Annotated in this window: 59 protein-coding genes, 2 tRNA genes and 2 pseudogenes (2 of these 63 running past the window's edge); 43 read left to right on the forward strand and 20 right to left on the reverse strand. The window is 64.4% G+C overall.

Going from position 1 to position 57,307, the window contains the following annotated elements:
• Positions 1-435 carry the start of an amidohydrolase family protein gene (locus AB0I67_RS13730; RefSeq protein WP_357922635.1) on the reverse strand. 1,014 nt of this gene lie to the left of the window's left edge, so only the first 435 of its 1,449 coding nucleotides appear in the window; the start codon lies at positions 433-435; the stop codon falls past the left edge of the window.
• Between the two features lie 158 nt (positions 436-593).
• On the opposite strand from AB0I67_RS13730, the gene AB0I67_RS13735 reads away from it, so the two are divergent.
• The 5 genes from AB0I67_RS13735 (at position 594) to AB0I67_RS13755 (ending at position 6,296) form a co-directional block, all read left to right on the forward strand.
• Positions 594-1,385: an alpha/beta hydrolase gene (locus AB0I67_RS13735; protein ID WP_357922638.1), complete on the forward strand. Its 792-nt coding sequence runs from the start codon at positions 594-596 to the stop codon at positions 1,383-1,385.
• A 542-nt stretch (positions 1,386-1,927) separates the two neighbouring features.
• Complete coding sequence (locus tag AB0I67_RS13740) at positions 1,928-2,878, forward strand: NUDIX hydrolase (protein WP_357922640.1); 951 nt, start codon at positions 1,928-1,930, stop codon at positions 2,876-2,878.
• Positions 2,879-2,888: 10 nt separating this feature from the next.
• A complete protein-coding gene (locus AB0I67_RS13745) occupies positions 2,889-4,802 on the forward strand; it encodes a hypothetical protein (RefSeq protein ID WP_357922643.1) in 1,914 nt (637 codons plus the stop codon).
• A gap of 3 nt (positions 4,803-4,805) precedes the next feature.
• Positions 4,806-5,231: a hypothetical protein gene (locus AB0I67_RS13750; protein ID WP_357922646.1), complete on the forward strand. Its 426-nt coding sequence runs from the start codon at positions 4,806-4,808 to the stop codon at positions 5,229-5,231.
• A 711-nt stretch (positions 5,232-5,942) separates the two neighbouring features.
• Positions 5,943-6,296, forward strand: coding sequence for a hypothetical protein (locus tag AB0I67_RS13755; RefSeq protein ID WP_357922649.1), 354 nt, complete (start codon positions 5,943-5,945; stop codon positions 6,294-6,296).
• Positions 6,297-6,372: 76 nt separating this feature from the next.
• Here AB0I67_RS13755 and AB0I67_RS13760 read toward each other — a convergent pair whose 3' ends face one another.
• Positions 6,373-7,275, reverse strand: a complete 903-nt coding sequence (locus AB0I67_RS13760; RefSeq protein ID WP_357922652.1) for a hypothetical protein — start codon at positions 7,273-7,275, stop codon at positions 6,373-6,375.
• 843 nt (positions 7,276-8,118) lie between these two features.
• Between AB0I67_RS13760 and AB0I67_RS13765 the strand changes: the two genes are divergently transcribed.
• The 4 genes and pseudogenes from AB0I67_RS13765 (at position 8,119) to AB0I67_RS13780 (ending at position 15,047) form a co-directional block, all read left to right on the forward strand.
• Positions 8,119-9,354, forward strand: a complete 1,236-nt coding sequence (locus AB0I67_RS13765) for an HNH endonuclease (protein WP_357922655.1) — start codon at positions 8,119-8,121, stop codon at positions 9,352-9,354.
• A 636-nt stretch (positions 9,355-9,990) separates the two neighbouring features.
• On the forward strand, positions 9,991-12,318 hold the full coding sequence (locus tag AB0I67_RS13770; RefSeq protein ID WP_357922658.1) for a hypothetical protein: 2,328 nt from the start codon (positions 9,991-9,993) through the stop codon (positions 12,316-12,318).
• A 72-nt stretch (positions 12,319-12,390) separates the two neighbouring features.
• A pseudogene (locus AB0I67_RS13775) lies at positions 12,391-12,666 on the forward strand (transposase); the annotation flags it as partial.
• Between the two features lie 461 nt (positions 12,667-13,127).
• Positions 13,128-15,047 (forward strand): hypothetical protein, encoded by a 1,920-nt coding sequence (locus AB0I67_RS13780; protein WP_357922661.1) that lies wholly within the window; start codon positions 13,128-13,130, stop codon positions 15,045-15,047.
• Positions 15,048-16,665: 1,618 nt separating this feature from the next.
• On the opposite strand, the gene AB0I67_RS13785 is transcribed toward AB0I67_RS13780, so the two are convergent.
• The 5 genes from AB0I67_RS13785 to AB0I67_RS13805 form a co-directional block, all read right to left on the reverse strand.
• Positions 16,666-17,205 carry a hypothetical protein gene (locus AB0I67_RS13785; protein WP_357922664.1) on the reverse strand — a complete coding sequence of 180 codons (540 nt, stop codon included), beginning with the start codon at positions 17,203-17,205 and terminating at the stop codon, positions 16,666-16,668.
• Positions 17,206-17,330: 125 nt separating this feature from the next.
• On the reverse strand, positions 17,331-17,972 hold the full coding sequence (locus AB0I67_RS13790; protein WP_357922667.1) for a hypothetical protein: 642 nt from the start codon (positions 17,970-17,972) through the stop codon (positions 17,331-17,333).
• 174 nt (positions 17,973-18,146) lie between these two features.
• Positions 18,147-19,049: a hypothetical protein gene (locus AB0I67_RS13795; RefSeq protein ID WP_357922670.1), complete on the reverse strand. Its 903-nt coding sequence runs from the start codon at positions 19,047-19,049 to the stop codon at positions 18,147-18,149.
• Complete coding sequence (locus tag AB0I67_RS13800) at positions 19,046-20,917, reverse strand: ATP-binding protein (RefSeq protein ID WP_357922673.1); 1,872 nt, start codon at positions 20,915-20,917, stop codon at positions 19,046-19,048. The genes AB0I67_RS13795 and AB0I67_RS13800 overlap by 4 nt, the downstream gene beginning before the upstream one ends.
• Positions 20,914-22,662 (reverse strand): DEAD/DEAH box helicase family protein, encoded by a 1,749-nt coding sequence (locus AB0I67_RS13805; protein ID WP_357922676.1) that lies wholly within the window; start codon positions 22,660-22,662, stop codon positions 20,914-20,916. The genes AB0I67_RS13800 and AB0I67_RS13805 overlap by 4 nt, the downstream gene beginning before the upstream one ends.
• A 230-nt stretch (positions 22,663-22,892) precedes the next feature.
• Between AB0I67_RS13805 and AB0I67_RS13810 the strand changes: the two genes are divergently transcribed.
• Genes AB0I67_RS13810 through AB0I67_RS13825 form a run of 4 tightly spaced genes read left to right on the forward strand, consistent with a single transcriptional unit; the run spans position 22,893 to position 29,734 of the window.
• A complete protein-coding gene (locus AB0I67_RS13810) occupies positions 22,893-24,170 on the forward strand; it encodes a cysteine desulfurase family protein (RefSeq protein ID WP_357922679.1) in 1,278 nt (425 codons plus the stop codon).
• 58 nt (positions 24,171-24,228) lie between these two features.
• Positions 24,229-25,320: a DUF4007 family protein gene (locus AB0I67_RS13815; RefSeq protein ID WP_357922682.1), complete on the forward strand. Its 1,092-nt coding sequence runs from the start codon at positions 24,229-24,231 to the stop codon at positions 25,318-25,320.
• On the forward strand, positions 25,317-28,901 hold the full coding sequence (locus AB0I67_RS13820; RefSeq protein ID WP_357922685.1) for an ATP-binding protein: 3,585 nt from the start codon (positions 25,317-25,319) through the stop codon (positions 28,899-28,901). The genes AB0I67_RS13815 and AB0I67_RS13820 overlap by 4 nt, the downstream gene beginning before the upstream one ends.
• Complete coding sequence (locus AB0I67_RS13825; protein ID WP_357922688.1) at positions 28,898-29,734, forward strand: phosphoadenosine phosphosulfate reductase family protein; 837 nt, start codon at positions 28,898-28,900, stop codon at positions 29,732-29,734. The genes AB0I67_RS13820 and AB0I67_RS13825 overlap by 4 nt, the downstream gene beginning before the upstream one ends.
• A gap of 211 nt (positions 29,735-29,945) precedes the next feature.
• Here AB0I67_RS13825 and AB0I67_RS13830 read toward each other — a convergent pair.
• Positions 29,946-31,378: pseudogene (locus AB0I67_RS13830) on the reverse strand (DNA phosphorothioation-associated putative methyltransferase).
• Between the two features lie 2 nt (positions 31,379-31,380).
• On the opposite strand from AB0I67_RS13830, the gene AB0I67_RS13835 reads away from it, so the two are divergent.
• Complete coding sequence (locus AB0I67_RS13835; RefSeq protein ID WP_357922690.1) at positions 31,381-31,680, forward strand: hypothetical protein; 300 nt, start codon at positions 31,381-31,383, stop codon at positions 31,678-31,680.
• A gap of 126 nt (positions 31,681-31,806) precedes the next feature.
• Here AB0I67_RS13835 and AB0I67_RS13840 read toward each other — a convergent pair whose 3' ends face one another.
• Entirely contained in the window at positions 31,807-32,391 is a 585-nt protein-coding gene (locus AB0I67_RS13840) for an AAA family ATPase (protein ID WP_357922692.1), read from the reverse strand.
• A gap of 662 nt (positions 32,392-33,053) precedes the next feature.
• On the opposite strand from AB0I67_RS13840, the gene AB0I67_RS13845 reads away from it, so the two are divergent.
• The 4 genes from AB0I67_RS13845 (at position 33,054) to AB0I67_RS13860 (ending at position 35,070) form a co-directional block, all read left to right on the forward strand.
• Positions 33,054-33,428: a hypothetical protein gene (locus AB0I67_RS13845; protein WP_357922694.1), complete on the forward strand. Its 375-nt coding sequence runs from the start codon at positions 33,054-33,056 to the stop codon at positions 33,426-33,428.
• A gap of 68 nt (positions 33,429-33,496) precedes the next feature.
• A complete protein-coding gene (locus AB0I67_RS13850; RefSeq protein WP_357922697.1) occupies positions 33,497-34,408 on the forward strand; it encodes a hypothetical protein in 912 nt (303 codons plus the stop codon).
• A gap of 126 nt (positions 34,409-34,534) precedes the next feature.
• Complete coding sequence (locus AB0I67_RS13855; protein ID WP_357922700.1) at positions 34,535-34,849, forward strand: hypothetical protein; 315 nt, start codon at positions 34,535-34,537, stop codon at positions 34,847-34,849.
• 2 nt (positions 34,850-34,851) lie between these two features.
• Positions 34,852-35,070: a hypothetical protein gene (locus tag AB0I67_RS13860; RefSeq protein ID WP_357922703.1), complete on the forward strand. Its 219-nt coding sequence runs from the start codon at positions 34,852-34,854 to the stop codon at positions 35,068-35,070.
• 80 nt (positions 35,071-35,150) lie between these two features.
• Here the strand turns inward: AB0I67_RS13860 and AB0I67_RS13865 are convergent, their stop codons facing one another.
• From AB0I67_RS13865 to AB0I67_RS13875, 3 genes are all read right to left on the reverse strand, one after another.
• The gene (locus AB0I67_RS13865; protein ID WP_357922706.1) at positions 35,151-35,354 is read right to left on the reverse strand and encodes a hypothetical protein; all 204 of its coding nucleotides are present in this window, start codon (positions 35,352-35,354) and stop codon (positions 35,151-35,153) included.
• 392 nt (positions 35,355-35,746) lie between these two features.
• Positions 35,747-36,256, reverse strand: coding sequence for a hypothetical protein (locus AB0I67_RS13870; protein WP_357922708.1), 510 nt, complete (start codon positions 36,254-36,256; stop codon positions 35,747-35,749).
• A 356-nt stretch (positions 36,257-36,612) separates the two neighbouring features.
• A tRNA-Arg gene (locus tag AB0I67_RS13875) sits at positions 36,613-36,685 on the reverse strand.
• Between the two features lie 1,562 nt (positions 36,686-38,247).
• On the opposite strand from AB0I67_RS13875, the gene AB0I67_RS13880 reads away from it, so the two are divergent.
• Entirely contained in the window at positions 38,248-39,132 is an 885-nt protein-coding gene (locus AB0I67_RS13880; RefSeq protein WP_357922711.1) for a M15 family metallopeptidase, read from the forward strand.
• Here the strand turns inward: AB0I67_RS13880 and mscL are convergent.
• From mscL to AB0I67_RS13910, 6 genes are all read right to left on the reverse strand, one after another.
• Entirely contained in the window at positions 39,129-39,530 is a 402-nt protein-coding gene (gene mscL, locus AB0I67_RS13885; protein WP_357922714.1) for a large conductance mechanosensitive channel protein MscL, read from the reverse strand. The genes AB0I67_RS13880 and mscL overlap by 4 nt on opposite strands.
• 22 nt (positions 39,531-39,552) lie before the next feature.
• Entirely contained in the window at positions 39,553-40,146 is a 594-nt protein-coding gene (locus AB0I67_RS13890) for an SAF domain-containing protein (protein ID WP_357922717.1), read from the reverse strand.
• On the reverse strand, positions 40,146-40,952 hold the full coding sequence (locus tag AB0I67_RS13895; RefSeq protein WP_357922720.1) for an S-methyl-5'-thioadenosine phosphorylase: 807 nt from the start codon (positions 40,950-40,952) through the stop codon (positions 40,146-40,148). Before AB0I67_RS13895 ends, AB0I67_RS13890 begins: the two co-directional genes overlap by 1 nt.
• 66 nt (positions 40,953-41,018) lie before the next feature.
• Complete coding sequence (locus AB0I67_RS13900; protein ID WP_357922723.1) at positions 41,019-41,318, reverse strand: FmdB family zinc ribbon protein; 300 nt, start codon at positions 41,316-41,318, stop codon at positions 41,019-41,021.
• Positions 41,319-41,390: 72 nt separating this feature from the next.
• The gene (locus tag AB0I67_RS13905) at positions 41,391-42,896 is read right to left on the reverse strand and encodes a potassium/proton antiporter (RefSeq protein ID WP_357922726.1); all 1,506 of its coding nucleotides are present in this window, start codon (positions 42,894-42,896) and stop codon (positions 41,391-41,393) included.
• Between the two features lie 18 nt (positions 42,897-42,914).
• Positions 42,915-43,484, reverse strand: coding sequence for a 5-formyltetrahydrofolate cyclo-ligase (locus tag AB0I67_RS13910; RefSeq protein ID WP_357922729.1), 570 nt, complete (start codon positions 43,482-43,484; stop codon positions 42,915-42,917).
• A 26-nt stretch (positions 43,485-43,510) separates the two neighbouring features.
• Between AB0I67_RS13910 and galU the strand changes: the two genes are divergently transcribed.
• From galU to AB0I67_RS13945, 7 genes are all read left to right on the forward strand, one after another.
• Entirely contained in the window at positions 43,511-44,413 is a 903-nt protein-coding gene (galU, locus tag AB0I67_RS13915) for a UTP--glucose-1-phosphate uridylyltransferase GalU (RefSeq protein ID WP_357922732.1), read from the forward strand.
• Positions 44,400-45,587, forward strand: a complete 1,188-nt coding sequence (glp, locus tag AB0I67_RS13920; RefSeq protein ID WP_357922735.1) for a gephyrin-like molybdotransferase Glp — start codon at positions 44,400-44,402, stop codon at positions 45,585-45,587. Before galU ends, glp begins: the two co-directional genes overlap by 14 nt.
• Positions 45,584-46,063, forward strand: coding sequence for a cyclic pyranopterin monophosphate synthase MoaC (gene moaC, locus AB0I67_RS13925; RefSeq protein ID WP_357922739.1), 480 nt, complete (start codon positions 45,584-45,586; stop codon positions 46,061-46,063). The genes glp and moaC overlap by 4 nt, the downstream gene beginning before the upstream one ends.
• 34 nt (positions 46,064-46,097) lie before the next feature.
• A complete protein-coding gene (locus AB0I67_RS13930; RefSeq protein ID WP_357922742.1) occupies positions 46,098-46,571 on the forward strand; it encodes a MogA/MoaB family molybdenum cofactor biosynthesis protein in 474 nt (157 codons plus the stop codon).
• Between the two features lie 14 nt (positions 46,572-46,585).
• Positions 46,586-47,209 (forward strand): GNAT family protein, encoded by a 624-nt coding sequence (locus AB0I67_RS13935; protein ID WP_357922744.1) that lies wholly within the window; start codon positions 46,586-46,588, stop codon positions 47,207-47,209.
• A gap of 124 nt (positions 47,210-47,333) precedes the next feature.
• Positions 47,334-47,900 carry a hypothetical protein gene (locus AB0I67_RS13940; RefSeq protein WP_357922746.1) on the forward strand — a complete coding sequence of 189 codons (567 nt, stop codon included), beginning with the start codon at positions 47,334-47,336 and terminating at the stop codon, positions 47,898-47,900.
• Positions 47,901-47,947: 47 nt separating this feature from the next.
• Positions 47,948-48,021 (forward strand) — tRNA-Ala (locus tag AB0I67_RS13945).
• An 89-nt stretch (positions 48,022-48,110) separates the two neighbouring features.
• Here AB0I67_RS13945 and AB0I67_RS13950 read toward each other — a convergent pair.
• Positions 48,111-49,703 (reverse strand): hypothetical protein, encoded by a 1,593-nt coding sequence (locus tag AB0I67_RS13950; RefSeq protein ID WP_357922749.1) that lies wholly within the window; start codon positions 49,701-49,703, stop codon positions 48,111-48,113.
• Between the two features lie 354 nt (positions 49,704-50,057).
• Between AB0I67_RS13950 and AB0I67_RS13955 the strand changes: the two genes are divergently transcribed.
• A complete protein-coding gene (locus tag AB0I67_RS13955; RefSeq protein WP_357922752.1) occupies positions 50,058-50,441 on the forward strand; it encodes a hypothetical protein in 384 nt (127 codons plus the stop codon).
• 25 nt (positions 50,442-50,466) lie between these two features.
• Here the strand turns inward: AB0I67_RS13955 and AB0I67_RS13960 are convergent, their stop codons facing one another.
• Positions 50,467-51,015: a helix-turn-helix transcriptional regulator gene (locus AB0I67_RS13960; RefSeq protein ID WP_357922755.1), complete on the reverse strand. Its 549-nt coding sequence runs from the start codon at positions 51,013-51,015 to the stop codon at positions 50,467-50,469.
• Between the two features lie 96 nt (positions 51,016-51,111).
• Between AB0I67_RS13960 and AB0I67_RS13965 the strand changes: the two genes are divergently transcribed.
• The 16 genes from AB0I67_RS13965 to AB0I67_RS14040 form a co-directional block, all read left to right on the forward strand.
• Positions 51,112-51,342 carry a hypothetical protein gene (locus tag AB0I67_RS13965; protein WP_357922758.1) on the forward strand — a complete coding sequence of 77 codons (231 nt, stop codon included), beginning with the start codon at positions 51,112-51,114 and terminating at the stop codon, positions 51,340-51,342.
• A 420-nt stretch (positions 51,343-51,762) separates the two neighbouring features.
• Positions 51,763-51,927 carry a hypothetical protein gene (locus AB0I67_RS13970; RefSeq protein ID WP_357922760.1) on the forward strand — a complete coding sequence of 55 codons (165 nt, stop codon included), beginning with the start codon at positions 51,763-51,765 and terminating at the stop codon, positions 51,925-51,927.
• On the forward strand, positions 51,924-52,082 hold the full coding sequence (locus tag AB0I67_RS13975) for a hypothetical protein (protein ID WP_357922763.1): 159 nt from the start codon (positions 51,924-51,926) through the stop codon (positions 52,080-52,082). Before AB0I67_RS13970 ends, AB0I67_RS13975 begins: the two co-directional genes overlap by 4 nt.
• Positions 52,079-52,369: a hypothetical protein gene (locus tag AB0I67_RS13980; RefSeq protein ID WP_357922766.1), complete on the forward strand. Its 291-nt coding sequence runs from the start codon at positions 52,079-52,081 to the stop codon at positions 52,367-52,369. The genes AB0I67_RS13975 and AB0I67_RS13980 overlap by 4 nt, the downstream gene beginning before the upstream one ends.
• A complete protein-coding gene (locus AB0I67_RS13985) occupies positions 52,366-52,737 on the forward strand; it encodes a hypothetical protein (protein WP_357922768.1) in 372 nt (123 codons plus the stop codon). Before AB0I67_RS13980 ends, AB0I67_RS13985 begins: the two co-directional genes overlap by 4 nt.
• A complete protein-coding gene (locus tag AB0I67_RS13990) occupies positions 52,734-53,570 on the forward strand; it encodes an ERF family protein (protein ID WP_357922770.1) in 837 nt (278 codons plus the stop codon). Before AB0I67_RS13985 ends, AB0I67_RS13990 begins: the two co-directional genes overlap by 4 nt.
• Complete coding sequence (locus AB0I67_RS13995) at positions 53,567-53,911, forward strand: hypothetical protein (protein WP_357922773.1); 345 nt, start codon at positions 53,567-53,569, stop codon at positions 53,909-53,911. The genes AB0I67_RS13990 and AB0I67_RS13995 overlap by 4 nt, the downstream gene beginning before the upstream one ends.
• Entirely contained in the window at positions 53,908-54,276 is a 369-nt protein-coding gene (locus AB0I67_RS14000) for a hypothetical protein (protein ID WP_357922776.1), read from the forward strand. Before AB0I67_RS13995 ends, AB0I67_RS14000 begins: the two co-directional genes overlap by 4 nt.
• Before the next feature lie 202 nt (positions 54,277-54,478).
• Positions 54,479-54,748 (forward strand): hypothetical protein, encoded by a 270-nt coding sequence (locus AB0I67_RS14005; protein ID WP_357922779.1) that lies wholly within the window; start codon positions 54,479-54,481, stop codon positions 54,746-54,748.
• Positions 54,745-55,182: a hypothetical protein gene (locus AB0I67_RS14010; RefSeq protein ID WP_357922782.1), complete on the forward strand. Its 438-nt coding sequence runs from the start codon at positions 54,745-54,747 to the stop codon at positions 55,180-55,182. Before AB0I67_RS14005 ends, AB0I67_RS14010 begins: the two co-directional genes overlap by 4 nt.
• Complete coding sequence (locus AB0I67_RS14015) at positions 55,179-55,340, forward strand: hypothetical protein (RefSeq protein WP_357922785.1); 162 nt, start codon at positions 55,179-55,181, stop codon at positions 55,338-55,340. Before AB0I67_RS14010 ends, AB0I67_RS14015 begins: the two co-directional genes overlap by 4 nt.
• Positions 55,337-55,696 carry a hypothetical protein gene (locus tag AB0I67_RS14020; protein ID WP_357922788.1) on the forward strand — a complete coding sequence of 120 codons (360 nt, stop codon included), beginning with the start codon at positions 55,337-55,339 and terminating at the stop codon, positions 55,694-55,696. The genes AB0I67_RS14015 and AB0I67_RS14020 overlap by 4 nt, the downstream gene beginning before the upstream one ends.
• Positions 55,693-55,908: a hypothetical protein gene (locus tag AB0I67_RS14025; protein WP_357922791.1), complete on the forward strand. Its 216-nt coding sequence runs from the start codon at positions 55,693-55,695 to the stop codon at positions 55,906-55,908. Before AB0I67_RS14020 ends, AB0I67_RS14025 begins: the two co-directional genes overlap by 4 nt.
• Positions 55,905-56,303: a WhiB family transcriptional regulator gene (locus AB0I67_RS14030; RefSeq protein WP_357922793.1), complete on the forward strand. Its 399-nt coding sequence runs from the start codon at positions 55,905-55,907 to the stop codon at positions 56,301-56,303. The genes AB0I67_RS14025 and AB0I67_RS14030 overlap by 4 nt, the downstream gene beginning before the upstream one ends.
• A 63-nt stretch (positions 56,304-56,366) precedes the next feature.
• Positions 56,367-57,197 (forward strand): hypothetical protein, encoded by an 831-nt coding sequence (locus AB0I67_RS14035; RefSeq protein ID WP_357922796.1) that lies wholly within the window; start codon positions 56,367-56,369, stop codon positions 57,195-57,197.
• Positions 57,194-57,307 carry the 5' portion of an AAA family ATPase gene (locus tag AB0I67_RS14040; RefSeq protein ID WP_357922799.1) on the forward strand. Its footprint extends 1,134 nt past the window's final position, so 114 of the gene's 1,248 nt are visible here — the first part of the coding sequence; its start codon is at positions 57,194-57,196; the stop codon falls past the right edge of the window. Before AB0I67_RS14035 ends, AB0I67_RS14040 begins: the two co-directional genes overlap by 4 nt.

A 57,307-nucleotide genomic window follows, 5' to 3' on the forward strand; every position in this document is an offset into this window, starting at 1 on the left:
GGTCGCGCGCAGCGCGTCGACCGCCGCGATCGCATGGTCGGGGGAGTTGACGCAGTCGCAGCAGTCCATGATCGTCGTGACGCCGGAGTCGATGGCCTCGATCGCGCCCACGGTCGAGGCCGCGCTCATGTCCTCGGCGGTGATGAGCGAGCCGATCCCGTAGAACACGTTCCCCAGGAACTCCATGAGCGACTGGTCGGCGGAGATGCCCCGCAACAACGCCATCCAGGTGTGCCGGTGGCTGTCCACCATGCCGGGCAGGATGAAGCCGCCCTGGGCGTCGATCACCTGCGCGTCGACGCCGTCGAACTCCGAACTGTCACGCGCGACGGCGGCGATCCGGTCGCCTTCGATCAGCACGGCTCCCTGCGGAAGCTCGCCGTACTCGCCGTCCATGCTGATGAGGTGGCCGCCAGTGACCACGGTGCGTGTCATGCAGGCATGGTGTGCCAGGGGGTGAGCACCGAGTAATACCCATCTCGACCTGTGCCATAACGGTCGCGACATAGCACCAGGTCGCTTCAAGTACCTGTTCCGTACGGCGGAACCGCCCCCTTTGTCGTCGTACGGCTCGGCGGGTAAGACTGGCGCCTGTGAACACCGTCCTCCTCAACGACCATGCCCTCGACTACGACATCACCGGGTCGGGCCCCACCACGTTCCTGCTGTTGAGCGGCTGGTGTCAGGACCACCGCCTGTTCGATCAGCTCCTGCCGTACCTCACGGGCCGGCACCGGGTGATCCGCGCCGACTGGCGTGGCCACGGCGTCGAGCGGTCCGTGCAGCGGGACTTCGGCTACGCCGAACAGGCCGACGACGTCATCGCCCTCCTCGACCACCTCGGCGTCACCGAGGTCGTCCCCGTCTCCACCTCCCACGGCGGCTGGGCCAACCTGGAGCTTGCCGACCGCCTGGGCCCGACCCGTGTCCCCAAGGTCGCCGTGATCGACTGGCTCCAACTCGAGGCCCCCGAAGCCTTCATCCAGGACCTCCGCACCATCCAGGACGAGCGAACCTGGATCCGCGGCCGCGAGAACCTGTTCGACCTCTGGCGTGCCATGGCCGACTGCCCGCCCGTGGACAAGCACCTGGACCAGGAGATGGCCTTCTTCGACTTCGACATGTGGGCCCGCTCCTGCCGCGTCATCGAAGCCGCCTACACCCACTGGGGCTCCCCTTTGCGCCGCATGTCCGCCCTCACCACCCCCCGCCCCATCGCCCACCTGTACTCCCAGCCCGACGACCCCACCTACCACCAGGCCCTCGCCGACTTCGCCACCGAACACCCTTGGTACTCACCGATCCACCTTGGGGGGCGGACGCATTTCCCGACCTTGGAGACGCCACGCGTGGTCGCGGAGCACCTTGACGTTTTTGTCGTCTGAATTCGCGTCGGCGGACGCGGGTGAGGAGGTTCGGCGGACCGGCCTCGCGCTAAGGCCTTTTTCACCATAGGTTGGCCATCTGATGGCGGCGAACACCGCCAGCATGGTTTTGTACAAGGCTCGCGATCACTGGTCCTTAGCTACATTTCCGTGGCATACCGACCAGGGCTATGAGGTAGAAGCCGCCGGTTCACGGCCTCGACCAGGTGGCCAGCAAGGTCCGAATTTGCGGCACCCGCTTTAGGAGAGTGGGGGTGCCCGCGTCTAAACATGCCGCTTGAACTGGGCAAATGGATGGTGGGGCGAAGAGGAGACGCAAGATCATCCCGTGCATGTCCCGGGTCTGGAGCGAGAGCATGGCCGCTGCCGCCACCCAACGCCCCACCCTCACGCGACTGTCGGGGAACCTTAGAAACGCCGTAGAGACGAAGCACCCCGCCCGGTGGCCGCATCGACAGCATCACGATCACGAGAGACGATGACGCTGCGGCATCCGAGCCCGAGAAGGGTGTGGGATGACAGAGTCAGAGGCACGGCGAATCGTGGCTGAGTTGCTGCGGAGGCTGCCCCCACCGGGCGAGGGCCCGCTTCCGATGGCCTCCATATGCGACGGGATGGGTCTGGCTCCTGAGCAAGCCGAGACGGTCGGCCACGTTCTGGCCACACTGCTGCACGCCTTCGGCGTGCTCGCCGTCAAGGACCATCAGGTCAAGGCCAACCATCTGACGTCGTCACTGTTCCTTCGTAGCTTGGCTGAGTACGTCGACACAGGCGAACCGATTCTGGGCAACTGGGCCCGCGCACGGGTGGGCGAGCCACCGTACCTAGTTCAGGAAGCCCTCACAGGGCCGCAGTTCCTGTATCTAATGGAACATCAGCGCGCTCGCCTGAACCCACAATCACGTCCGCTGCGACACGTGCGCGTCGCGCAGGTACTGGTCAAGGCGCGGTTGCGCGGTCACGGCACCAACTTTCTGATCATGTACGATAGCGCCGCCAACCAGTACCAGCTCCCCGGCGGGAGAATGCGTCCCGCCGATCCCAGCATGCGCGATGTCGCGATGCGCGAGCTGGAGGAGGAGCTTCCGCGATTCGTTTTCGACTCCCGTACGGATCAGCTCGTGGAATTGGGAACAGCCGAGATCACGCAGCCGTCGCGCACCTTGGGTGCCCTGACCACATACGACATCGCGTTCTTCCAGCTGCGGTCCTCTCGCGCCCAGCTGCTCGCCGGGCCAGACGCCCGGTGGGTAAAACCAGAGATCATTCTCGAAGAAAGCGCCCAGGTCAACCGGGCGAGCCTCAATATGGACGGGTTGCGCCAACTCCACGACTCCCTTCCCCAGGGAATCGGCGCATTGCCGCTGAGCCTGATGGGCGTTCAGCGACGCACATTGCGGGATATCGTCAAGGACAGGCCGTGGGAGTTCTACGGCATCGTCATCGGGGTGCTCGGGATCATCATCTCCATCATCTTGTTCTTCCTCGGATAGGGCGGGCGACGTGGGCGAGCTGTCGGGCGAAAGCTGGAATAAACTGCCCCCTGAACTGTTCTCCGTCTTCAAACGGTGGCACGAGTCCACCACCTATGACTCCGAGTTGACGAGCTGGATGGCCGGAGGGATGAGCGACGCGCTGGTCGCCGTCGCCTCACAGTTCGAGGCCGACGTCCTCGCCCGGCAGGCTGTGCTCAAGTTCCTGAAGGGCGACGGCGCCGAGGAGGCACGACGAATGCGTCGGGCTCTGAACCGCTCGCCCCGTGAATTCCGTGAGGCGCACCTGGTGGAGCTGATCGGCGACGCCATCCTGCTGGACTCGTGGTGGATGATCCAGATGAGGATCGCCGGCGGCGACCGATCCACCGTGCGGCCCCTCGTGGAGCTGCGGCATTCCGATAGCCTGCCCGAAGCCTGTGGAATCGTGTTCGAGTCCGTACTTGGCGAATGGAACCCGACGCTCGCTCGCCGGCCGGAGTCCATGACAGCAGGCGCGTACCTGCGTCTGCTGCTCGGTGACCGCCTGAATCACGACAAACCACTGGACAGGTGGGCCGCCGAGCACGGCGTGACGGCGATGGTCGGGTGGGTGCCTGACGGCGATGGCGGTCTGGCGCGAAACCCGCTGGCCCTGGTCAACGGTGACGGTTCGAATCAGCTGCTCGTCCATCGCGGATACGCCCATGGTGACCTGAACGTCCGCAACGTGTTGCTGCGCCCTGACGATCCGCGGAACTTCAAGCTCATTGACTTCGGCGATTTTGCCGAAGATGCGCCGCTGGCCCGCGACCCCGCGCATCTGCTGCTGAGTCTGGCCCGCGAATGGCTGCCTGCTCTCGCCGACGACCCCGAAGCGCGGCACCACCTCAAGGCGGCGATCGTCACTCCGCACAAGCCCGACGGCCCCTCCGTCTTCGGCTTCAAATCGGTCAGCGCGGCGTTCCACCAGGCGGGCCAGAGCTGGGCCGACAGCAACGATTACGGCGAGCACTGGCGGCCCCAGGCATTGCTGTCCCTGATCGGCTGCGCCCTCGTCTTCGTCGGCCGCAAGCGGCTGCCTGACGACATAAGGCAGTGGTTCTTCGACCTGAGCGTGTATGCGACGCGCGAATACTTCCGGCTCACCAGAGACGACATCGACGAGCCCCCACTCCGGCCGACGGCGAAAGCCCTTGTCGTGGGGGTATCGCTCTCGCGGGCCGAAATAGACGCCGTGCTCAGCGAGCAACTGCACTTCATGCAGCGGGCCATGGGCAATCAGGACGGTCTAGTTGGCGCGGCTCTCGAGTTGCTGCACGAGCGGGAGCGCTTTGTGCGCCTCGCCCCCTGTCGCATGCGCGGCAGCACACCCGGCTCGGCGGTGATCGTGGTAAGCGACCGGTACGTACGCGCCGCCGAACTGGACACCAAGTTCCGGACCTCCGGCGTCACGCGCATCGCCCATGGCGATATTAGGGAGTTGCACCTCTCTCTGGATCGCAGGCTCGACCTCATCGACACCGCTGACGTGCGCATCGCTACGGACTCTATTGAGCTGCTGGTCTGTGGGCTGCTCAGGGACCAGGCACAAAGTCTGGTCTCCACTCTGGAAGAGTTGACCGGCGTGCGACGGCGACAGCTCGCGGAGGATCCAGCGGCAGCCTGGCGAGATCTCGTCGAGGCGCTGCGCGCCGCCAGGTTCATAGCTCGAACGAGCGGTGACCTTGCGGCCGACACTGAGTTTCTCCGAATGGCGCTGCGCGAAGAACGTGCATCGTACCCGAAGGAACCGACGAGGGTTGAAGAGCTGGTGGGCCGCCTGGACGAGATTCTGTCCGAGGCGGCCATGTACACCACTCCGGACCAGGTGCGCACCGCGTGCGCTTCCGCCGAGCTCTTCAGGGGGTGGCTGCTCGATCTGCTGTCCGAGCCACGACCGTGAGAAATGGCCACCTCTCTGGGTGGGAATGCCCTGCAACAGGTCATCAACGCACTTGAGACGCTCCACAACCTGAGCCGGAACCTCAAGTGGCTTGAGGAGCACCAGAACGATTTTACAGTCGAGCTGCAGACCCTAGACGCTCTTGTCACCGAGTTGGGGAAGCATGTAAGCCCCCCGACTAGAAATGAGATGGAAGAGAAATGCATATTTGTGAGCAACAAGGCCCAGGATTTCTATGACTTCGTCTGGGAGCGTCGCGGTAGCGATAACTACTACGAGCATCGCGGACAGGTTGCCAGAGGACTACAGCAAAGCCTGCGCCAGGCCAAGGAATTCTTCTTACGCATGAGAGGGTCGGATCCCCGCAGCTCCGATCTGAGATCCGACACGCACAGCGTGATCACCCTGCCAATTCCCGAAGCCGGATAGCCGACGACTCCGCGCCAGCGGGCCACCACCGTGCGATTGACCTTCTGATGCGGCAGCTTCTCGCTCCGGCCCGGGCAAAGTGAAGCCCCGCCCCAGAGGAGAGTCACGGCCGGGTCTCAAGGGTCGAGGGCACCGGAGGCAGGCCGCTCCGATGCCTATGAGCCAGGCGGATCGGCGGGTGGCCGCGAGCCACGCTTGATCTTGATTCGCCATCGCTTACGAAGCCACTCCACGCCTCCGTAGAAGGCGACCACACCGGGCAGGGTGAAAGAAGGCCGAACCCCGCCTCTGCTGCAGATGCACGTTGACAATGGCGAAAGCCATCAGCAAGGCTATCAGCCCCCAGGTCCGAAGGTCTGTGGCTAGCGCGGTGCGGTTAGAGCCGTTGCGCAGGACTCGAATCCTGCGGCACTCACTGTAGGAGAGCGTGGACGATACTGCATGCTCACCAAGAATGACCTGCAAAAACACCCTTCTAGCACTCGCTGTTCGTATGATCACCACGCGCATGTCCCACACCTGCCGAGACGGCCACGTGAGGGCTTTAAGCGGGTCTCGGGATACCTGCTTGTCCTGCATGTGGAGATGTCATTCAGATATAGCAATTAGGTATGGCGAACGATGATGATGTAAGAGTGCGGAATCTATCTACCATGGAAGGCGTTTGGGTGACTGTAGGAACCAATGTCGAGCAGATTGGAGGAGATTGCAATGGAACTGTCGGAAATTGCGGCATCAGTGAAGAAGGATCATGTAAAGGCGTATGAGCTGCGGGTTCTTAGGGATGCCTACTTTGTGCAACACTCTGAGCTAGGAGCTAGGCGAAACAGTAAGTTGCGCATGCCCAAGATCAAAGAAGCTTTACGGAGCGAGGGCATCGTGATGTGGCCGGATGTGTTGCCAGATCTTAAGGCCTCGCGGATGGTGTATCTGGCGGAAAGGCGGTGTGCTGCTGGGGTTGTGTTCGAAATCCAGCGGCTCGCGCCCAGTGCGGGCCTCGCCCAGGTCCTTGCAGACCTTGCTGGCATGCCGTGTGGCGCTGTTGAGACTGAGAATGCCGCCTAATCTCAACTAGACGATGAGCGGGTCGTGATCGGAGATTGGACGCGGCCCGCTCATACATCATTTGATGGTTCGCCTCCTACTCTGGCGTGGGGGCCGTCATGAACGCGGTCATGAATGGAGGGAATGCCCACGGCTGCGCAAGGTTCTCCACCTCGGCATCAGGGATCTCTGCCAAGAGTCGCCGCAGTGCTTCCCGCTGGAACAGCAGGTTTAGTGCATCAACCGCGGTTTTTCCAGGACTCTGCCCGGCACTGTCGAACGCGGTGACCAGCATGCCCCGGGTCGGTCCGAACATGGTCTGCGCCCACTCGCTCAGAGCCTCCGTGGACTCGCGCGTGGCCAGTTCAGCCTCGACCCGGTCGCACAAGTCGACTGCCCACACGGGCCGGTGAGCAGCGATCTGCCACGCCTGCCGGAGATCAGGAAATGACGTCTCCCGTGCGAGTCCGCGCAAGATTTCCTTCAAGCCGCCGTCAGGCACGAAGGCGAGACCATCCTCGGGTGTCAGCAACCGTTCTGCCTCCTGCTCGCTGCCCGGCCAGCGGAGCTCCAAGTCCTCTGCCGCAGGTGCCGGCACCCCCAGCGGAGCCAGCCCCCGAGCCAGCATCCCCATGTACCCAATGTCCAGGGTGTCGGCTCCCTCGATAGACGCCATCGTGCCGGCGTGCACCCAGTCACGCCGGGTTGCGGGTTCCACCTGGGCGAGTGGAGCTTGTCGCTCGAACTGAGCGAGAACGGTCTGTGTCACATCGGCGATGCTGGTTCCTGCAGCCTCCAGTACGGCCGCGATAGCGGCGTCGATGCGACGTATCCGCGCGGGCACGGGATCGTTACGTCCACGCTTAGCTGCGTTGGCATCTGCGACATCCTCCGCGGAATACCCGGGCGGAAAGTCATCCGGCGACGGAACCTTGATGGCTTCAGTGAACGCCTTTCGGACGGTGGCCCCTGGCACTGGCATGCCTTCACCGAACGCCACGAGCGCAGATCACCGGGCCGTTTGCCCGGGCCCGCGTGCCGGCCGAGCCACGCCACCATTTCGTGCGCCTCCGGCGAGGGCGTGGAGTTCCTTCCGCGACCCCGACCAAGCGTCCGCACCTCGTTGGGCTGCAGGAGGCCATCGGCCCGCCAGCGTTCGAGTTGACGGGCCGACACGGTGACGCCCTGGGCGACGGCGTGGCTGATGAGCTCACGGTCGGCAGGGGATGGCGGAGTGCGTGACATGTCGCCAGGGTAGATATTGAACCCCCCGAGCTCGACGGGAACGTGGGAAACGCCTGGTGCTCCACTTGATGCCTGGTGCCGCCTACCGAGAAGCGGCCTGATTCGAAACGGAGTCACCTGTATGTATTTCCCCGCCCCGTACAACCGCCACAACCTCCCGTCATGGCCGATGGCGATCGCCGTTGTCGTCGAGACGCTACCGCTGCTGCTTCTGATCGTCCTCCTATCCCCGGCGTTGCTGGTCGGCCCACTCCTCCCCGGAAGGCGGTTCACACTGCGGCTATTGGCTGCTGTGCAGCAGTGCGACCATCGCCGGTTTGAGAACGCCAACAGGTCCAAGTAGGCGCCGCCTCCTTGGACGCGGTAGTGCAAGAGGCCCCGTCAGGTTCGTTCAGCCGCTGGGGCCTCTTGTTGTTCCCCACTGCACGAAGCTCCACAGGAGGCTGCATTGGATACCAGGCACAACCATCTGCTTCAGTCGGACCCAATGTCCCCAATGCCCTGACTCCCGTGATCTTGTCAGGTGGAATCAGGGCTGTGTACGGAGCCGGAGTCCTTTAAGTTTTTGCCACAATAGATCAGGTCATAAGCTGTCACCGTGGGACTCTCCGATCTTCGTCGTGAAATGATCCTCGCCGCGATCGCGGAGTACGACGCCATGGGCCGGGATGCTTTCCTGGACACCCATGGGTACGGTCGGGCGCGAGGCTATTTCCTCATTCACGAGGGTCAGCGCTACGACTCGAAGGCCATCGCGGGAGTCGCCCACCGCGGAGTCACCGGACGACCGCTTCGGCCGGAGGAGTACTCCGGCGGCAGGGAAACCGTCGCACGCCAGCTCATCCGCCTCGGCTTCGAGGTCGCCGCCCCAGAGCTGGCGATCGGTGAGCACACGATCGAGAACCTGCTCCTGAAGATCAATTCCGTCCGTACGGACAGGTCAAAGCTGACCGACCAGCCTCGCCGACATCAGCCGCTGACGCTGTTATGGGCGCTCGGACGTGCTGCACAGGGCCAGCCGCGCCTGGAGACCTGGGCGCGGACAAGCGCTGAGATCTCCGCACTCATCGAGAAGTTCGGCCATGCCGACGACAGGCCGAATCCCGAGTTCCCTGTCCTCAAGCTGTTCCACGACGGCCTCTGGCAACTGGACGAGTCCGACGTCCCAGCGGCCAGTACGAGCACCGCCCAGCGTTGGATGCGCGACCACGCGCCCATAGGTGGCCTGCGACCCTGGGTGCACACCATCGTGACCCAGCATGCCGACGTACGCGCGCAACTCGTGCTGTGCCTCCTGGAGAAGTACTTCCAGGGAGCCGACTATGACTCGCTGCTCACCGCAGTGGGCCTGTTGAGCACCTCCGACGCCGAAGTGTCCTTGGCCAACGGTTCCCGGACACCGCATCGCCGCCAATCCACCACCATGCGGGTGATCCGCGACTCGGTTCTGGCGCAGCAGATCAAGGACTTACACGGACACCACTGCCAGATATGCGGCGTACGGCTTCGACTTCCCAACGGCTCCTACGCAGAAGGCGCCCACATCCGCCCGGTTGGACAGCCACACAACGGACCCGACGAGCCGGGCAACATCCTGTGCCTCTGCCCCAACGATCACGTTCTCTTCGACCGCGGCGCTCTCACCCTTACCGACGATCTACAGGTCTTCGACGAAGTGGCCGGCCAGACCAAAGGTATCCTCCGCCTCGCACCACAACATGTGATCAACATCGTGCACGTCACCTACCAACGTGAGGCGGCCCACCAGGTAACGTGGCGAACGAACACATTGAGCAGCGCTGTCGGCGGCGTCACACGTGATGGATGCAGATGATCGGCTGTCCAGCGGCTCCCCGGATCGGCCCACCAGACGTATCCGCGTGGCGTGACATTGCCTAGGACGTCGGTGGCGCCGTGGTTGCCGAATAACTCGCGCGCGCACTGCGCCTTAGGAGAGCGCGGGCTGTACAGCTGGCTCATATAGTGTGACCTGCGGAGATGCTTCGTGCTCTCCACACCATCCGCAAGATCATCCCCTGCATGTCCCTGCACCCGGCCTGTAGGGCCGCTCGTGTCTCAGGACCAGGGCAGCTTCTCTCCGTTCTCACTGAGCTGAAACGTCGTAGGTCTGATGGTGACCAGAAGCCGCGCTGCTACCCCGCGACGACGGCCCAGGTCTCCCCGGCGGGTCTTGATGGTCATCAGAATGGCGGTCCCTCCCGGACGCGTTGGTTGGAGCGATGCCGCCGTGCCGAACAGGCGCTGATAAGCGTGATACCACCGGCTACCTGCTCGACGTGTCCATCAGGCAAGTCGACAGGACCATCAAACAGCCCACAACCGATCCCGCAGACTGACCGCTCTACCTGCAGAAATAGGATCACGCGAAGATCGACTCAAATCGTCAGGCCCATGACCCGACCCTCGCCCTACCGCCGACACCGTAAATGAATTCGAGTATCCTGCTCTTGTGAGTGACATCCTGCGCCCGGACTTCCGTCTGCATACACTGGGGTGGCGTGCATTCCAAGACCTCGCACTGACTGTAGTTCGGCAAATACTCGGGCAGACAGTCCAAAGTTTTGCGGACGGGAACGACGGTGGGCGCGATGGCGCATTCTTCGGCACGGTGGATCCTGTTGCTTTGATCGGGGGCGGGCAAGGTGTAGGGCCAGCAATGGAGGGCCCTTTCGTTTTTCAATGCAAGGCTTGCAGAGGCGAGTCGGAGAGTCTTGCTCCCAGTGATATTAGGCTGGAGTTAGAGAAGGTTGCGGATCTCGTGAGGGACGGGCTATGTGAGTCGTACATCTTGGCGACGAATGCTACGGTGACCGCGAATAGCGAAGCCAAAATTCGTAAAGATCTGATAAGCGTTGGCGTAAAGCATGTGTTGGTACTCGAGAAGTCGTGGTTTAATGAGCAAATCGCACAGAGGGCCGATCTCCGTCGCCTAGTACCCCGCCTCTACGGTCTCGGGGACTTGTCGCAAATTCTCGACCAGCGTCGCTATGATCAAACCCTGCAATTGTTGAAGTATTCAGCGGCCAGCTTGAGGTCATTCGTTCCGACGTCGGCCTATACTGAAGGACTTGATCTTCTGATTAACAGAAGATCAGTCCTGCTGCTTGGCGACCCAGCGGCGGGGAAATCTACTATTGCAACTGCACTAGCCGCTCAAGCTGCAGATAAGTATGAATACGCAATCGCTCGGATTGATAGTGCTGACGAGTTCATCGCCGCATGGAATCCCCACGAGCCGAATCAGGCTTTCTGGGTCGATGATGCCTTTGGGCGTCATGAGTATGATGAGGCCCGCACCGAAGGCTGGGCTCGAAGATTCGACATGATGAGAACTGCGCTTTCGTGTGGTGCGCGCTTTATCTTCACCAGTCGCGATTATATATACAAGCGGGCAGCAAAGCGCCTCAGGGGTGCTCCAGAAGAACTTCGCAAACAAATCGTTTATGTCCACCCCGGAAGACTAATGCTGGGGGAGCGGCAGAGGATTCTATACAATCAGCTCAGGTTTGGTAACCAGGACCGGCAATTCATCTCGGCAATCAAGCCTCACCTTGATGGGATTGCCAAGAGCGAGCACTTTACGCCAGAATTGGCGCGACGCCTAGGAGTGCAAGCGTTCACCGTTCACATGAATCCCGTGAACGAGCGATCATGTGCCGCATTTCTGGAGCGGCCCGTCTCCTTTCTGTTGGACGTCCTTGCTACTTTGGACAATGATTCCATTTGCGCATTGGCCTTGATTTACCTAGAGAGAGATGGTCTTATCTCCCCAATGCAGTTGCGCGAGGAGCAGTTGGCTGTATTGGACAAGCTTGGTGGCACAGTTGCCGGTGCAAGGAAGGCCCTGGAGTCCTTGGATGGGAGTCTGGTACGCAAGACAGGTGGATTGACTAGTCCGCGATGGAACTTCCAGCATCCGACTCTTGCGGAAGCATTTGCGGTGCACATTGGGCAGGACTTCGAGCTCCTCGACTTTTTCGTGGCGGGACTAACCGTAGATTCGGTTCTGCGTGTTCTTGACTGTAGTGATGTGGAGACTGCCGATGACGGTCGGATTCATGTGCCGCCTTCTCGCTATGAATCTGTTTCCGACATCTTTCCCGGTAGGGACTTTGACTCGGATCGCCACTCCATAAATGATTACGTCGCCTTCTACGCCGAACGGTGCTCCAAATCATTTCTGCGTATTCTCACTCAGCGACACCGCGACTTCAGCGATAAGGCGATTAATGCTGCATTGACTGAACTTGTATGGCCCGGTACTAGCGACTCCGCATCGTCTGGCCTCCGGCTCATTGCAAGGCTAAAAGCTCTTGGACTATTGCGTTCCGAGTTTCTCGAATCGATTAGAAGACGTATTGTCGCTATCTCGATTGACGATTGCGATCCTCGCTGGATGAGCTCTAAAGAAGTCGCTACCATTTTGAATCATGCAGATCTGGAAGAAATTCGTATCGGTGTCCGGAAGGACGGGGCAGATAACCTTGCCGGCATGCTGGAAGCAGCAATTGACCCGGGCTTAATGGAATTTGAAGATGACGCGGCATGGGAAGATTATCTTGGTGACCTTGCGAACATCGCAACACTCTATGCGGCTTACTGGCCAGGCGACTCGACGTGGGCTAGCAAAATGAAGGCTTTCGTGAAGGACGTCGATTCCTACAGATACGGCAGTGCCCTTTGCGGTGCTGTGCCTGATGATGGGTACGATAGCGACAGCGACGACGCCGCCATCTTTTCGGACATCGACGATCTCGATGGGCAGGGGCGTCCCTAGGGAGCAACGGTCTCAGCCACGCCCCCGTGACGGCCAGGCAGCCGTTGAGTACCTGCGGCCGGGTACTAGGCGAACTTGCCGCTACACCATTTCGCCCAGAACCAGATTTGGTGCGAACTCGTAGCACTGGCCTGCGAGTTGCTGGCCTGGATGCAGATGCTCGTCCTGCCCGGCAGCGCCGCCAGCTGCTACGAACCGAAACGCCTGCGCCTTCGCCTGTTCGCGGTGGCCGGACGACTGGTCCGCGGGGGCCGACGCGTTCGTCCTCGTCTGGCCTCCCGCTGGCCCTGGGCCCGCGACATCCTCAGCGGGCTGGCTCGCCTGCAGGCTCTGCCCGCACCACCCTGACCAGCCACCCACCGCCCCTACGACCTGGAAGGACACCCGCGGGCCCGTGGAACCCCTCTCACCCGGCGCGACAGCCGGGCCAACGGGCTGACCACAGCACGCCATTCAACCTTCAGCCGGACCGCTCAGCCATCCGCGTCTTGATCACGAAAGGATCGAGGCCAGCGGCAGACTCGACAGCTCGTGGGCAGGTGCCTGCTCCCCGTCACAAGAGCGAGTGGTTCACTCGAGACCCGTTTGTAGGAGCGAAAGCTCGCAGCGACGCCGCTACCATTATTGGGCGAACCATAACGTTGCGGACAGTGGGCCGCTCTTTATTCGAAAGTAACACAAAACATGCTAAATCAGCCATTATTGTGACCATGCATGACTCTTCCCTGCGCTTGCCTCTATCATGGGTTGACAAAATGCGATATTCTTCACGCCTGCCCTATGTGGTCCCTGTAGATGAATGAGGAAGCATGGTCGAAACTTACAATCTCCTAAATCCACAATCTCTCACTGAAAACTATGTCCGTCAGCTGCGACAGACAATTGATGCATATCTCCCTCAGTACGTCTTCATAGGGGAAGTCCTTCAAAACGCGTTGGACGCAGTCCGAGAAGCCCATCATGGAAAGCATAATATTTATATTACAATCGATCTAGACAGGGCGGAGGTGTGCATACAGGACGACGCAATGGGATTCCCCAATGAGCCAAACCTTCTCTTTCTCGGTGGAGGGAAGAAGGATGGCAAGAAACTTGCTGGCCAGGTTGGGGTAGGTCTCAAGGTGGTTCTCTTTAGTTCACAGTACTTCAGCATACGATCGAGAACCGCCACGGATGCATTCAGGTTCGAAATCAATGACGCGTACCGCTTTGATTCTGAACCCGCGGTACGCCCAAACTTCACAGTGCCAAAGCAGTTCGAGTCCGACCCTAAACCCCTGGACAGAGCTGGCACCGAAGTTAGGTATCGATTCGATGGATCATCGCGAGTCCTCTCGAATTACCTTAAGCAAGTAGAAGAGGAGGCGCTCCCCAAAGGGCTTAAGTCCGAGTTCATACCTACACTGGCGAACGCCGTGGAGAGCGGAATTTATCCAACGAGGTTTGCCGCTCTTCTTGCCTGCGACCTAAAAAGATTTTCTTACCTCGCCATGACAGATATTCCTGATGCTCTCAAGGACACGACTGTCACCGTAACAATATTGTGCCAGAATCCCCAGGAGGTCGTGGGCGACGTCCTGGCTGAGCTCTTCGACCAGAAGCGTGAGTTTACTTTTCAGGTGCCGGTCGGGTACCTAGAAATGGGGGAAACCGTTTCTTGGGCCAAGCCCCCCAAGCCGGCTCCTTATGCTCAGAAGCTCGGGGCTGGGGGCGCTGATCTTTTCAGAGTTCAGAATGGGTTCAATGTTACGGAATACCGTAGCGAAAGTGATCTAGAGCAACTTCTAACCAACGCCCGCGGGAAGCTTCCTGACGAGATCGAATCGTTCAGAAAGAACCTTTTCCCTAGGATCAATTTTGTTCGTCTAACGATTGCGCGAATACCTCATCTCGAGCGCTATCTGCCAGGTGGAAGCCGGCGAATCTTTAGTGCGAATGGGGTCGTGACTCAGCACTCTCCTGACTTAACTAGAGGGCGTAATCAGCAATACGTCAGGTGCTTCGATATCGTGGTCGACGTAGATGCAGAGCTTAATTATGGAAAGACTCATCTTAAAAACATGCGTCTCGTAGGCCAACTCAAGAGCTTTGTTAACGAGGCGTATCGATCGGTCATCCAGAACGCCGCATCACGCTTTGTAGGCAAGGCGGATCCATTCGAGGAGGAGGAGCGATCAGTCTCATTCTGGACCAAGAAGGATCTTCTGCGGCCCGAACTTACTATCCGCAAGGTGCCGGGAGATGAGAATGATGTAATAGCGCTGTTCTTTGAACTAGCAGGAATGGGCAAGTTTCCAGAGTTTCGCTGGTATGGATTGTCTCAGCGGGATAAATATGACGCCCGGGCGATTATACAGCGCGTGCTCGAGGGTCCGGAGATCCTTGAAAAGCCGACCGAGAATGCGCTTCGTGTAGTAGAATTCAAGATTCGAGCGGGGGCTATCACCGAAGACTTTGATCGTGAGGATAAATCTCCTAGAGACGTACACCTCCTGATAGCGTACGAAGAAGGCGTATCCAAGTCAACTCAGTTCCAATTTATTGATCTCGAAGATTCGGATACACGCGCGCGCGCTCCCGAAAAGGTATTTCCACATGTAACGCGTGTCCTCAAGGACATGCAGTCTGGCTATGAGGTGCAGGTCCTTCTGCTTAGGGAATGTCTAGAGGCGTTTTTCCCGCCACCGCCTCCTCCTGCGGCTCCGGAAGACGCAGTAGACGACTACTGAGACTCATAATGTCGCATGTCATCGCAGGAGCCGCCCATAGGCGATCACCGGGGCGACCACCTCTACTCAGGCCTTGGGGCTTGTGATCGATGACCACGTGATCGAAAATTGCTCCTGCAGATGGACTCTCTTCGGACGGCCAGGTCGCCGCTGACCGGCCTGCCCCGCTGGCACCAGCCGTTAACACTGTTACGCGCCTGGTGGAGATCTGATCTCGTACAAGAGCTGAGATCTGCTCGCTCATCGAAGAGCTCGGCCATGCGGACGACCGCCAATCCCGAGTCGGTGTTGTCAGCGAGGCGTGAGACGCTGCCCCTATGACCACCACTCACACGGAGGGCGTCTGCCTGCCCTCAGACCGCCCGCCTGGCCACGCCAGAGGAATAGGTCCGTGAGTTTCGCCGATTGGGTTCGTGCGCGCCTGTGCCGTACGCGATGGGGCTGCCGAATAGGCAGGTGGGAATAGCGTGTACAACGGACTCCGGCTTGCCCAGGGGCTGCACGCAGTGACCTTCGACATGTTGTAGGACGACGGGGGCGTGTGTGCCGTCGCGGCGGCTTCGACGCCGTCTGGTCGGAGGCGAATGGAGGAGTGGTAGCTGCACCTAGTGCGGCCCGGCTATGTTCGGACGCTCGAAGGATTCGTCAGATTGCTGTACCAGGACGGCTCGCAGCCCACTACCGCCATCGAAAGGGCGGAGCGTCGGCTGTCTAACCGCACCGACGTTTGGCCACTGCGCACAGGGAAGTCGCCGAGCACCTCACAGCCCGCGTACGGGGTCGGGCCGACGGTACCGCTGTGTCCGTCGCGTCCGGTATCGCCCAGGCGATGGCCGTGCACCGTCAGGCGATGCATGGCCTCACAGGAGTACCGAGCCGATTGGCGACGCGGACGCGAAGAGCCACGCATCCGGCCACGAGGCATTTGCGCGCCAGGGAGGCGCCCACGGCCGTAATGGTGGGCATTCAGCTGCTGCTGGCGGCATCGCTGGCCGAAGGGCGCGTCGCGGTTCTCGACGTGGAAGTACCTCTTTGTTAGCAGGTGGATCACGGATCGCGCTGGTGGCAACCCTGCGGGTGGACGAAGAGATGCCCTACAGCGGGTACCTCGCTGTTCTCCATCTCGAGCCTGGGGAGCCGCCCGAGCTCTGACCCGGGTGCTCCGATCCGTGGTCGGGTCTGTTCCGCATCTAGCAGGAGCGAACGACGGTCAGATGGACGGAAGCTACGCATATGCCCCCGTCCGTTCCCTGTCCCGTTGATTCAGGTCATGCACCAGCCGGAGTCGCAGGAGCCCGCCCCCTCGTCGACGGGGCTGTCTGCCATGTCGTCTTCAGGGATTGCCTGCGCTAGCGGGCGACCGTACCTCGTGAGGTACACAGAATCCCGTCCGAGCGCAGCCCGGTGTTGGTTAATCGTCTCCTCAAGTTGCATCGAAAGGGCGAACAGCTCGGGTTCGTGCCTGCGCTGGTGTCGCCACGCGTCCACCGTGCGAAATGGGCAGAAGAAGCAGGAGCTCTTCGGCGGCACCGGCAGACCGGCCTCTGTGATGATGTGCTCGCAGTCGCTCCTGCGGAGCCCAAGATCAAGGAGAGGGTACTCGATGAGCACGAAGGGCTCACGTCGGCGCCGGTTGGCGCGGTGTATCTCGTCGAGCGATATACCGATCCCCACTGCAGCCGGATGCTTTGCGGTCGCTCCGTGCTCTCGGAGCCACCGCCCAATCACCTTTGATTTTGAAGTCCGTCGTGCAGTTGCGTCGGCCCGGAGCCCCGTTCGCCATGCGCACTGGTATGGGGATCGATCGCGTGGCCGGCCGGTTCATATGCTGCATGAGCGTTTCGGTGGTTCCGTCACGTCGGCGCCGCTTGAGCTCCTGGACTTCGAGCCCCGCTCCTGCCGCATACGGGATGGCGATCTCACGAACGTAGGCGAGCGTTGCTGGGTGCTCGCTGTCGTCGCCCACGTTGGCGAAGAGGAAGGTCCGGAAGTCGGTCTCTCTACGAGCCGCCAGCACCAGCAGCGCTGTTGATTGCACGCCGCCTCCGTAGGAGACGACCTTCACGGAGGTGTGGCTCGGCTGGCCGGCAGCGGCCTGGGGATCGGGGTCGGTTGAGTTGGCGCTAGAGGTTCCGTGGATGTACTGCGGGATTGTCATACGAGAGAGAATATTGATCCCCTGTGAGGGCATCAAGTGTTTCTCTCATACTCGCCAGCGAACAGCGGTACCAGCCGAAGGTGGCGTTGGCAGCGTGGGTCGTAACCTCGGGCTGACTGGTTGACTCAGGGTTGAGGCTTGATCACGGCGGAGTAGCCCTGGGCCAGGACCGATGCGAGGAACTCCACGGCGGCGGCCTGGTCGGCGCCCGTGAACGTTCGTGCTGTCGGTAGTACCTCTTGCGGTGGGCGTACCACGGTGGGTTTGCCGGGCCTGCGGCCGCGAGGCTTTTGCGGAGCGCGCTGTCCCGCACGGAGCATGGCGATCTCGGCGGGGACGACGGACCGCTGCCGGTGTTGTGCGTCCGCAAGTATCGTTTCCAGAAGCCAAAGCGGAGAACCGGAGAGGAAGAGGTCCGCCTCGGCGATACGTCGCCGGTTACGCCATCGGGAAACCGCCTGAGCGTCTCGACCGAGGACGCTGCCTACCTCCTGAATGCCGAGGATGACAGGCAGTTGTTCGTTGTCCTGCAGTTCATAGCCATGAGGGATGGCGGCCTTGTAGGCCCCGAGCTGCCTCTCATCAACCTGACGGTCTCCGACACCGCTGATGCGCAACACCGTCACCAGCAGCCAGTACGGGTTGCCGGAAGCGACGAGGTCGGGCTCGGGAAGTATGCCTTCTGTGCGCCATTTCTGTGACGTTTGGCGCGCGACTCGCAAGAGGGAAGCGATCTCAGCGTGCCCGAGCAGGTACGGGACCCGCACTTGAGCCATGAGAACCTTCCCAACATCTGCGTGCCTACGGTAAGACCGCCAGGCGGGCGTTGCTGCCACACCTGGTTGTTCCGCATAGATCCTAGGCATACCAGCGAGTCAGCCTGGATTGCCGAACGCGGCTCGACATCAATGCCGATGCTGGGGCTACTTCAGGCGGGGCAGTTACGACAGCTCCCATCCGTGCTTGATCTCCCACGTCCCGACATCGGTGTAGAAGCGGCCGAAGTGCCGAAGCCACGCGGCGATGGTCTCCGTCGCTCTTTTGGCCTGCTCATCGGTCAAGCTTCCCTGTTCCTGCAGCGCATGCTGTAGCTCCACGTTGGTCAGGCGATCACCCTCCACTAGCGCCTGGAGGGCAGGAATCTCCCGCAGACGGCTTTCGACCCAGTCTGAGAACTGCGCCTCGGTCAAGCCTGCCGGTACGCCTAAGAACGCGAGGTCCCGCAGGATGGCTGCTTCCACCGATCGCCCGAATTGAGCTCTTCCGCAGTAGTACGGGTAGACGGCCTCCGGGCGTCGTGTAACCGGGTACCAGCCCTGCTGGGCTTCCTCTCGTAGCTGGTCCGCGGCAGTCGGGCGGCGTTCCTTCAGCAGCTCCGCTTGTCTTCTCACCAGGATGGCCATGTGCGGCGTCGCCTCGATCGCGCATGCCTGGATCTCGACGAGTGCTCGGCCGACCTCCGGATGATGCGCGGGCACCTCGACAAGGATCTCAATGTTCGGATTCGTGACTCGCCCGGTGGCCTTCCCTGTCAGGTTGGCTGACCCGATCAAACAGCGCTCGCCTGTGAGGTAGAGCTTGGCGTGCAGGCTCGGACACAGGGCGATGCGCAGTCGCTTATCGTCCTCTGCGAGCTCAATGATCTCAGGATCCGACACCCCTGCCGCCACCTCCTCGGGGACCCACCGCGTGACGCACTCGATGCTCTCGACAGCGGCGGGGATGGCGGAGAGTGCGGCCGCCAAAACCTCTCGCTTGATGAAGGGCGCCACAAGGGTTACGCGTTCATGGGCGCCCGTCATCAGTTTTTCGATCTGCCGCCAGATGTGGGCGGGTTCGGTCACGCGTCGCTGGCCTTTCCGTCCACGAAGTCGCGGGCGTACCGTCCCCACTCACGACGGGCGTCCGCTATACGTTCGCGGTCACGGTCGGGGTAGGTCTCGTCCTCCATACGAGCCCAGGAGAAGAGCAGCAACTTGAAGGTCTCCGCGACACGGTTGAGCCGGTCGCGCAGGTCGTACACGTCCGCGTCTTCCGGGACGTCTTCAAGGACGGTCATCAGCTGAGCGTGCAGGGGGTGCTTCTCATTGAAGATCACCTGCAGCATGCCGGCCATGAGGTCGATGCTGAAGAAGGCAGGGGTGTCCTGGAAGCTCGAGATCCACCGTGCGCGGAGATCCTTCTCCAGGGCCTCGTCGACCATGGACTGCGCAGTGTCCTCGTCAAGGTGGTGCCGCTGGGTGAGGGCCTCGACCTGTTCTTTCCGCTTGGTCTCGGTGGTCGCCTCTTCCTCCAGCTCATCCGTCTTGCCGATGTAGCCTTCTTCGCTTCGGCGCTTGACGGCATCGGTGGCCCTGGAAGCGACGTCATCGTCGTGCCGCTTCTTGCTCGTACGCGTACCGACCCTCTGCTGCTTCAGCTGCCGCCGGATGGCAGGCAGGAGCTTCTCCTCTAGGTAGAGCACGAGGTCGATGAGGGGAAGACCCGGATCGTTGAACTCGGCAAGGCGCTCCTTGAACCCCTTGAAGGACTCGCCAGCCTCGGCATGGGCCTTCCAGTCGAAGTGAGCCAGGGATGAGAAGACGGTGGCGCTCTGCTTGTTGTTCGTCACGCCGAAGATGGTGTCAAGTTCCGGCGGGAACTCCACCTCGATGCCCCACCACCGTTCCGTCGGGTCGTACCCGATGGCCCAGGAAGCGTCGAGGTCGAGTTCCCTGCCCTGGCGTACGAGCGAGATGCCAACGTTGCGCCTGGCGTGCTTGCCCCACGGAAGAGTTCCAGGGTCGGTCGTGCGGCTGATGCCATCGGGCCACGGGCGGCCTTCGACATCCGCGCGGCGTGCCTCCGGGCGAGCGATGGAGGCCCGGACCGTGATGTTGTGCTTCTTGCCCTCATGGAGCACGGGGAAGCGTGTCACGCCGGGCTCGGACTCGCTGCCCATGGAGAAAGGCATGAACATCGGCCTGTCTGAGAACGGCGCCGGGGTGGAAGTGGGCGTCATCAGGTAGAGGGGGTCGTTGGGTACGGCGTGGTATTCGCCGTCGACGACCTTGCTCTCTCGGACGGGCGCCATTCGGATGTCGACGCGTCCGTCGTGGAGGTAGTGTCGGTAGACGCGGCCGATCAGCTCGGCGGTGTTCTTCAGGGTGGCGGCGGCTCCGTACCAGTTGACCTTGTCCAGCTTGGTCCAGACGACGAGTGTGCCGGTGTCACCGAGCCCCTCGCTCAGGTCCCGCCAGTAGTCGGGCAGCGGGTCGTGTGTGGGTTCGGGGACATCGTCGAGCCCTACCTCAATCTCTTCGAGATCGAGGTAGGTGTGCATGGCGTTGCCCGCCCCGTTGGTCCAGGACCAGACGTCGAGCCGGGTGCACTGGGACATGCTGGAGTTGGGCAGGCCCATGCCGAAACGGCCGATGCGGACAGGGGCGGCGCCTTGCCCATCTCCGTACTTCAGGGCGCGCCGCAGCTGCAACGGATCCATGCCGTGGCCGTTGTCGAGGACGGCGATGGTCTCCACGCGGTGGTTGGTCCGAGCACCGACTTTCACGGGATTCTCGCAGGCAAAGACCTCCACGAGGGTGGCCTTGGCGTCGATGCTGTTGTCGATCAGTTCGGCGAGGGCGTAGGCGGTGTTCTTGTAGCCACTGTCCCGCATGGCCTTGACGGTTAGCGAGGGACTGACGATCCGGTAGTTGCTGCCGTCACTGGTCACGCTGTCTCCCATACGTCTTCCCAGTTGGTGAATGCCTCTGCCACGTCGCCGAACCCAGGAAGCTCTGGGTTTACGATGGTGATGATCTCGCACGTGGCGGTGCCGCCAGCCTTCGGGCCGCGGATGACGCGGCCGATCATCTGGCTGTAGAGCACCAGAGACTTGGTTGGGCGGGCGATCACCGCAGCACTAGCGGCCGGGGCGTCGAAGCCGGTCGTCAGGACCCCGAAGTTACACAGAACCATGGGGCGCCGACCGGCCCCCTTGAATCGAGAGATCACCTGGCTGCGGTGTCGAGGGGAGGACTCTCCGGTCACGAACTCAGCATCGATGCCGGCCGCGGACAGGACGGCCGCGATTAGCCGACAGTGGTCGACAGAGGCGGCGAACACCAGAATCCGGCGGTGCTGCTGGAGCAGTTCCATGATCGTCTGGACAATCTTGAGGTTCCACTGCTCGTCCCGCGCGAGCTCGGCCATCATCAGGCCCGGGATGTCGAACGACCGCGCAAGGAGCTGTTGATCCTGAGCCGACAAGTGCATACCCGGCTCGGAGGCCACTGTCCTCATCAGCGGCTTGGCTAGATATCCCTGCTCAATCAGGGCTGTCACCGGATTGGTGTAGCCCTCGATCTCCAACATGACCTTTTGTCGGGAGAAGTAGCTGGAGAGCTCCTCGTCCTTGGAGATATCCGCCCACGTCCGTCCCGGCGTGGCCGTCAACCCCAGGAGACTGGCGTCGTGGCGAATCGTCAGTTCATCGACCACCCTCTGGAAGGTGGGAGCTATTATCTGATGAGCCTCGTCGAAGACCGTCAGGGTGCTGCGCGCCGCAAGGGTGGCCAGGAACTGCGGATCCGACTTGGCAGCCGAGACGGCCTTCTCTAGGCCGAGAACGACCAGCCCATCGGTCATCTCCATGAGCTCTGGAGGGGCGTTGCCCCATACACGAAAAACGGGGAGCGGACGGTCGCCGACCTTGGCCCAGGCGCGCTCAAACTCTGAGGCGGCCTGCTCCAGCAGCTCCTGCCCGTGGGCCAGCCACACCACCACGGTCGGTTCGTGCTGCCGTAGATGATCGCAGATCAGGCTCATGCCCGTTCGGGTCTTGCCAACGCCAGTGGGCAGATGGAGCACTGTCCGCCGCGAGCCGTCGTACAGCAGTTCCTTGACCCGGGCCGCCGCATGACGTTGATGCGGGAATAAGGCATACTCGGGCGCCGCCTCCTGCTTGAACGCCGGCGGGAGGGACGGAACCCGGTCGATCGTGAAGCCGAAGAACTCAAGTAGCTCGCGCCGCTCGTCAGCCGTCCACTTCAGGCTCCGCAGATAGTCCGGCGGTGCCTGACCATCGCCTACGTAGCCAAGCCGTTGCGCCAGCTCGGCCTGTTTGGGGTCCGGAACCATGTCTATGAGAGCGGAGCGTTCGGCCTCATCAGCGACCAAGCGCTCGGCGTCCATAGCGATTGGGGCAACGGCCCGCAGCCGGTCAGCTGGCGCTGTACCCCCCTCGATCAGATTGAGCAGGGCGCACAGCTGCTCGCCGAGATGTCCCCGGATGTACGACATCGGCGCATTAGCGAGGAGCGCCTTGAAGGACATCCCTGGTGACCACGTCGTCACAGACTCACCTGCCCGATATGTGAGGGACAGCAGCCCGCATGCGCCTCGGTCGGCGCAGTCGTCATGAACTTCCACCTCCAGTTCAAGCCCGCCAAGCACCGCCCCAACGTGCAGGTACTGCAACGTCTTTGCCTACGAACCACCCTAATGAGGGGCACTGACAACAGGGGCATCATCGGGCGAAAATCCCAGCCAGGGAAGGGGGTTGCTGCTCTTGAACAGAAGTCCTTGGGATCTTGGGTGGATCTTGATGCAGGCAGTTGCGCATGCCGCGCCCAGATGTAGAACATAAGTTCAGTAAGCGACCTGCGATACCACCCGTCTGAGTGATTTCGAGCAGGAGAACTTGTCGTATGACTAAGATCGGCTTGCTCCTGGTGGAAGTCCGGATGCGGGACGAGCTTTTCACCAGCAGTACATTGAGATGCGACATGAGTGAGACGGGGTGGACGATGATGAACAGGCTCAACGGGTCGGATGTGTCCTACCTTGACTACAATGCCACCGCACCGATCCGACCCGAGGCCGCCGCAGCTGTCATTGAAGCCATGCAGTCGGTCGGAAACGCCTCAAGCGTGCATCAACCGGGACGACAGGCCGCGCATCGGATCGACCTTGCTCGTCAACAGCTAGCCGACCTGCTTAACTGCTCACCGGGCGAGATCATCTTCACGTCCGGGGCGACCGAGGCGAACAACTTGGCCCTCCGCTCCGCCTACATCCCTGGAAATCCGCTGGTGACGAGCCCGATAGAGCATCCTGCCGTCCTGGAGACAGCCCGGATGGTGACCGCCGAGCGGGCAGAGGATCTTGTGCTGCTGCCGGTCGGCTCCGACGGCCTGGTGGATCTCAACGCCTTGGAACTGGTCTTCGCGACACGAAGCGGGGGGGTCGTCTCTCTGATGGGAGCGAACAACGAGACCGGTGTCCTAACCGACCTTCGAGTCGTGGCCAAGGCGGCTCGTGAGGCCGGCGCCCTCGTTCACACGGACGCCACCCAAATCGTCGGCCGCCTGCCTGTAGACCTTGCTGAACTCGATGTGGACCTGCTGTCGCTGTCTGCCCACAAGTTCGGTGGCCCGCAAGGCGTGGGAGCGCTGTATGTGCGGCGTGGGACGCCGCTGCCGCATCGGCCACTCCTAGTGGGTGGCGGGCAAGAGCGTGGCTGGCGCGCGGGTACTTTGAACGCGGCGGGGATTATCGGTCTGGGTGCTGCTGCTGACGCTGCGCGACGCAACCTTGGCGAGGAAGCCAAGCGTATTACCACACTGCGCGACCGCCTCGAAGGCCTGCTGACCTGTGCTCTGCCTGACTGCCGTATCAATGGTCGGCGGGATCAGCGACTCCCCGGCGTGACGAGTATCACCTTCCCGGGAGTGCCAGCGGATGCCGTGCTGGCAGCCATGCCCGACGTTGCTGCTTCGGAAGGCAGCGCTTGTGCGTCCGGTGCCCCGACGCCGAGTCATGTGCTCCTGGCGATGGGACTGTCCCGGGAGGATGCAGATAGCACGATCCGCTTCTCGCTGGGCTACGCCACCACGGACGCCGAAGTTGAGCACGCGATGGAAGCCGTCGTACGGGCCGTGACTCAGGTGCGTGCCGCGCTGGCCGAAGCCGATGGCCCTCGGTGACTGTTACCTCGCTTAATACCTCGTTAGAGCAATCGCATCGAAGACGGAGAGGTTCCGGATGTCAGACAGCCGGCTTGGGGAAGCCGCCCATTTTTCCTTCGCGCGACATGAGACCTTCGCGCCCCGCTTTGGCTGGCTGCACAAGGCGTATATGCAGGTCAAAAAAGACCCGAGCGCGTTTCTCGCGGATGACGCCCCAGTGCTGTTCGGCGTGGGCAAGAACATGGTCAACGCCATGCGCTACTGGTCACGGGCCTTCAAGCTGACTCGCGAGCACTACCCGACAAGCGGGGCGCGCTCTAAGTACTCCTTCCCCACGTGGGAGGCCCGTTGGCTGCTCGACGATGACGGCGCCGACCCCTATCTGGAAGAAAATGGCAGCCTGTGGTTGCTGCACTGGTGGCTGGTCTCTTCCCGTCCCGGGGCCAAATGCTGGGCGCCGACCTGGTACACGGCCTTCCATCTCGCGCCGTTCTCCCGGTTTACGGTGGCGGACATGACGCAAGTCGTCACCCGGCACGTGAACTTCTCCTACAAGGAGAGCCCAGCCGAAACCTCGATCGGTCGCGATATTGAGTGCTTGACCAAGATGTACGCGCGCAGCGCTCCGGAGAAGGCCGGCTCCCCGGGCAGCTACGAGGATTTGTTGGCTTGCCCCTTCCGCGACCTTGACCTGCTTACCTTTGTCGGCACGCGCGGCAAGCCGGAGTGGCAGTTCACTAGCGGGGCACGAACCACGCTGCCTGCCCGGGTCCTGACCTATGCCTGCCTCGACTACGCCGCCAAGTTCTCCCGTCAGGCCAACTCGATCTCTGTTGCCCGCCTGGCCAACGAGCCGGGTTCTCCGGGGCGCGCCTTCCGCGTCAGAGAAAACGAGATCGTCATGGCGCTGCAGAAGGTCGCTGCGGACCACCCACAACTCAACCTGACCGAGGCCGTGGGACAGCGCAGCCTCACGTTCGCGGCGGACCCCTTCGTCCTGGCCTGGGAGGTGCTCGACGAGCAGTATGACTTCGTCACCCACCACCCTGATTTCCCTACCCGCGAAGAATGGGCTGCGAAGTTCCCGAAGCTCGCCGAGGCCGAGCAGAAGGAACTCAGCACCAACATCGCCGACAACGCCGAGACACTTTTTGAGGAGACCGCGTGACGACTGCAACCCCCACGCGGATCCCTGGCAGCTCCGAGACCTCCGGTCCGCAGTTCCCGGCCGGCATCGAACTCGTCGGCTCCCAGATGCGCTCAACGAATCTCGAGCGGGACGTGACGGACCCCCTGCACGACCCCTACGTTGGCGCCCGGGCGGTCGACGTTCTGGAACGCATCGCCAGCGCACTTGCCGACCAGCACAGGACCCGCGCCTGGTCGTTCACCGGCCCATACGGATCCGGCAAGTCCACCCTGTCCAACTTCATCGACGCCTTGCTCGGGCGGGACGCCAAGCGGCGCAGCGAGGCCGACCGCATTCTCCAAGAGACTAGCCCCGCCCTCGCCCACCGCCTGGCCACAGCACGCGATGCCATCGCCCCCGACGGGTTCCTCGGCGGCGTAGCCACCGCACGCCGCGAATCCCTGGTCGCCACGCTCGCCCGCGCCCTGCACACCGCAGCGGAACGACGCTGGGGTAAGCGCATCTCGAAGGCCATCGCCTCGGCCCTCGCGGCATGCGCCGACCCGGACACTGCCAGCGCCAAGGACATCCTCGACGCCGTTACCGCACTGACGGCCGACGGGCAGGAGCCCCTGCTCCTCATCATCGATGAGTTCGGTAAGACGCTGGAACACCTTGCTGGCCACAACGAGTTCGCTGACGCCCAACACGACCTGTTCCTCCTGCAGGAACTCGCCGAGAAGTCGGCCGGCCCCAATGGGCTGCCCGTCTACCTAATGACCCTGCAGCACCTGTCGTTCATGGACTACGCCTCACGGTCCAGCGAACTCAAAACCCGCGAATGGGCCAAGATCCAAGGGCGCTTCGAGGACATCACCTTCATCCCTCACTACGGCGACTCCCTGCACCTGCTCCGCCGCTACCTCGACCACTCGGCGGTCAGCCCCGCAGGACAGGTACTAATTACCGCATCGGCCCAGGCGTCCGCGGAGATTTGGACGGACCATGGTCTCGGGGTCCTGGCTGAACTCGGACCCGAACACTTCGCGGACCTCTATCCGTTGCACCCGATCACCGCCCTTGCCGCACCGATCCTCGCTGCCCAAATCGGCCAGCACGACCGCAGCGTCTCGGGCTTCCTCAACAGCGGGGAACCCAATACCGTCCGCCACTCACTGGCCCGGCACAGCCGCGAGAAGGCCGACCGCGTCAGTACGGTGCGACTGCCGCAGCTCTACGACTACTTCCTCAACTCTGGGCGCACCACCCTGCTTGCTTCCGCCAACGCGAGCCGGTGGATCGAGATCGATGCGCGCATTCGGGACGCCAACGGCCTCCCGGACGCCGATCAGGATGTTCTAAAGACCATCGGTGTCCTCAACCTGATCGACTCCGATGGCGTCCTCAGCGCGACCGCACCGATGATCCACTTCGCTCTCCACGACCCCATTGAGGTCGCCGACCCCAACGCCTTCACGGCGCTCGAAGAGCGACTCGCCGACCTCGTCCGCCGGGGTTTCGTGGTCCACCGTGAGTTCAGTGGCGAGTATCGCGTCTGGCAGGGCACGGACGTCGACATCGACGGCCGACTCAAGGAAATTATTAGCCGCTTCGATGACGCCTCGGTCATCGACCGACTCGGCAGTCTCGTCCCGCAGGCATTCGTGGCTGGTCGCCATAGCCAGGTCACCGGCATGATGCGCGTGTTCTACACCGCGGTCAGCGGTCCGGAGACCAAGACAGTTGCGGCCCCGGACAAGTTGAAGGAGCCTGCCGACGGTCTTGTCGTCTTCCATCTCGGCACCGACGCCGATCGGCCGAACGTCGACTCGCCCCTACCAGTGCTCGTTGGCACCACGCCACACCCCGACGTGGTGCTCACGACGGCAACGTACCTGGTAGCACTGAAGGAACTCTGCAATGACCAGGACCTCGACCACGTCGCCCGGCGGGAAGCCACCGAGCGGATTGTGCAGGCCGAAGCGGAACTGCGGGAGCTGATGCAGAACGCCTTCTACCCGCCGTCCTCCGAGGCGTCGTGGAGCCTGTGGCATAGCGGCATTGCCTACGGCGAAGAACCAGCCACCTCCAACCTGACGGCCCGGAGCCTCAGCGGACTTGTCTCCCTGGCCTGTGAGTCGGTGTACCCGCACACACCCCATATCCGCAACGAGATGCTCGGCCGCCACGTCTTGACCAGCCAGGCCGCCCAGGCCCGCGGCATACTGCTGACAGCCATGTTCTCCGCCTCAGGGCAGAAGAACCTCGGCTTCACGGACGGCCACTACAGGCCCGAGCGCGCCCTGTACAGCGGCGTGCTGGCCTACCTCGGCCTGCACCGCGAGAACGGCGTGGCCCAAGCCGAGAGCCAGCAGGAAAGCCTGCTCCCGTACGGCTTCTCCCCGCCTGGCGAAGGCCACGAGCACGCCCAGCCCGCCTGGAACGCGTTGAACAAGGTGTTCACCGGTGCCACCGAGCGCCTGAGCATCGAGGAGGTCATCCGGACCCTGATGAGCCCGCCCTTTGGGCTCAAGGCCGGAGTCATCCCGGTGTTCCTCGTGCCAGCCCTCGTCATCCGCCGGCACGACGTCGCCCTGTTCGAGGAAGGCACTTACCTGCCTCGGCTGACCATCGACGTAGTCGAACGCCTCGTCAAGGGCCCGGGACGCTTCTCGGTGAAGTACACGCCGGCGGGAGACGGCCAGCGCGGAAGCGTCATTAAGAAGCTGACGGTCTCCCTCGGCGTGGAAGCACCACGCTCCAAGGCTCTGCGCAACCCCGACCTGCTCGCGGTCGCCAGTGCCCTGATCATGCGGGTGGCCGACCTCAACAAGTACGCCGGCACTACCAAGAACATCTCCGCCGATGCTCGCGCCGTGCGCGCGACCATCGCGAAGGCGGTGGATCCCGACGAGCTGGTCTTCCACGCACTGCCGAAGGCTCTCGGTCTCCCCGAGATCCCGGCACACACGCGCGCCGACACGGAGGCGGCGAACACTTACGTCGAACGCCTCACCACGGCTGCGGACGAACTCGTCGCGATCGACAATCGGCTGCGCGTGGAGGTCGTCCGAGTACTGGCCAAGGAGTTCCGCCTTCCAGCCGAGCTGTCCCAGCTACGTACCCAGCTCGCGGCTCGTCTGCGAGGCTTCGCAGACGCCGTGCTGACACCGGAGCTGCGGGGCTTCGTTGACTTCGTCCTCAGTGACAGCCTCGAAGACGACGACTGGCTTGAGCCCATCGTCGTACGCCTGACCAACTCCGCCCTCGGGGACTGGGATGACCACGAAGCCAAGGTCTTCCCCCAGAAGGCCCGGGCGATGGCTGCAGCCCTCGATCGCGTCGGGCACCTGCACCATGCTGGACGCGAGATCCATGGGCGGGAAGAGAAACTCGATGCGCAGCTGTTGACCTTGACCGATAGCACCGGCGTAGAGCAACGCACCCTGATCTACGTACCCGAGCAGGCCCGTGGCGAGGCCGACGTCCTCGCCGTTGACGTTCTGAAGCAGGCCGAGAAGGTGCTCGGCCCGGATGGAGCACGCATTCTGCTCGCTGCCCTCGCCCAGCGCGTGACCGATGCCGCCACAGCGGCCAGTGAAAGGAAGGCAGAGGGATGACCGAAGGAGTCGACACCACCAAAAAGGTCCGGCATGTACTCGGTATCTCCGGCGGCAAGGACTCCTCCGCGCTCGCTGTCTATATGCGCGACCGAGTCCCGGAGATGGAGTACTTCTTCTGCGACACCGGCGCCGAGCTGCCTGAGACCTACGAGTACCTCAATCGGCTCGAGGCCGCCTTGGGCAAGTCGATCGTGAGGCTGAACGCCGACCGCGACTTCGACCACTGGATGGAGGTCTACCAGGGGACTCTGCCCAGCCCTCAGATGCGCTGGTGCACCAAGAATCTAAAGATCAAGCCTCTGGAAGACTGGGTCGGTGACGACAAGGTCATCTCCTACGTCGCCATTCGCGCCGATGAGAACCGACTCGGCTACGTCAGCACCAAACCGAACATCGAGGCTGTCTTTCCCTTTCGCGAGGACGGCATCGACAAGGACGGAGTGATGCGTATCCTCGACGCGGCTGGCATCGGTCTTCCCGACTACTACGAGTGGCGCACTCGCTCAGGCTGCTACTTCTGCTTCTTCCAACGCAAGCACGAGTGGGTTGGCCTCAAGGAGCGTCATCCCGACCTGTTCGAACGGGCCGTCGAGTACGAGGAGAAGGTCCGATACCGCCACACCGCCATGAAAGGCCGCAACTACACCTGGTCGCAGGGTGAGTCTCTTCCGGAGCTGATCACGCGTAAGGACGAGATCGAGGCCAAGCACCAGGCGGCTTTGGAGCGCGCCGCCAAGCGCATCAAGCCCAACCGGCCCCTCTTGGAAGTCCTCAGTGACGCCCTGGACTCCGATGATGACGAGGCTGGCTGCTCCGTCTGCCATCTTTGAAGGGGCTGGCGCCCGTGTCCAACTGCTCCGGACCGCGTAAAGGATGCTATGCGTGAGGCAGCCGTTGCCGTCAGTCGTTCGTGGACACCAGACATCGAACGACTGACGGCTCTTGGGTGCTGGCGTCCGACAATGGCAGATCCATTACTCGCATCGCAGGCTCGATGAGGTGTGATCGGCTCACGCGGTCATCGATCTCGGATCCCTGTCGCTATCCAAGATGTAGCAATCGATGACCACGTAGTTCCCGACCGCATCGATTCAGTGCCTCCTGCCAACCGTCTTCGGTGCCGATCAAGTGTGGTTGCTCGTAGAGACCTGCTTTGACCTCGGCGTCAGTTAGCCGCCTGTACTTAGGCGCGTCGGGGTCGTCAGCTGCGAGGAACTCGTGCTTGCGATGAAGCAGCGGCCAATTGGACGAGTTGGCGTACGACAGAAATGAAGACTTCAACGTTCTCAGGTCAACGGTGTAGGACGACAGCAAACGAGGATGTGGATCGGTGTCGAAGTCGGGATAGTCCAGCCAACTGACTCCCCGGCCTTGATGCCGGAGCTTGGCGATGGTCCAGTCAGCGGGACGGCCAGCCGCGATGCTGGCGCAGTGCTCGTATAGGCGGAGGATGACAGGCATGCGGTGGATCGCGCGTCGATGGACGTACAAGGCAGTCGGGGTGAATTTTCCGGCCACCGAGCCGGTCATGGCCCGCCGTACGTATCCGTCGTCACGAAGCTTGAGCAACAGTCGGTCGGCGCGCTGACAGGCTTCGGCGTAGGACGAGAAGAAAGCGCGTACATCGAGTTGGACTGTCAAGGGCAGGCTGCTAGAGGGGCCCCGACCATGAAACAGTTCGACGGCGAGGAAAGCAACGTATCCAGTGTGGCCCGCTTGGCTCCGGCCTCGACCTTTATCGGATCTGCCGATTGATGAACAAGGCGGTGCAGTTCACTTGGACGCAGGCTGCCGAGAAGCCCTGCCATCGCAAGGGGCATCTCTTCCAGGCGGGGAATACGCCCACGCCGCTCCAGATAGTCAACAACGGCGACGATGGCTGAGGCCGCATCCTCAGAGGAAAGCCACTCCGAGCTGGGCGCCACCCGTCGGGCCATGTAGCGCAGGCGAGCATCGTCGCTTTTGAATGCGTATACGATGCCCGGTGCGGCCGACAGGCAGCGTACGTTCGTCGTTTCCTGAACGTAGTCGCGGAGCTCGCCCGCCGCGAACAAATACTGGAAGGTGTTGCGGCTGGTGAGGATCCCGTCACCGTGCTCCTCACCCTTGATCTGGTTGCGCTCCCAACGAAGGCGCGCAGATACCACTAGTGCTGTCTTAGCCAGCTCCCACGCGCGCTTCAGGGTGAGTTGTCGCTCGGCGCGATCCTCGATCACGTTCAGGACGTAGGTGAGCAGGACGATGTCGGCCGGCTCCAAGCGCCCGTCAGGGAAGTAGACCGGGTCCCAACCGGAGACACTGAGATCTAGACCTTGCAAAGCACGTATGTCTCCACCTCGGCCACAGCCGTAGTCGAGAACTGACGTCCCTGAGACCATCTGCAAATCGATCACGGCTTGTCGGGCCGGCGCGGACATGCCGGTGCGGCCGATCGCCGTCAACTGCCTATTGCTGCGCCACCCTTGTTGTGTCATCGATGCCTCTCTTCCGCACGAGCACCGATGGGACGTACTCCAGTTCGGCCCACTCCTACGTCTGGCAGGAAGCGAGGAAACTCGCTCTCACCCCGGCGCAGGTAGCTTCTTCGTTGGCCGCTCGGCCGTACGACCTTCGGCATGCGGCGGTCTCGCTGTGGCTGAACGCGGGCGTCCCGGCTCCCGAGGTCGCCAAGCGCGCCGGCCACAGCGTTGACGTTCTGCTTCGGGTCTACGCCAAATGCATGGACGGCCAGCAAGAGCAGATAAACGGCAAGATCAACGAGGCTCTAGACACGTAGGCTTCATAGCCCGTTGGTCGCGCCTCCGGAAGATTCGGCACGAACTCGCGGCTGGGGCACGACCGACATCCTCACCTGCCAGCAGAGGCGCTCTCCCGACAGGAGGGCGCCTTCCGCATGTACGCGTCAAGAGCGGACGTTCAGTCGTCCTTGCATGGATCTCAAGCTCTCACGGGCCTGGCGAATCAAGTCGATGGCGGTTCCTTGCCGATTGTCGATCCCTATATGCGCTGTCGCTGGGCCGTTGTCCGAGTCCAAGCCGCGGGCATACGTGTCCCAGTTGGCCAGTTTCCAGGCGTCACGGGCGGCTCCGCGACGCTCGATGTGGGCCCGCATGGACTCGTTGTCGCAGCGCACCCAGAGCACCGCCACATCTATGCCTATGGCGGCGCATCGCTTGTTCAGGCCACTTGTCCACTCTGGATCGGCCAACTCGGCAACGAACGGCGCAGTCAGGATGACGGAGGTGCCGGCGCGCAGATTGTCGAACGCGGATTCCAGCAGGCACTGATACTCCAGCGGTCGCACCTCTCGCAAGTAGAGGTCGGTGTGCCGGTCGTGGGGATCCCCACCAAGTGAGGTGAGCAAGCGTTCCGCCAGGGCGCAGGTCAAGGAGTCCTTGTCGAGCAAGGCCCAGCCGGTGACGGAGGACAAGAACCGGGAGAACTCGCTCTTGCCGGATCCTGCGTAGCCAGCGACGAGGCTGAGCATCGGCTTGGAACCCCTACTGCCTTCGCCGCTACACCAGTCGCCTGCTACGTGGCTGAGCAGCAAGTCTTTGTTCGGCCTGCGAAGATCCGGCGAATACGTTGATGAGAGTTCGTTCTATGACGTCGAAGACGCTTCGCGTGGATGCATCAGCGACCAACGGCCCCAAGTTGGAATGCAGCACGTGAGAAATGTAGCCCTCCAGCGCGGCGGCAAACGAGTACATGCATGTCAGGAAGGGCGCCCCTGTTTTGCCCGAAACGCATTGTTCGCCGGCGGACGGTAGATGGGAAGAGACCCATTCTTCAGATTTGTGCGAAGTGAGCGGGTGGTGACCGCGCTGGCCTGGTGTGATCCACTCGTCCTCCACCTCGATGCTGAGCAGGGCATCGATGACTTCAAGTCCTGCATCAGCAGCTCGCCCGCATGCAGAAGAGGCGAGCGACCGCGGTCTGTGGCCCTAGATCGGGGGCAGAGGCATCTGCCCAGTCAACCCGGCTTGACGGACAAGTCGGGACGCTGAGGCATGTTCCGTCACACCTAGACTTATTACGGCCAATCGTACAACGATGGTTCAGTTCGCTAATAGGAATGTATGACGCGTTTACCCGAGACGTCCCTTGTGCTTGACTCCCGTCTTGTAGCCACACCCTCGGGGAGGGTCCATGGGGGAGTTCGTAGGGATCGATCCCCTCGGCGCAGAGAAGCTGATTCGACAGATGGAGACGGGGAAGGACGTCCTGGGCAGGGCGCGTCCAGGACTCGAATCAGCGATTGCCGAGGCCGGTCAGGACTGGGCCGGCCGCGAGGGTGTTACTGCGATGCACCGCACTTGGGCGTTCTTCCACGAGTCGCAGCAAGACCTCAAATGGCGTGTCGATACGCTCAAGCGGATGGTGCCGACGCGGCAGAAGGGGATGCTGAACGGCACCCTTATCTTCGGCTGCGAGACAGAGGCAGTACAGGCCGCCAGGAAGGACGCGGCTGCCATCAATGAGGCGCTCAAGCTTCACGACCAGAACCTGTCCGGGCAGAGCTAGAGAAGGCTCTAACGGCGCTCAAAGGCAGAGTCGACGACCCCGCATACGCAGCGGCGCTGCTGACCGCATTGGGCACCAAGACCTTCCAGAAACTGTTCCGCGACTGGATGAACAACCACGCCAAGGGCGACCGCCGAGGCATGACCCCTGACGCGCTCAAGCGAGCGGGCAACTCCTCCCCAGGTCTGCTCGCCAAGGCCTTCGCCAGCGCGGAGAGCTCCGGCAGACTCGGGAACGAGTGGCAGAAGATGGTGGAGACCGCGCCATCGGACATCTTGACGGCGCTGGTCGCGCTGGCCCCACAGTCGAATACGTTCCTCAACCGCGTGGCGACCAATCTGCTGAACAGGCCCCCGAACTCCGACGCCTTTCCCACGGACCCCAACTGGAACCTGTACGACCTAGCCAAGGCGTTCAAGGCGAATCCAGACGCGTTCCGGCGATTCCTGGCCGAGCACAAGAAAGAGGCCGGGATCCTCCTCGTCGCCTACACCATCAGATCAAGCGGCGTCCCTGCGTATGAGGAGGCGTTGGCTCAAGCGCTCGACGGCGCGTTGAAACCCGGAGCAGGGGCCGACGACGTGCAGGAGCGGGCCTGGCTCACTGTCATCAACAGCATCGGCTCCGAAAACTCCCTTTGGGTAGGCGGCACCATCGGAACCTTCCCCAACTCGCCCATCAGCCGAGTGTTGGCCAAGAATGTAGGACCCATCCTCGACAAGCTCGCGCGAGGCCAGGCGTACAAGAACGCTCGTGAGCAGTTCGAGCGCCAGAAACGCGAGGGTGTAGAGAACCCGATGATGCTGCCAAACTTGGAGCCGCGTGCTCCATGGGACAAGCTTGATCCTGCGGTGAGTGGCCGCTTCTTTGGCGCACTGATGCAAGACTCGGTTGCGGCCGACACCCTGATGAAGGAGGGGGCGGACTACATCAACAAACTGGATATGGGCCGCTTCAATCCCTTCGATAAGAACGACTAAAGGCAGTCAGCACACATAGACCTCGCTGAGCGGGCGGGGGCGCTGGCAAGTCTGCTGCTGTCTGGCTCGACATACGCTGAGTGGAGCGACGGCGAGTACGCCGAACGGATAGCCGGATTCGTCCTCATGCCTATCGACTACTTCGATGAGTACTTCCCGGTCGCTAGCAAGATCGCCAGTACCGCCAAGGCTCAAGGGCTGGACAGTTTGAAAGACCAGATGAAGGACATCATCACTGATTACTTGGATAAGAAGACTCCGGATACCGCGGAGGAGACGGCTGGGAGGCTTGTGAATCTCCAGGCTGAAGCGCTGATCCGCTCGCTCAGGGCGAACGGGCAAGGCCTGCTGACATCAAGCGAGGATTCTCTGCTGAGAGCAGCTATGGCGGGCCGGATGACGCCCGCGTTGATCGGCGCCTTGAAGATAGGGGGCGGTTGACCATGCCCACCCGGGAGCAACTGATCCGCGAAGCGGTCGAGAAGGAGATGCTCACTGCAACGTTCACTCGGTATGGCAGAGACTTGGCTGCGACGTTCGACGGCATACCGTCACGACCAGGCGACAGCGAGACTTTCTGGAAGGGGCCGGCTGCGGAGCGGTACGTCGCCGATGCCGTCCGCCTCAGACGCGAGATGAACGAGCTTGAAACTCATGCCTGACGACCGCCGAGAGCCTGCGTCGCCACGCGGATCAACTGCGCAAGGAAGCCGCGCAGGTGCCCAAGTCTGTGTGAGCGTGCTCAGCTTGCGCGAGGATAGCACTCGGTCTTGCCAATGATCATGACGTTGGGCGATGTATCCATGCGGGCGAGGATCACGAAGGTAAGTCTGGCTTCTGGGTTGACCACTACGGCAACGCTCACCTTGTCTTCCCAGAGATCGAGGTTGTCCACGACGTCTGTGGTGTAGCCCTTACTTAGGAGCTCCCCCTTCAGCAGCCCCACCAGTTGATCGCACTCTCCGCGGACGGATTCGCGAAACTTCCTTTAGCGATATAGAAACGTTGCTCCTGGTTGAGGCACGTCGAGTTCCGATCCTTGTCGGCCCGTTCCTTGGTCAGACCTGTTAGGCCTGCCTCAATGCCGGACACCATCGCGTCTCCATCGCTCACGAGCTGCCGTGTCGCCGCGGATAGGGTCGGCCGTTCGGGCTTCCGTGAACAGCCTGCAAGGACCGCGAAACAGACAAGTACCGCGGCAACCGTCCTCGAACACGCACCAAGGCGCACGTCCCGGACCTTATCCGACCATTGCGCGTTCGTACATCCAATTCGTTTCAGCTATAGCGAGTCGCGATAGATGCGATCTTTCGCTGTAGCGCCCACCAGTCGTGAGCCCTAGTAGAGGGACGGAAGCGTATGCGCCACTGCATCATTGAAGCGGTCAAGCAAAGGTTCGAGGCGCCTGCTGTGCTGCTTTGCGTCATCCAGGTTCTTGGCCCAGATCGAGTCTCCTGACACCTTCTCTAGCTCGGTGGCCAGCGAGCGGATGTCTTCGTTGAAGACCCGCGCTCGGGATGACTTCAGTAGCAGCAGGGCAGGGGACCAGCCGACTGCTGTAGGCGTCTCCCATTGCCGAGCCGGCCACTGGCCTGTCTCCTTTGAGGCGGCGATGAGTCGGTCGAGTTCGGCATATGCCGCTGTGATCAGATCGACTACCGCGGTTTGAAGGGCGAGGATGCTGTCTCGCTGGAACGCATCGCGTACTGACCGGCGCTCGCGCTCGTACTGTCGATCACCTTGGGCTGCCTCTCGCTTACCTTTCTGGCGCTCCGCGTAGATCGTCACGATCGCCGTGATGATGGAGCCCACCAGAACCCCCACTAAACCGGCAAGTGCCTCGTTCACATCGGCTCGCTTCTCTCGAATGGATCAGTAGCGGTATCTCCATAGCATGCCGAGCGGCCATCGAGGGGACCACTGTGTCTTCACTGCGGTGCCGGTGCTGGGTCTCGCACAGGTGGCCACTGCTCATCTTGCCGAAGGTGATCATCCTGCCTGGCGGAGTCTTGTGCCAGCCGGGTGTGGGACTCCAGAGGCGTAGTGACCTGGGAAAACACCGTCAAGATCATCCCGGCCATATCCCCGGATCATGGTCCTACGGCTGCATCCGGGTGCCTTCGGCGGCCTATCAAGGGTCCGGAAAACAAAACCTGCGGCTGAGAAACCGCAGGTCAGGAGGCAAAAAGCCTGGTGGAGATGAGTGCCCCCGGCAGGATTCGAACCTGCGGCACCCGCTTTAGGAGAGCGGTGCTCTATCCCCTGAGCTACGGAGGCGGATCTCCCTAAGCCTAGCGAAAGCTGAGGGCTCTCCGCACCAGCCGCGCAGTACGGCGGGCGGGAGGGAGGTCATAGCCTGCCTGAACTGCGGTAAAGCCATGACAAGGCTACTCATAGGCGTTCACCGGAGCTGGCTAACGTCACCACGGTGACCAGAGGACGGGGTAAACGGACGCGCGGGCGGGAGCGGGGGAGGCGGCCAGTCGCGTTGGGGGTGGCCTTGGTGGCGCCGGCGATTCTGGCCGGTGGGCTGATGGTGGGGGAGTTGGGGTATCGGGCCGGGCTGGAGGCCGGGGGCGCTGAGGGGCGGAGTGAGGGTTCCCGGGTGGTGCCGTTGAGGGAGGCTGAGGGGGCTCGGTGGGTGGAGGTCAGGGTGGTGGCGTTCGAGCCGACCTGGGCGCCGGCGCCGCCGCATCCGGATGTGACGTATGAAGGGGCTTTGCCGGAGCCGGTTTCGGCGGCGCCTCGGCCGGTGGTGGCGGCTGAGGTGCCGGAGGTGAGTTCGTCGGTGGTGCCCGGGGAGGTGGAGCCTCGGACGAGGGCGAGGCCGAGTCCGCGGGTTGAGAGGCGGGTGCGGCCGCGGGCGGGGTGTCCGGGGGAGTGGCGGGAGACTTGGTTGTGGGAGCTCTGTCGGGAGCATGAGCGGCAGGCGGTGGAGGAGTTGCCGCGGGCCTGAGAGGCGGACGGCGATGACACGGGTCTTGTTGGCCTGAGCTGGAGGCGGCGGTGCCCGTCTTGCTGGCGTGAGTGATGGGCGGCGATGCGGGGCTTTGCTGGCGGGAGTCGTGGGCGGCGATACGCGGGGTCTTGCTCGCGTGAGCGGAAGGCGATGCGTGGGAGGCCTGCAGGTGTGAGCGGTAGGCGGTGGAAGTGTCGCGCATGGGTGGCGGGTTCGGTGGGAGTTGTCGTGAGTCTTGAGCGGCGGCGCGGGGGAGTCGGCACACAGGGGTGCCGCAAGCGTCTCGAGGAGCTGTAACGAGCGGCGTACAACACTAGGACGCACTGCTGCGGGCTCGCCGTAGAAGGGGTTGCGCGCAGCCTGAGGGATGGGTCACCAGCGTCGTAAGAACAAAGCCTGGCAAATCACCCAAGGTCCGGATGCCTCAAGGGTGTCGAGGTTGTCGCGGATCGACCGCAAAACGGACCGGCAACCCCGGTGAATGGGACATAACGGCTCTCCGGAGTTGGGTCCGGGCACTGAGGAGCCTGTAGTAACGTGCGTGCCTGACCAGGGTAACGAGTGGGCAAACGGAGGAGCCGAGGTGCCATCTCCCCGATCAGCGGGTCTGATCGCGGTCGTCATGGCCACGAGCTTCGTCGTCGGCGCCCCGGCGGCGACCTCGGGCACAGCGGCCGTCACCCAAAAGGGAGTCACCCAAGCGGCCGTCACCCAACAGGGAGTCGCCCAAGCAGGGGTCGCCCACAAGGGAGTCGTCGCAAGGGCAGGCGCCGTTACAGGCGGAGCCGAAAAGGGATTCAAGGACCCCAAGGATCTGACAGAGCTCCGCAAGGAGGCCGAGAAGTCCGCCAAGGAGCTGGAAGCGGCCGACAAGGCCCTGGTGAAGCGCCGGACCGAGATAGCCACGGTGGAGAAGGAGCTCAAGACCCTGCTCACCGCCCTGTCCAAGGCGGAGAAGGAGCTGACCGTCCGCCGCCAGCCGGTGGCACAGATCGCCGAGACGCTGTACCAGCAGCCGATGAGCCAGGGGTTCATGTCGTTCATGTCCGGCGACGCCGGCGTGACCACGCTACGGGCGATGGCCGACGCGGGCGAGATCGTGGCGGCACGGCAGCGCGAGGTGGAGGAGACGGGCCGGCTGCACGCGGAGGCGGCAAGGCTGGCCGGCGAGGCACAGGAGCTACGGGCCACGAACCTGCTGGCCGAGGCGCAGCTCTCCGCCGAGGTGGACCTGATCAGGCAGCGCTCGGACAAGATCGTCAAGTCGCTGACCCAGGCTCTGGTGAAGCTGGGCATCAAGGTCGACAAGGTGGAGCGGGACGCGCTCGGCTGCAACCCGCTTCAGATCAGCCTGGCCGACGACTACCCCAACGGCCTCATCCCCGGCAATCTGCTGTGCCCGCTGCAGCAGCGCGGGCACCAGCTCAGGGCGGACGCGGCGATCGCCTTCGTGAGCCTCAACGAGGCCTACCGGCGGCAGTTCGGCCGGGCCATCTGCGTCACCGACGCCTACCGCAACCTGAGCGAGCAGCAGTCGATCTACTACCGCCGCCCCGGTTTCGCCGCGGTGCCCGGACGGAGCAACCACGGGCTCGGCCTGGCGGTCGACCTGTGCGGAGGGGTTGAGCGCTTCAGGAGCGCGGAGTTCAACTGGCTGGAGAAGAACGGCAAGCGCTACGGCTGGATCCATCCGGACTGGGCGTACTCCAGCCCCTTCGAGCCGTGGCACTGGGAGTACGACCCCAAGTCCGATTCGATCCTCTAGGCGGCGGCCCCGACCTCGGCGCAGCAGTGGGAGCAGCGCCGGGCCTTGATCGGGATCTCCGTCAGGCACTCGGGGCAGTCGCGCGTGGTCTTCTCCTCCAGCGCCGCCCGGCGGTCGCGGAAGATCGTGTACGGCCGGACGATCAGGAAGTAGACCACCGCGGCGACCAGCAGGAACGAGATGACCGCGTTGAGGAACAGGCCGATCTTGAACTCGCCGGCACCGATGTTGAAGGTCAGCGCCGACAGGTCCGGCTGCCCGCCGATCGCCGCGATCAGCGGGTTGAGCAGGTTGGTGACGAAGGCGTTGACCACGGAGGTGAAGGCCGCGCCGATGACCACGGCGACGGCGAGATCGATGACGTTCCCCTGCATGAGGAACTTCTTGAATCCACTCATGCGACGAATCGTAGTGGAGAGATTACCCTGAGTGATGTTTGAGAATGATCGAGAGTCGCCCGCCGGCCTGCGCGGCAGCGAGCTGAGCTGCTTGTTCGGGGGTCGTGCCAAGCACCAGTAAAGCTCCGTGCTCGGAGTTTCCGGAGGGTGTGGACAGCACGGTGACCGCGTCGGCCACCGGCAGCGCGGCGGGTGACTCGTCCCAGGAGGCGAGCACGCCGATGGTGGAGCCGGGGCGCACCAGCCGGGCGGCGTCGGGGTCGGCGATCCGCACCGGGGTGGCGACCTGCCCGGCGGGCAGCCGCGCGAGCAGGGAGTCGCCCAGCAGGCGGACGTCGGTGAAGGGCTCGCCGCGCCGCATGGGGGCCGCGAGCACCTTGCCCACCGGGTCGGCCGCGAGCGCCCCGTCGGGCACCACGGCCCGCGGCAGCCGTACGGCATGCGCGTCTCCGGCCCCGAGCACGCCGGGAGCCAGGTCGCGGGCGGCGACCAGCACCTGGACCGTCGATCCGGCCCCCGGACGGAGGGCGGTCAGCACGCAGAGCAGGGCCACCCCCGTCAGTACGGCCGCGATGAGCCGGCGGCGCCGGCCGAACCGGCGGATCCAGGCGTGCATTAGGGCAGCTCGAAGGGGAGCTTGATGCCGTCGAGGGCCGATCCGCAGGAGCAGGTGCGCTCGCGGGGCAGGGCGGTGACCGCCTCGGAGACCAAAGTGCGCATCCGGGCCACGTTGGCGGCGAAGAAGGCGAGCACCTCCTCGTGCGTCACGCCCTCGCCGGCCTCGACCCCGGCGTCGTGGTCGGTGACCAGGGACAGCGAGGTGTAGCAGAGGGCCAGCTCGCGGGCCAGGACGGCCTCGGGGAAGCCCGTCATGCCGACGATGCTCCACCCGTTGGCGGTGAACCAGCGGGACTCGGCGCGGGTGGAGAAACGCGGCCCCTCGATGACCACGAGGGTGCCGCCGTCGATGGTCTCCCAGTTGGCCGAGCGCGCGGCCGACAACGCCACCGAACGCCCGGTGGGGCAGTAGGGGTCGGCGAGCGAGACGTGCACCGCGCCGTTCAGGTCGTAGAACGTCTGGACGCGCCCGGAGGTGCGGTCCACGAACTGGTCGGGGATGACGAGCGCACCAGGACCGATCTCCGGCCGCAACGAGCCCACGGCGCTGGGCGCGAGCACCTGCGTCACGCCCAGCGCCCGCAAGGCCCACAAGTTGGCCCGATAAGGGATGCGGTGCGGCGGGAAGCGGTGATCGCGCCCGTGGCGCGGGATGAAGGCGACGGAACGGGAACCGATGCGGCCCACCGTGACGACGTCGCTGGGCGGGCCGTAAGGAGTCGAGACCTCGATCTCCTCCGCGTCGTCGAGCAGCGAGTAGAACCCCGAACCGCCGATGACGCCGATCTCAGCGCGAGTGACCATGGCGCTGAGACTAGCGGGCGCCCGTGACCGTCATCCGCTCCAGAATCGCGTTCTGTGGATAACCGGCTAGCTGGCCGCGGCGGCCGGCTTGCTGGCCTCGGAGGAGGTCGACGCGGGGGTCTTCGTCTCCGTGGCGCTCTTGCCGTTCGTGCCCGACGCGGTCGTCGACGCGGTGGAGGTCGAGGAGGACGAGCGGTTGTCGGTGCGGTAGAAGCCCGACCCCTTGAAGACGATGCCGACGGCGGAGAAAACCTTGCGGAGCTCACCCTCGCAGGAGGGGCAGACCGTCAGGGCGTCGTCGGAGAACTTCTGGACGACCTCGAGCGGCTCACCGCAGTCGTTGCAGACGTACTGATAGGTGGGCACGACGCTCCTCCCGTGGAAACTCTGGCACTCTACCAACGCGACTGCTAATCATAAACGACGCAACCGGCTGACTCATTCCATACCGCGCTCGCCGTGCCACCCGGCCAGCTTGCCGCGCCGCGAGACCGCGCGCAACCGGCGTTCGACCTGTTCACGGCAGCTCGCCGCGGTCACCACGAGGACCTGGTCGTCCACGCGCACGCGCGTGGAGTCGGTCGGCACGAACGAGCGGCCCTCCCGGACGATGAGCGTGACCTGCGCATCGGCCGGCAGCCGCAGCTCGAAGATCTCCACACCGTGGAGCTGCGAGCCGGGCGGCACCTTGATCTGGAGCAGGTCGGCGTTGAGCTCCTCCAGCGGCGCCGACTCCACCTCCAGATCCAGCGCCTCGCCGGGCCCGTCCAGGCGCAGCACGCGGGCGAGGAAGGGCAGCGTCGGCCCCTGGACCAGGGTGAACACCACGACGATCACGAAGACCTGGTCGAAGAGGTCCTCCGAACCCGGCACGCCGCTCGCCCACGGGATGGTCGCCAGGACGATCGGTACGGCTCCCCGCAATCCCGCCCAGGACAGGAAGGTCTGCTCGCGCCAGTTGATCCGGTCGAGCCGCCCGATCCTGGCTGCGAAGGCGCTGACGATCACCGACAGCGGCCGGGCGAGCAGGATGAGGACGATTCCGGCGATCAGGCCGGGGACGATCGAGGTGGCCATGTTCTTCGGGCTGGCCAGGAGGCCGAGCATGACGAAGAGCCCGATCTGTGCCAGCCAGGCCGCGCCCTCGGCGAAACCGCGGGTCGCGGCGCGGTGGGGCAGTCGTGCGTTCCCCAGGAGCACACCCGTGACATAGACCGCGAGGAACCCCGAACCGTGCAACAGTACGGCTCCGCCGTACGAGACGAAGGTCAGGGACAGGACGGCGATGGGGTAGAGGCCGGAGGCGGGCAGGGCGACGCGGCGCAGCGCGTAGACGCCCGCGGGGCCGACCACGAACGCCACGACCGCGCCGATCGCGAGCTCCATTGCCGCGTTCCAGACGAACGTCCACAGGCTGGGGACAGGCTGCGAGACGTTGCTCAGCAGCACGACCACGATGACCGTCGGCGCGTCGTTGAAGCCCGACTCCGCCTCCAGGATTCCCGACAATCGGGGCGGAAGCGGCAGGCGGCGCAGCACGGAGAAGACCGCGGCGGCGTCCGTGGAGGCCAGGACCGCGCCCAGGATCAGGGCCAGCCGCAGGTCGGTGCCGAGCAGCAGGTGGACGGCGGTGGCCACGACCAGGATGCTGACGCCCACGCCCAGCGTCGCCAGGATCAGCGCGCTGGGCACCGATGGACGGACATGTCGCCAGTTGGTGGTCAGGCCGCCTTCGGCCAGGATGACGGCGAGGGCGAACAGCCCGATGTGCTGGGCCAGCTCGGGGTCGCTGAACGGGATGCCGATCGCGGAATCGCCGAGCAGCAGGCCGAAGCCCAGGAAGAGCAGAAGGCTGGGCAGGCCGCTTCGATGCGCCACGGCGACCGACGCGATGGCGGCAATGACGACGGCAGAGCCGAGCAGAATCCAGACATCAGGCTTCATCTACGGCATAAGACTAGATCAGCGCAGCACCTTTAGCCCCGCAGGTGTGGCCGCGTAACGCACCGGCCGGTCGTGCGGCTCCGCCGGGACGCCCTCGATCAGCTCGCCGTCGTGGAGCAGGGCGACCGTGGGCACGTTCGGCCCGACCCTCGCCAGCGCGCGGTCGTAGGAGCCGCCGCCGCGGCCGAGCCGTACCCCTGTGGTCGCGTCCACGGCGAGCGCGGGGACGATCACCAGCGCGGCCGTGCGGATCGCCTCGACGCCCCTTCTGGTGTCGATCGGCTCCGGAATTCCGGACCGTCCCGGCTTGAGGGTGTCCGGGCCGTCATAGACCGCCCAGTCCAGATCATCGTCAGGGTTATGCACAGGCAAGATCACTGTCGCGCCGTGTTTCCACAGGGCGAACACCAGCCCGTGTGTCTCGGGCTCGGATCCGATAGATACATAGCAGGCCACCAGCCCGGCCATCTGCACCCACGGCTGATCCAGGAGGGTTTCCCGAATGACGACCGAGTTTGCCCGTCTTTGCTCCGGGGAGAGTGACCGCCGCCTGTCCATCAGCTTGCGACGGAGTCCTATCTTGTCCACGAAGCACCTCCACTAGGGTCTACACCATGTCTGACTTCGACCCTGTGACGAAAGCCGTCGTGCCCGCCGCGGGTCTGGGCACCCGGTTCCTTCCGGCGACCAAGGCAACTCCCAAGGAGATGTTGCCGATCGTCGACAAGCCCGCGATCCAGTATGTCGTCGAAGAGGCGGCCTCCGCCGGGCTCCTCGACGTGCTCATGGTCACCGGCAAGAACAAGCGCTCGATCGAGGACCACTTCGACCGCGCCTTCGAGCTCGAAGAGGTCCTGGAGGCCAAGGGCGACGACGAGCGCCTGTCCCAGGTCCGCGAGCCCGCGGCGCTGGCCACCCTGCACTACGTACGGCAGGGCGAGCCCAAGGGCCTGGGCCACGCCGTGCTCTGCGCCAAGCAGCACGTCGGCGACCACGCCTTCGCCTGCCTGCTCGGCGACGACCTCATCGACCACCGTGACGAGCTGCTCAAGCGCATGATCGAGGTCCGCCACACCTACGGCGGCAGCGTCATCGCCCTGATGGAGGTCCCCAAGGAGCAGGTCTCCCTGTACGGCGTGGCCACCATCTCGGCGACGTCGGAGGACGACGTCGTGCGCGTGACCGACCTGGTGGAGAAGCCCCCGGTGGACGAGGCGCCCTCCAACTGGGCGATCATCGGCCGGTATGTGATCGACCCCGCGGTCTTCGAGGTGCTGGAGAACACCCCGCCCGGCCGCGGCAACGAGATCCAGTTGACCGACGCGCTGCGCACCCTGGCCGGGCGGTCCACCGACGAGGGCGGCCCCGTGCACGGCGTGCTCTTCCGCGGGCGGCGCTACGACACCGGTGACAAGCTCGACTACCTGCGCACGGTGGTGAAGTTCGCGGCCGACCGGCCCGACCTGGCGCCCGAGTTCGTGCCGTGGTTGCGGGAGTTCCTAGATGAAATCGGTTGACGCCCATCTGGCCGAGGTGCTCGCCACGGTGCGCACCCTGGCCCCCCTCGAGGTCGAGCTGGAGCGGGCGCTCGGCACGACGCTGGCTGAGGAGGTCGCCTCGCCGGTGCCGTCGCCGCCCTTCGACAACTCGGCGATGGACGGCTATGCCGTACGCGCCGCCGACCTGGCGCAGGTCCCGGTCACCCTGCCGGTGATCGACGACGTCGCGGCGGGCTCCGGCGAGCTGCGCGCGGTCGGGCCCGGCCACGCGGTCCGGATCATGACCGGCGCTCCGGTGCCGGCCGGAGCCGACGCCGTGGTGCCTGTCGAGTGGACCGACGGCGGCACAGCCACGGTGACGATCGATCGCGCGGCGCCGGTGGGCAACGCGATCCGGCGCGCCGGCGAGGACGTGCAGGCCGGCGAGGTCGTCCTGAAGCCCGGCACGCTGATCGGCCCCGCCCAGCTCGGCATCCTCGCCGGGGTGGGCCGGCGTCGCGTCTGGGTACGGCCGCGCCCGCGCGTCGTGGTCATCTCGACCGGCGCCGAGCTGGTGGAGCCGGGCACGCCGCTGGGTCCAGGGCAGATCTGGGACTCCAACAGCTACACGCTGGCCGCGGCGGTGCGCGAGGCCGGGGGCGAGAGCTTCCGGGTGGGCATCGTGGGCGACGACCCCGCCGACTTCCTCGACCAGCTCGACGCGCAGCTCGTCCGGGCCGACGTCGTGATCACCAGCGGCGGCGTCTCGATGGGGGCCTACGAACCGGTCAAGGAGGCGCTCTCGCCGCTGGGCACCGTGCGGTTCGAGCGGGTCGCCATGCAGCCGGGGATGCCGCAGGGGTTCGGGGTGGTGGGGGAGGACCAGGTCCCGATCTTCGCCTTGCCGGGTAATCCCGTTTCGTCTTATGTGTCGTTCGTGCTCTTCGTGCTTCCGGCGTTGCGGAAGATGAGCGGGCTGCCCGACGGGCCGTCGATGGCGACCACCGCGCAGGTCGTCGCGCCGCTGCGCTCGCCCGCCGGACGGCGCTCGTTCCTGCGCGGAGTGCTGAGCGACGACGGCACGGTCATGCCGGTGCACGGGCAGGGCTCGCACCAGCTCGCCGCGCTGGCCTCGGCCAACGCGCTCATCGTCGTGCCGGAGGAGCTGACCGAGGTGCCGTCGGGCGCGACTGTGCGGGTGATCCGGCTGTGAGCGGCACGCCAGGCTTCACCCATCTCGACGAGACCGGCGCCGCCCGGATGGTCGACGTCTCCGCCAAGGACACCTCTGTCCGTACGGCTACCGCCACCGGCCGGGTGCTGCTGTCGGCCGAGGTCGTGGCGTTGCTCCGCTCCGGCGAGGTCCCCAAGGGGGATGCGCTCGGCGTGGCCCGGATCGCCGGGATCATGGGCGCCAAGCGCACGCCCGACCTGATCCCGCTGTGCCACCCGATCGCCCTGCACGGGGTGAAGGTGTCGCTGGAGGTGGTCGACGCCGGAGTGGAGATCACCTGCGTGGTGAAGACCGCCGACCGCACCGGCGTCGAGATGGAGGCGTTGACCGCGGTCTCGGTGGCCGCCCTGGCGCTCATCGACATGGTGAAGGCGGTCGACCCCGCGGCAGTGATCACCGACGTGCGGGTGGAGGAGAAGACCGGCGGCAAGACCGGCGTCTGGAACCGCCCGTGACGTGGCGGGGTCGCACGCGGGGGAGGACGGCCTGATGCGCGCGTTGGTGATCACGGTGTCCAACCGGGCCTCGGCCGGCGTCTACGCCGACCGGTCCGGCCCGATCCTGGCCGGCGGTCTGGCCGAAGCCGGATGTGAGGTAGACGGGCCGCAGGTGGTTCCCGACGGCGAGCCCGTCGAGGAGGCGTTGCGGCGCGGCGTCGAGGAGGGGTACGACGTCATCGTCACCACCGGCGGCACCGGCCTCACCCCGCAGGACCTCACGCCCGAGATGACCGCCCGCGTCATCAGCCGCGATATTCCGGGGATCGCCGAGGCGATCCGGCAGGCCAACCGCGACAAAGTGCCCACATCGGTGCTCTCCCGAGGGCTCGCCGGACAGGCCGGCGACACGCTGATCGTCAACCTGCCCGGATCGACCGGAGGTGTCCGTGACGGCCTTGCCGTACTGACGCCAATCCTTCGGCACGCGGTGGAACAGATCCGTGGTGGTGACCACCCGCGCTGAGAGATGATGCAGGTGTGGATCGTTTTCGTGGCTGGCCGGCGACGCTGACCGAGGGGCCGGTCGGCCTTCGACCGCTGCGCCTTGCGGACGTCCGGGTGTGGCGCGAGACCCGGCTGCGCAACGCCGACTGGCTGCGTCCCTGGGAGCCGAGCAACCCCGAGACGCCGTTGTTCCGCACCGGGCTCGGCCCGTACATCTCGATGGTCGGCACGCTGCGCCGGGAAGCCCGGCAGGGCATGTCGATGCCGTGGGTCATGACCTACCAGGGCCGCTTCGCCGGGCAGCTCACCGTCGGCGCCATCGTCTGGGGCTCGGCCCGGTCCGCGCAGGTCGGCTACTGGATCGACGGCGCGCTCGCCGGGCACGGCATCACCCCGACCGCGCTGGCCATGGCGGTCGACCACTGCTTCTTCACCGCGGGACTGCACCGCATCGAGGCCAACATCCGGCCGGAGAACGCGGCCAGCCGCCGGGTGGTGGAGAAACTCGGCTTCCGGGAGGAAGGCGTCAGACGGCGACATCTCCACATCGACGGCGCCTGGCGCGACCACATCTGCTACGCCCTGACCGTCGAGGACGCCCCTCGCGGCCTGCTCGTCCAGTGGCGCCGAGCGGGGTCCGCCGTTGAAGAGCTTTGACGATCTCGCGACACACCGCATCGAATGCTCGTCAATCAGTGACACGCGGTCTTACGGTGCGTGACGTGAGCACATCGAAGACGCGAACCGACGCCCTTCGTTTTCGTGCTGCCCGGAGGTGGCCGTGAGTCCGGTCTTCCTCTACCTCGCCATCGTCGTCATGTGGCTCTGCGTCCTGGTCCCGATGTGGTTGCGCCGGGACAAGACGCACCTCCAGGAGCTGGAGGAGGAGTTCTACGACGCCGACGAACTGCTGGACGAGGCCCAGGAAACGTACGATCCGGACACCCTTGAGCGGTCGCTCGCGGACTTCCGGCACATTCGCGCCCGCCACCGGTCGATCATCGTCGCGCGGCGGCGGCGGTTGCTGTTCTTCTCGCTCCTGCTGGTGTTCGCCTCCGTCGTCACGGCCGCGGTGAAGGTCATCCCGTGGTGGGGCGTCGCGCCGTCGGCCGTCGTGCTCTTCGGCTATGCGACCGTGCTCCGGATCGCCGTCCGCGTCGACCGTGAGCGTCGCGCACGTGCCGCCGAGGCCCGGGCGCGCCAGCGCCGCCGCCTCCGTGACCAGCGCCGTGCCGCCGAACTCGCCGCCGCTCAGGCCGAGGCGGAGATCATCGCCTTCACGGCTCGGCAGGGGGATGTGCTCTTCGACCAGTACGCCGAACCGCCCCGCCGGGCGGTTGGGGACTGAGGATGGCGCGAGGACCCTTGGAAGTTTGCTAATCTGGTCGAGTCCTTGGGGATGTAGCGCAGTCCGGTAGCGCACTTCGTTCGCATCGAAGGGGTCAGGGGTTCAAATCCCCTCATCTCCACAAGGAAGTAACAGGTCAAGGCCCTGATCCAGAGATCGGATCAGGGCCTTGATTCTTTGGTGGGAGAAAAATGGGAGAGGCGATCTTGGTTAGGCGCTCCGACTGACGCGTCGAGGAGTCGGCGAAATCAGCTTCACGATCTTGGAAGCGGAGCCCTCGCGCCACGGAGCAAGCGCCTCATTCAAAACCGGCACCGGAGATGACGGCCACCGCGCGAACCGCTCGCGGACCCCGTTCTCCCAGAGCGCTTCCAAGAGGTCGACGAGCTTCGTTCTCATTCCTTCGGTCGGATGGCCGTAGAGGGCTTGCATCGAGGTGTTCTCGTGGCCCATCCGCTCCTCCTTGAGCGCAGGGGCGATCCCGCCGTCGTCCATCCACGTCTGGTGGCCATGGCGGAAGCCGTGCGGAGTCAACCCCGGCCGGATCGGGAGCCAACTCACTAGATGCGGCTGCTGGGTTTCCTCCCACGCGGACCAGTTCGGCCGCCCGCGCCCGCTCGGTGGCACGAACTCCTCGCCCTTTTCCGCCTTGGGCCAGGGCCAGTGGACGGGGTAACCCGGCCAGCACCCACCCTCAACCGCCTCTGGGTGTTGCCGCTTGGCCACCGGTCCAGCTAGATACGTCGCGACGTCCGCAAGCACGGGCCGGGCCGGCCGGGATCGTTCTTCCGTGTTCCTGGAGGGATAGAGGCCGTCCGCCGCGGGCCGCATGGCGACTGAGCTGAAGTCCCCACGCTGATAGTGCGCCCGGCCGGGAGTGAGGAAGAGGTAACTGCGCCCGCCCGCCCTGCACCACTCGGTTCGTTCCGATCCTGGCGCCTTGGGCAAGGGGTCGCGCTTGCCCGCACAGACACAGGTCTGTGCTTTCCCTGCCTGTCGCGTCAGGAGCGCCAGCAGGAAAGGAGGTAGGTCGATCTTGCGGAGCGATCCATCCTTCGGGTATCCGGTGTAGAAGCCTTTCCGCGCCTGATACAGCTTGGTGTCCACGTGCCACATGCCGTCCGGCAGGAGCTGGTCGGGACTGAGAGCAAGGACCTCGCTCCAGCGCATGCCTGTCCAGGCCTTGGTGATCAGCATGAGGAAGACGTCGGGATGCTCGGCCAGTAGGGCGGCTCGCTCCGCAATGAGGATGACTTCCTCTGGGGACGGCCAGACCTTCTCCGCCCGCTGATACTTGGCAACGCGCCGCGCACCCTTCCTACCCTTACCTCTCTTGCGCACGGCGGGGTTGCCATCGAGGTAGCGGGGGATGGCCTCGCCGAGGATGTTGATGAGCAGGTTGCGGGCATCGGAGGCGGTCCGGGGCGCATAGCCGAAGCTGATCATCTCCCGTTCCCACGCGTTGACGTCATGAGGTTCGATCTTGCGGAGCCGGACGCCGGCCCAGCGCCTCATGAGGTGGCCCTGTAGAAGGCTCCAGTACGTCTCCAGAGTGCTGTGTTCCAGGTCCAAGCCCGAGTACCAGGTGTGCGCCCACGCCTCGAAAAGCGGGCCGTCCTCTTTGTCCTTGAGAATCCCTAGCCGGATCAAGGTCTCTTGGTCTTCGCCGTACTGGCGGGCCTCGTCTTCGTCCGCGAAGTACTCGCCTGTCTCGAGGTTCCGCGTGGTGCCGCTGGAGTAGGTGCCGTCGGCAAGTCGCCACCGCACTCGCCACCGCCTGCCACGCTTTTCGACGTATGCCATTTCGGGCGCTCCTTCGTTGGGTGAATACGCGCCGGGTTGGGAATCTGACTGGCTGACCAGCATGAAGGCTGACAAGCCCGGTATGAAGCTGTCCAGAACGCAACATCTTTGTGGCTAGATAGAGAACTTGGCTACACGCAAACCGGTCCATATTCAGGCATTTCGGGTGTGCTCTGTCACGCTCCGTAAGATCGTGCAAACGGGCACGATAAGGCGCGCATGGACCGGTCCGTTCACCCCATTCCCATCCACCACCACGTCACCTATGGTGAAGCCTTATCGCGTCTCGCCGTGGGAAGCAGGAAGCGGTCCGACCGAGGAAGTGGGGACCCCCGGTCAGAAGGCAGGCACACCTTGATCCACCCGTTCAGAAACACCCTCACCTGCGCAGTAGCCCTTGCTTGGGGGGTTGTAGCAGTAGACGTCGCCATTGACGTGCTGCACACCAAAGCAAGTCTCGCGCTCACAGCAGCCACGGCCGCCTTCACGGTCTGTGTCGCGCTGATCTGGCATGCCCGTCGATTGGAGGACGCGACGCTCGCACACGCCACTCGCGTGGAAGCTGCCACCAGCGAACACGCGAAGGTCATCTCCGCCCAGGTGTTGACGGCGGAACGCTACTTCAAGCTGGCGATCCGCGCCGACACCATGGCCAAGATCGATGCAGCTCACCTGTCCGGCGGGACGAACGGCCATGACACTGGCCCCTTCCAGGCGGTGGGGCGCGGCCTGGGTTGATGCAGGAGAAGAAGGAAGCCGGGTGCTATGCGCCCGGCTTCCTCTTTCTCCGCTCCTCTTCGAAGCGGCGAGCCCTATTGGCGAGATGGAGTCGAATCAACTCCGCCTTGGTCTCAGGGGAGATGTCGGTGGCGGCTTCGAGCTCAGCGACGATCGGGTCAACGGGCAGGCTCTCGGGAACGGTGAGTTCCTCTGGGCGGGCGAGGCCTGACTCCACCAGCACTTCTCCCAAGGACTGTCCCGATTCCATCGCGCGCTCGCGCAGGGTTGAGACCACGTCATGAGCGGTCGCCACGAAGTCGCCGATCTCATCGAGGGGGGCGTCCGGTATCCGCCCGTCGGGGATGCCGGCGAGTCGGAGGGCCTCTCCTTCGGGGATGCCGAGGGCTTGAGCTACGGCCTTCACCGTCGATGCCTGCGGCGAGCGCGGCTGGTATCGCCACTTGGCGATCGTGCTTCTGGCCACTCCTGAGTGTGCCTTGAACTGCTCCTGGGTCCAGTTGAGCGTGTTCAGCTCCTTGAGCACCCGCTCATACAGCGGGTAGGCGGGACCTCGGCGGTCTCTGTCCTCCACGAGGTCAGTTGTAGCACGTTGTTGAAATTCGGTCATTAACACAGATCTTCGAACCCCCTCTTGCCGCTAGTTGTAGTTAGTTGTAGCGTGTGCTGCATGGAAGCTAGCTACACAACAGGACAGATCATGTCGGGTAGGTGGATTCGGATCAAGGAGGTCACCGCTCGTGCGGGCCTGTCCCGCTGGCTCATCTCCGACCTCATCAAGGATGGTGAGCTGGACGCTTTCAAGGCGGGAGAGGCCAAGAACGCCCCCGTTTTGGTGAGCGAAGAGTCGCTCGAAAGCTACATCTCGCGCCACCTTATCCCTGCGGCGAGGGCCTCATGACTGAGGCGGAAGTGCGGGTCTACACCAACGACGAGGGCGCGGCTCTGGTCGGCGGACACGTCCTGAAGGCATCCACTCTCGCTCGGCTCGCACGACTGCACCTTGTCCCTCACACGCGGAACGGCCGCAAGGTCGGCTGGACACTCAGCCAACTCCATGGCGCGGTCGAATACCTGGCTACGGAAGCTAAGGCCAGGTCAAGGGCCGCCATGAAGGCATCCTCCGGCGCCTCGACCCGGGTCGAACGCGCCACAAAGCCCAAGCCTGAGGCGAGACCACATCTCACGTCGGTCCCGCCGCTGGTCTCCCGGCCCGGCCGGCGCTACACCGCCGCCTCCTAGGCGCAGCGCGGGCCCTCAACCGACCCAACCGGCGAGGACCCGCTGACCCGAATCCCCCAAACGAGAAAGGGACCGAGCTATGAGCAACGGTAGCGAATCCACCATCTTCACGGCACAAGCCGTGCAGGAGGCGCTCACCGGCACCGACGTCGCCCTCCAGACGAAGATGTGGGGCTGCCTCAAGGGATCCGAGGCGTACCAGGACCTGGCCAAGCGCTACGAGACCCGCCGGGCCGGCCGATGAGACCCGCCGACGTCCACGACCGCATCCGCCGCATGCACCTCACCTCCAACGAGGACGCGGCGCTGCTGGACATCCTCATCGCCGGCGACCCCGACACGGTGGCTGCGGCCCTCGACCGGATCGACACCCGCCGCGAGGCCGGAGGTGCCGCGTGAGCTTCGACGACATCCTCCAAGCGCAGGCCATGTGCGCCGCCGCCTGGGACGGCGAGGAGAACGGACGCCTCCTGCACCGAGCGTTGGCCGTCGCCATCCTGGTCGGCCGGCACGACGTGAACGCCTCCCGCGCCGTCACCCTCGTCGAGGACGGCACCCCCGACCCGGCCGAGGACGACCTGCTGATCGCGGCCAAGAAGGAGCGCGACCGCCTCATCCACGAGGCGAAGAAAGCGCTCAAGGCCGGCCGGATCACCCTCAAGCCCGCCCTGGAGAGTGCCGCGTGAGCGTCAAGACCGTCACCCGCGCCCAGACCATCCAGGTCCTCCGCGACGCCGCCCGCGAGGTCGACAACTTGACCTATGCCCGCATCGGCAGAGTCTCCGCCGGCACCATCCTCCGCTCCGTCGCCCCCGACTGGTACGCCGCCGAAGCGGCCCTGGTGGTCCTCATCGACCACTTGGGGGACGACGCCGACTGGCTCTCCACCTGGACCCAGGTGACCTCCACCACCGAGGCCGCCCGCCTGATGCGTGAGGCAGCCGACCAGCTTGAAGCCACCACGCCCTCCTACCGGGGCGGCCCCTGCCTGGGCGCCGACGAGGACACCTACCGCGACGAGCAGGGCGATTACGAGTTGGACGGTGCCGCGTGAGCACGGTGACCGAGCTGAACATCTACCAGGCGCTGGCCCAGGTGATGAAGAAGGTCCGCTCCGTGGCCAAGCGGGACAAGAATGACCACGGCGGCTACGTCTTCCGCGGTGTGGACGCCGTGGTCAACGCGGTCGGCCCGAAGCTCCGGGACGTCGGCGTGATCGTCGTCCCGATCGTCGAGGACTCCTCCTACGGCACCGTCGAAGTCGGCCGCAACCGCACCCAGATGGGCCACGCCCAGGTGACGGTCACCTACCGCTTCTACGGCCCGGACGGCAGCCACCTGGACTGCCGGGTGCCTGGCGAGGCGATGGACTCCGGCGACAAGGCGATGAGCAAGGCCATGTCTGTCGCCTTCCGTACGGCCCTGCTGCAGGCGCTGTGCCTGCCGACCGACGACCCGGACCCGGACGGCATCACCTACGAACGCTCGGCGGCCAAGACCGTCGAGGACTTCCGCCAGGAAGCGCTGAACGGCAACGCGACTAAGGCCGACCTTGAGCGCACCTACCGGGAAGCGAACCGGGCCGGGCTGCTCGCCCAGCTCATCACCGACGCCGCCGGCAGGGAGATGCGCCTGGTCGATCTGCTGATCGAGCGGGGCAAGCAGGTCCCCGACGGGCTGCCTCGCACCAAGTCCGGCAAGGTCGCCCGGTCGAAGCTGACCGATGAGGAGAAGTCCGCGGCCGGGCTCATGACTGGGCCGGAGATCCGGGCCCACGGCAAGCTTGAGCGGCAGACGATCGAGAACCCGAAGAAGGCGGAGCGCCTCGACAGCTCAGAGCTCTTCGACCCCTTCGCGGCTGTCCCGAACGGCGGTGAGCCGTCGTGACCGACATCCTCACCATCGTCAGGCAGCTCGGCACCCTGTCCCGAGACCTGGACCTGGCCGTCGCCAAGCTCGGCGAGCTGGAAGAGATCGCCGTCGATGCCGAGGGCGACTTCAAGGTCGCTTTCGCCGGCGTCTTCCATGAGGCGTCCGGCTCAGTGGAAGACCGCAAGCAGGTCGCCATCACCCAGACCGACCACCTGTGGAGGGTGTGGGCGAAGGCCGCCGCCGCGGTCCGGCTACAGAAGGAGCACATCAAGGCACTCCACGCGCGCATCGACGTGGGCCGGACCATGCAGTCCACCGCCCGCGCCGAGATCGCTCTGGCAGGAGTAGGCACGTGAAGCGCGGCGGGCGGCTCCAGCGCAAGACCGAGCTGAAGAGCAAGACCGGCCTCAAGCCGGGCAAGCCGCTCGCCCGTAAGGCACGGCTCCGGCACCGCTCGAAGAAGCAGGAAGCCATCTACCGCGAGCGGCGCCCTCTGGTGGCGCGTCTGCTCGCGGAGCGGCCCGCCTGCGAGCGCTGCGACCGAGCCCGGTCCGTCGATGTCCACGAGCCCGGGATGCGCTCCCGCGGCGCGGACATCCTCGACCCCGACCAGTGCGTTTGCCTGTGCCGCCCGTGCCACCGCTGGATCCACGATCACCCGGCCCTGGCCACGGCTGAGGGCTGGCTCATCCCTTCCGGAGGTGCGAAGTGCGACCAGTAGAGGAGCTGCGCTTCTGCCCGTGGGAGGGCGAAACCGTCCCCATCGATCACGACTGCGTAGGAGGCACGCAGCCAGCGTGCCCCACCAAGGAGGGCGAGCCCTGCGGCATCTGCGCCTCCTGCCTCTCCGCTCAAGCGGAGGACCTGACGCGCCACGGGTCCCCGTCGAAGGTCTTCGACGCTCCACCGTGAAAGGTCCCGACATGATCCACCCTCGCGCCGGCCATGACTTACCCCCCGACCTGGCCGCCCTCCAGGCCGACTACCCCGATTGGTCCATCTGGGAGGACGACCAAGGCCGCCCCTGGGCCACCCGCCTCACGCCGGTCCTCACGAAAGGCCAGGAGGCCGCCGGGATGGACATGACGATCACCCCGCAGTACGGCTACGCGCCGACCGCCGACAACCTCCGCGACCTGCTCCAGCAGCAGGTCGCCGCCGAGACCCAATACCGATCCCGGAGAATCGCATGAGCACCCGCGTCGCCGCCCCGCCGCCCCCCGCCGTCGAGTACAACTCGCCGCTCGTCCAGAACGCCGTCTGGAACACCCTGTTGTTCCAGCTCAAGGCATCCACCACCGGCTCCCTCCAGCACGACGAGATCGTCCGCCAGCGCCGCGAGGAGATCGCCCGCCGCCAGGCCGAGATCAACCACAACACCGAGACGATCCGCAAGCTGAACGAGCGGATCAACGCGCTGGAGGCGGAGAACAGCCAGGCCCACGTGGAATGCCAGGAAGCCGAGCGCATCTCCAACGAGCAGTTGGAGCTGGCCAAGGGCTACGCCGACTCCCTCGTGGCGCTCGGCGCGCAGATCCCGCCCGACCAGATCGAGGTCCTCCGCAACGGCAACGTGATGCGCCTGGCCCGCCACCACGACGAGCTGAACGCGGAGCTGAAGTCGTGAGCCGCCTCGCCCACCGCGCCTGCCGCCTGCTGGGCCTGGTCCCCGCCAGGCACGGCCGCGCCCGCACCGCCCCTGAGCCGTTCGACTGGGGCGCGCCGCGCATCACGCCGCCGGCCGCCCGCATCTACGACACGATGCCGCTGGAGCGTGTGCCGTGACCGCCTCCAACGCCCCGTTCGTCACCGTCGCCGCGGTCGCCCTCGCAGTGATCGCCGCGACGGGTGGCCTCCTGTGGCGCCGCCTTCGCGAGGCGTCGCTGCCGCCGCACCCTGAGCGGCGGGTCGTGGACGACGAGCACACCGACTTCCTCGCCGAGCTCCACGACGAGCTGTGGCCGAACGAGGAGCACCGGGGCGCCTACCACTGCCCCATCCCCGCCGAGCCCGTCTACGACACCCCTGACGAGGCGTTCAACGCCATCCCCGGCCGCTTGACCACCTTGTGCGTGTGCGGCGGCTACCACCACATCCGACCCACCAGGCGCCGCCGTACCCAGAAGGGCAGCAAACGATGAGCCTCATCATCGGCGACCGCATCCGTTCCCTTCGCGTCTACGACCGCAAGGTCGCAGCCGGCGAGATCAAGGGGTTCGGCCACCTCCAGGGCCATAACGTCGCCTACGTCCAGTGGGACGAGCTCAAGTACGTGCGCGACGGCAACAAGCTGGTGCGCTGGCTGGACACCGTCATCCTCGGGCCGCCGGCCGGTGAGGGGCGTACGTCATGACCGCCTTGTGGCGTGACGACGCAGCCTGCCGGACGGCCGCCGACTTCACCGTGTTCTTCCCCCAAGGCGAGAGGAGCCCCGAAGTGGAGCAGGCCGTCGCCTTCTGCCGGTGGTGCCCCGTCCGCGCCCAGTGCCTCGCCTTCGCCCTGGACAACAACGAGAAGGACGGCATCTGGGGCGGCCTCACCCCGAAGGAACGCCGCCGTGAACGCCGCCGGCAGCAGCGCTACCCGGCCAAGCGTGAGGTGACGGTCGCCAAGAAGAAGTGCCGCCACTGCAAGGACATCCTGCCCGCGGCGGACTACGACCAGCGCAGCAACGCCCCGGACGGCCTGAACCCGGTCTGCCGGTCCTGTATCCGCCTTCGGGAGTCGGCGCTCCAGGAGGCCAGCTAGATGCCACGAAGACAGGCCCTGCCCCCGTAATCCCCATCTGCTCAACAACCCGGAAGGTCCCACGTGCGCATCAGGTCGATCAAGCCTGAGTTCTGGCGGTCGGATGACATCGCCAGGCTTCGACGCGACGTGCGGCTCTTGTTCATCGGCCTGTGGTCCTACGTTGACGACAACGGGGTGGGCATCGACGACTTCCGCCAGATCTCAGCGGACCTCTTCGCCCTCGAAGACGACCCCCAAGGAGCACGGAACTTCGTTCGCGACGGTCTCGCGACACTCTCGGCGGCCTCTCTGATCGTGCGCTACGAGCATCAGGGCAAGCGCTACCTGCACATCCCCACCTGGGATCGGCACCAGCGCGTCGACAAGCCCGGCAAGCAGCGCTACCCCAGACCCGACGACTGTGGCGCGACCATCCAGACCGAGGCATCTGCCGACGTCAACGGCTCGACACGGGACGTAGACGGCGACAAAGACGACGCATTCGCGAACGATTCCGGAGACTCTCGCGAGGGTCTCGCGCCTGGAGAAGGGGAGCAGGGGAGCAGGGGAGCAGTTACAGACTCTTCGAGTCTGTCTGACGCCCCCGGCCCCACCAAGCTCGGGACCCGCCTCCCCGACGACTTCCCGATCACCCCTGAGCTGATCGCCTGGGCGAGAGACAAAGCCCCCTCCTGTGGGCCGGAAGACCACGCAGCCTTCTGCGACTACTGGCGCGGTATCCCCGGCGCCAAAGGCCGAAAGCTCGACTGGCCCGGCGCCTGGCGCAACTGGATGCGCCGCGAACACGAGAAACGCCAACTCAAGGCTGCCGCTAACGGCTCTGGCCGCGGACCACGCGTCACGAGCCCACCCGCCACGACCCCACGCAACCGATGGATGGAACGCGAATGAACGAACGCCTGCAGCCACACGACCTCGACGCAGAGCAGGCACTCCTCGGCGCGATGCTCCTATCCGCTGCCGCCGTCGAGAAGTGCCTGGTCACCGTCAGCGTCGGCGAC

Origin of the sequence: Nonomuraea sp. NPDC050310 (assembly GCF_040655795.1) — a bacterium.
GTDB lineage: Bacteria > Actinomycetota > Actinomycetes > Streptosporangiales > Streptosporangiaceae > Nonomuraea.

Coding starts and splice junctions, on each gene's coding strand:
- AB0I67_RS13750 (WP_357922646.1), top strand. CDS start 4,806: ATGGCCACCTCTCTGGGTGGGAATGCCCTGCAACAGGTCATCAACGCA.
- AB0I67_RS13755 (WP_357922649.1), top strand. CDS start 5,943: ATGGAACTGTCGGAAATTGCGGCATCAGTGAAGAAGGATCATGTAAAG.
- AB0I67_RS13780 (WP_357922661.1), top strand. CDS start 13,128: ATGGTCGAAACTTACAATCTCCTAAATCCACAATCTCTCACTGAAAAC.
- AB0I67_RS13785 (WP_357922664.1), bottom strand. CDS start 17,205: ATGACAATCCCGCAGTACATCCACGGAACCTCTAGCGCCAACTCAACC.
- AB0I67_RS13810 (WP_357922679.1), top strand. CDS start 22,893: ATGACTAAGATCGGCTTGCTCCTGGTGGAAGTCCGGATGCGGGACGAG.
- AB0I67_RS13815 (WP_357922682.1), top strand. CDS start 24,229: ATGTCAGACAGCCGGCTTGGGGAAGCCGCCCATTTTTCCTTCGCGCGA.
- AB0I67_RS13825 (WP_357922688.1), top strand. CDS start 28,898: ATGACCGAAGGAGTCGACACCACCAAAAAGGTCCGGCATGTACTCGGT.
- AB0I67_RS13835 (WP_357922690.1), top strand. CDS start 31,381: ATGCCTCTCTTCCGCACGAGCACCGATGGGACGTACTCCAGTTCGGCC.
- AB0I67_RS13840 (WP_357922692.1), bottom strand. CDS start 32,391: ATGCTCAGCCTCGTCGCTGGCTACGCAGGATCCGGCAAGAGCGAGTTC.
- AB0I67_RS13845 (WP_357922694.1), top strand. CDS start 33,054: ATGGGGGAGTTCGTAGGGATCGATCCCCTCGGCGCAGAGAAGCTGATT.
- AB0I67_RS13855 (WP_357922700.1), top strand. CDS start 34,535: ATGCCTATCGACTACTTCGATGAGTACTTCCCGGTCGCTAGCAAGATC.
- AB0I67_RS13860 (WP_357922703.1), top strand. CDS start 34,852: ATGCCCACCCGGGAGCAACTGATCCGCGAAGCGGTCGAGAAGGAGATG.
- mscL (WP_357922714.1), bottom strand. CDS start 39,530: ATGAGTGGATTCAAGAAGTTCCTCATGCAGGGGAACGTCATCGATCTC.
- AB0I67_RS13890 (WP_357922717.1), bottom strand. CDS start 40,146: ATGCACGCCTGGATCCGCCGGTTCGGCCGGCGCCGCCGGCTCATCGCG.
- AB0I67_RS13895 (WP_357922720.1), bottom strand. CDS start 40,952: ATGGTCACTCGCGCTGAGATCGGCGTCATCGGCGGTTCGGGGTTCTAC.
- AB0I67_RS13905 (WP_357922726.1), bottom strand. CDS start 42,896: ATGAAGCCTGATGTCTGGATTCTGCTCGGCTCTGCCGTCGTCATTGCC.
- galU (WP_357922732.1), top strand. CDS start 43,511: ATGTCTGACTTCGACCCTGTGACGAAAGCCGTCGTGCCCGCCGCGGGT.
- glp (WP_357922735.1), top strand. CDS start 44,400: ATGAAATCGGTTGACGCCCATCTGGCCGAGGTGCTCGCCACGGTGCGC.
- AB0I67_RS13930 (WP_357922742.1), top strand. CDS start 46,098: ATGCGCGCGTTGGTGATCACGGTGTCCAACCGGGCCTCGGCCGGCGTC.
- AB0I67_RS13950 (WP_357922749.1), bottom strand. CDS start 49,703: ATGGCATACGTCGAAAAGCGTGGCAGGCGGTGGCGAGTGCGGTGGCGA.
- AB0I67_RS13965 (WP_357922758.1), top strand. CDS start 51,112: ATGGAAGCTAGCTACACAACAGGACAGATCATGTCGGGTAGGTGGATT.
- AB0I67_RS13970 (WP_357922760.1), top strand. CDS start 51,763: ATGAGCAACGGTAGCGAATCCACCATCTTCACGGCACAAGCCGTGCAG.
- AB0I67_RS13975 (WP_357922763.1), top strand. CDS start 51,924: ATGAGACCCGCCGACGTCCACGACCGCATCCGCCGCATGCACCTCACC.
- AB0I67_RS14005 (WP_357922779.1), top strand. CDS start 54,479: ATGATCCACCCTCGCGCCGGCCATGACTTACCCCCCGACCTGGCCGCC.
- AB0I67_RS14010 (WP_357922782.1), top strand. CDS start 54,745: ATGAGCACCCGCGTCGCCGCCCCGCCGCCCCCCGCCGTCGAGTACAAC.
- AB0I67_RS14025 (WP_357922791.1), top strand. CDS start 55,693: ATGAGCCTCATCATCGGCGACCGCATCCGTTCCCTTCGCGTCTACGAC.
- AB0I67_RS14030 (WP_357922793.1), top strand. CDS start 55,905: ATGACCGCCTTGTGGCGTGACGACGCAGCCTGCCGGACGGCCGCCGAC.